The organism is Pseudolactococcus piscium (assembly GCF_002441695.1).
Lineage (GTDB): Bacteria > Bacillota > Bacilli > Lactobacillales > Streptococcaceae > Pseudolactococcus > Pseudolactococcus piscium.
This window is the reverse complement of sequence record NZ_JXJW01000006.1, coordinates 1-57,671: the sequence shown is the minus strand read 5'-3', so window position 1 is coordinate 57,671 and position 57,671 is coordinate 1. Positions and strand designations below refer to the sequence as shown.

Below are 57,671 nucleotides of genomic sequence, written 5' to 3'. Positions count from 1 at the left end.
CCACCTGTTATACTGCCAGGTTTTTCACCAGTTGATGTGAGAACTGTAGACTTGGTCACCGAAGGATCTATTGTGAATTTTTGGTCAATACCAAATACAGTTGGACTGGCCTGATAAATGCTATTAGCAAGATGTGCTAGATACTGAGAATTATTATTATAACCTGTCAGGGGCGCCATTGGCGATAGGACGTCATGTCCTACCCATGAACTTAGTGTTACCGCTGGTGTTGCCACCATCAACCACACATCACTAAAGTCATCAGATGTCCCTGTTTTCCCTACCCAGTCCGCACTAGCTAGTGTCGGATTTAAGTTAGTCAATTGGCCGAAGAATGTCGTTGTTTTTTGAGATTTGATTGGCCCTCGTAAAAGTTGCGCCATAATAGAAGAAGTTGCCTTTGAGTAAACCTGTACTGGTTTTTTCTGATGCTTATAAATTTCTTTACCAGTCTCATCTTTTATGCTATCAACAACATAATACGGATCATACTCGCCACCATTTAATAGGGCTTGGTAGCCATTTGTATGTTGGACAACCGTCGGTTCTATTCCCCCGCCCAAAGGTAGAGATTCAATCTGATAATTGTCCACCTGATAGTTCATCTTGTTCATATAGGGTTGAACGGTCTGACCTGATTGCAGTATTTTTTGATAAGTCCAATAAGCAGGAATATTCCATGAGGTATCAAGTGCATCCTGTAAGGTCATCATCTCTTGCGTACCGGCCGAGGTATCATGCATGATGGGTTGACCACTTGCATATTTAGTTGGGTAGTTTGATAAGCGACTCGCACTACCCATTAAGCCCATATCAATCGCTGGACCATAGGCAATGATTGGTTTTATAGAAGAGCCAGGGCTTCGATGCGTATCAAAGGCATGATTATTTTGGTTTGTATTATAATCTAGTCCACCTATAAACCCAAGAACAGCACCCGTTTTATTGTCCATCAAGACATTACCTGTTTGATTTTCACCGGTACCGTCTTGCAGTAGTCGACCGTAATTTGCGACTGCTGTCTGCATGGCCTGATAGATAGATTGATCAATTGTCGCCGTAACGGTATAGCCACCTTCTGACAGTTTTTGGGCGGCTTGCTTTTGATAACTGTCTCGGACTGCATCATTACCTTGTTCAGCGTCAGAAACCTTATCCGTTTTGATTAAATAATCATAGACTTTATCGATCGCTTCGTTATAAACAACCTGATAGAGATAGCCATGATTTTCTGTTTCTGCAGTTCCTGCCGCAATAAATTCTGTCGAGATATCGTATGATTTGTAAGCTTCATATTCTTTTTTAGAGATATAATTATTGCGATATAGATTGAACAGCACTTCATTTTGTCTATCTAGTCCAAACTGCATATTTTCTTTAGATTTTAATGTCCCATTTGCATTATATGGTGAATAGACGATCGGACTTTGAGGTAATCCAGCAATAAATGCCGCTTCTGGCACCGTCAAGTCCTTACTTGATTTACCAAAAATACCCTGTGCTGCTTCTTCTACACCAGCAATATTTTGTCCTTTATTATTGCGGCCAAAAGGAGACACGTTCAGGTAATCAGTTAGAATCTGATCTTTGGTAAGATGTTTCTCAAGCTCTAAAGCATAAACCATCTCCGTTGCTTTTCTTTTAAAGGTTGGTGCCGCCCCTAAAATTTGTTGCTTAATTAGTTGCTGTGTAATGGTTGAGCCCCCAGAGTTTGCTCCCCCTGTCGATTCACCCAGAATCGCTCTAAAAAAGGCTTTTGGCACAACACCATTATGATGCTCAAAATTTTCATCCTCTGTCGCAATTAGGGCATGTTTGACATTAGGTGATATATTTTCACTTGTCACTTTTGTTCTGTTTAAGTCACTCGAAATATCAGAAATCTTTTGACCATTACTATAGGTCATCACAGAAGTTTGATGAATCGTATTGATTTTATCGGTCAATGCCTTACTATCCGGTAGCTTGACATCAGAAATGAGGCTCATCAGATAGCCTGTTCCCGTTGCACCACCAAATACAACACCAACACTTATAATAATCGCAAAAATGACAGACAGTCCTCTGATTACAAGAAAAGTCGTCCCGAGCACTGTCTTGCTGTCAGTAGCCGGTTTTTGCTGTTTCATTTTTTTCTTTTGTAAACGATCTTTTATCGCCTTACGTTTTTTATCCGATAATTCTTTTGTCATACCTTAAATTATAGCAAATTTTTTGGTATAATAGACTTAATTTATAAAAATTAAGCTAAAATGAGTTTAATCAATCTGGATGTTTTGGCAATCACGCTATAAATGGCTTAATACAAGCTATATTACCAGTTTTTTTCTCATAATACATCAGAATAGGGATGAGTAAAATGAATATCTTTGAAGAACTAAAAGTACGTGGTTTGATTTTTCAAACGACTGATGAAGCAACCTTAGTAAAGGCATTAACAGAAAATTCGGTGACATTCTATACAGGATATGACCCGACTGCTGATTCGCTTCACCTAGGACATTTAGTCCCGATTCTAAACATGCGTCGCTTACAGCTAGCAGGTCACAATCCTGTAGCCCTTGTTGGTGGTGCGACAGGTATGATTGGTGATCCATCTTTTAAAGACAGTGAGCGTTCACTTCAAACAACTGAAACTGTGGCTAACTGGTCAAATGCAATTAAAGGGCAACTCTCTCGTTTTTTAAGTTTTGAGGGAGACCATGCCGCAAAAGTCGTCAACAACTACGACTGGTTTTCAACTATGAACGTCCTTGAATTCCTACGTGATATTGGTAAGCATTTTACGATCAATTACATGATGAGTAAAGAATCAGTTAAATCACGGATTGAAACAGGGATTTCTTATACAGAATTTGCTTACCAAATTTTACAAGGCTATGATTTCTACCAGCTAAATGAGAATCATGGTATCACGCTCCAAATCGGCGGTTCTGACCAATGGGGTAATATGGTCGCAGGTACTGATCTTATTCGTAAAAAATCAGGGAATGAAACACATGTCATCACTGTTCCGCTAATTACTGATTCAACAGGTAAGAAATTCGGTAAATCAGAAGGAAATGCTGTTTGGCTTGATGCTGATAAGACCTCTCCGTATGAATTCTACCAGTTTTGGTTAAATGTAGCTGATGCTGATGCTGTCAAGTTCCTTAGAATCTTTACCTTCTTAAGTCTTGATGACATTGATTCACTTGCCAAAGTGTTTGAAGCAGCGCCACATGAGCGACTCGCACAAAAGACCTTAGCAAAAGAAGTGGTCAGTCTCGTACACGGTGAAGCTGCTTATGAGCAAGCTGTTAACATTTCAGAGCAACTTTTCGAAGGTCATATTAAGGCTTTATCTGTCAAAGATATCAAGGCTGGATTGAAAGATGTGCCGAACCATACGGTCACTGATGACTTTGATGGTAATTTGGTCAACCTACTTGTGGATGCAAAGATTTCACCAAGCCGTCGTCAAGCACGTGAAGATATCACCAACGGTGCTATCTACCTCAATGGTGAACGCCAAACTGACCTTGAGTATGTCCTAAGTGATACGGATAAACTTGAAAATGAACTAACGGTTATCCGCCGCGGTAAGAAAAAATATACGATTGTGAGCTACTAATCTCAAATGAAATATAGCAAAACCGCAAGACATTGGCTTATGTCTTGCGGTTTTGCTATATTTTATTGCACTTATTTCAGTATGATTATCATCTAGCACGATAATAAGGCAAGTTAGGTTAAGTTAGATAGATTTTTTCTTGTCAATAAGCGATAGCCGGATAGACACCAAGCAAAGATAACTAAAACAAGTGCCACGTAAAAGGCATGATGCATCCCTGTGATAAAAACGTCTGGACGCGTAGCAACATAACCAGATACACGATAGCCAAGTTGTCCCGACATGGCAACAAATAAGACTGTCGTTGCTAAACTTGTCCCTAAAACAAAGCCAAGATTACGGCCTAATGCATTAACAGATCCTGCGATGCCTAGGTATTTGCTCTCAACTGTTGACATCACCAAGGCATTATTTGGACTTTGGAAGAAGCCAACACTACCACCATGTATAAAGAGAGTCAACATAACAAATACCATCGCTGTCGTTTGACCGAATATGAGATAACCTGATTGCACGACAAGAATGCCCGTAATCGCTATAAACGTGATTATTTCTTTGTCAAACTTATCAGATAGTACACCAGCAATGGGACTAAAAATAAACATACCAACAGGATAGGCCATCATCACCATACCCGCAAATCCTGCAGCGCTAGCCCGATAATTTTGCAGGTAGAAAGGCATGAGGATACTGACAAAACTCCCTGCCGTAAACATGGCTAAGCTAGTCAAGACACTCATCGAGAAAAGTTTACTGCGGAAAATATTTAGATTAAGCAGGGGTTTTTCGACTGTTCTTTCCGTATGGATAAACCAAACAAAAAGACCTACCATTGCGACAAAGCTTAGTAAAACAGGGATGCTAAGAAATCCTTGTGCCTGTCCTAAACTCATAGCGATGAAAAAAGCAACGATAGTCAAGAACATTTGCGTTGCACCTAATAGATCCGCATCTTTAAATGTTCCCGATCCTTTGTCCTCTGGTAATGCCTTACGGCCAATCAGATAGGCAACAATACCTAAAGGCACATTGATCCAGAAAATATATGACCAACTCGCAAGTTGGAGAATAAACCCACCGATTGCAGGTCCTGCTATGGCACCTAAGCTAACAAACATTGACATGATGCTCATCGCCCTGGCTCTAAGGGCAGGTTCAAATAACTGACTGGTGATACCAAAGCTGTTAGACATGGTCATCGAGGCGCCGATTGCTTGTACAATTCTTGAAAACAATAAAAAATGTAAGCCTAAATTAATCCCAGCAAGCAGTGATCCTAATGTAAAAATCAAGCTACCTATGTTAAAAATTTTTGTTTTACCAAGTAAATCCCCTAATCGGCCAAAAAGTAAAATCAGACCAGAAATAACGACGAGATAGATCGTCACCGACCAGGTCACTTGACCCATCTCGAGGTGCATTTCACGCGCCATGCTTGGTAAGGCAATATTAACAATAGAGCCATCAAGCGTTGACATAAACGTGAAAATGCCTAGGGCTAATAGGCCTGGGAATTTTTCTTTACTAAACATATACTACCTTCTTTTCTTACAATAAATCCTGAATATCCATCTCTAGACTATCTACTTGCGCATCAGCTGATACTTGACTGATCATGATGCCATCGACCGCACGTTGCACTAAATTATCAATATCTAAGCGCTGCTCAAATTTCTCTGCGTTCTCAAGTTTAGGATTTGTTTTCGGTTGGGGTGGTGCAAAAATCGTACAACAATCTTCAAATGGTTGAATTGAAATATTAAAAGTATCAATTTTCTCAGCCAATTCAATAATCTCTAACTTATCCAAGGTAACAACCGGACGGATGATAGGCGTTGTGGTAACAGCGTTGATTGCGACCATCGAGCCTAACGTTTGGCTGGCAACTTGTCCAAGACTCTCACCGTTAATGATCACTTGTCCATGACGTCTTGCACGAATTTCATCGACCACGCGCATCATAAAACGACGCGTTACTGTCATCAGGTAAGGCATGGGTACTTTTTCTTTAATTTCTTCCTGTATTTCAGTAAACGGGACTTCTATAAACTGAATATCACCACCAAAAACTGTCAATTTACTTGCTAAGTCTTTGGCTTTTTTGAGCGAACCAGGGCCCGTGTAAGGTGGCGAAGCAAAATGAACTGCTTCTATTTCAACACCTCGTTTAAGTGCCAAATACCCTGCTACAGGAGAGTCAATACCACCCGACAGCATCAGCATCCCTTTACCTGCCGTACCAACGGGTAAACCACCCGCTCCCTTAACCGTCTCATAGCTCAAATAAGCCGCATCAGGCCGAATTTCAACACGTAGGTCAATATCAGGGCGTTTCATCTGAACCTTAGCATAGGGAATCGTTTCCATCACAGTATGGCCTAATTCACGATTAAGTTCTGTACTATCTAATTCAAATTCATGGTCAGAACGCTTGGCAGAAATTTTGAAGGTCATGCCCTCTAGATAAACTTTTTTCACCAGTTCAGCTACCGCAGCTTCAAGTGCCGGCATCGTTTTCTCCACTTTTATAGCCGGAGAAAAATTTTGTACGCCAAATACTTTAACTAACTTCTCTGACAAGGGACCATAAGCGGCACCATTTAAGAATATATGCGTCCGATCCCGATCTGACTTTACAGAAACCATCGGCCATTCGACTAAAACTTCTCTGATATTGTTGGCAAGTCGTGCAATAAATTTCATACGATTTTTGCCTTTTATTGATAACTCGCCATAGCGAATCAGTATTTCTGAATAGTTTAAATTTGTCATGGATACTTTCTATTGTTTTACGAGCAGGCTCATCTTATTGTATTTTCTGAAATTTCGCATGTAACTGTTTGAAAATCGTTAGAAATTGTTCTATTTCAGCCATATTATTGTCTGGGTCAAGAGAAATCCTAACTGCCGATGTGGCAAGTCTAGGTGAAACATGCATGGCTGTCAGGGTACTAGAAGCAAGTCCTGCCTTTGATGAGCAAGCACTTGTCGTCGAAATGTAGATCTCATGTGCTTCAAATCCATGCACGAGGACTTCTCCTCGGACACCCTTCATGCCAAATGTCACAACATTTGGAATGAACCCATCTCTTTGACTAAAAATGACAATATCCGAGTATGCTTCAAGCGCAGTCAGCAAGACTTCTTTCATGGCAGTAAGCTTGACTTGCTTGCTCTCAGTTTCTGCTACATATAGGCGAAGGGCTTTGGCAGTTGCAGCAATACCTGCGACATTTTCAGTTGTTGACCTTTTTTTACTTTCTTGACCACCACCTGAAAGTAAGGGATGCAGATTTTTCCCTTTTTTCATATAAATAAAGCCGACCCCACGCGGGCCATGAAACTTATGTGCTGAAAAGGTCGCAAAATCAACACGTTGCGGTAACATATCTGCGAGGGGGATTTTCCCAATCGCTTGCACCGCATCAACATGAAAGGAAATCGTCGGTTTATCTGCCAAAAGTGCTGCAATCTGATGAAGTGGTTCGATTGCACCAACTTCATTGTTGACTGCCATAACCGAGATTAAAATCGTCTCTCTTCTGATTAATGAAGCAAGGGCATCTAGGCTAACGAAACCGTTCCTGTCTACAGGAGCAAAATCGACCTCAAAACCTTGTGTCATTAACCATGCCGCTGATTCTTTGACAGCTGGATGCTCAACATCTGAAACGATAATATGATTACCATAGACTTTTTTTTCAAAAGCTAGTCCTTTGATGATCCAATTATCCCCCTCAGTGCCGCCTGACGTAAAATAAATTTCTGATGTTGCTTTCCCAAGTAGTTCTGCAATTTGCTTGCGCGAGGCCTGCAACATACGTGTCGCGACAGTCCCTAAATCGTGAAGACTAGAGGGATTACCCATAATTCTAGTCGCAACATCGGTATACGTCTTCAGCACTTGCGGATAGATTGCCGTCGTTGCTGCATTATCAAAATATATCACTATCTTTTTCCTTTTTACATGTTTTTAAACATCATTATATGCATCCGGTATTACCTGTCTTTACTTGCTAAGCACCAACTATATACCCTTTTATCTCTTTTAGCACTGGATGACAGTTATGCCATTAAAAAACTACTGATTTCTCAGTAGGTTTTTTTGATCATATCAACTCATATCAGTAGGATGACCATCACTTGAACAACTATGCTTTTGCATCTATCCTTCTATGTTATACCTTTTATAGAGGGATGTCAACATTTTTGTCACAGCTAACATTAAAACGCTATAATTTTTTAAAATTAACATGCTTTTCCTTCATCGAAATTTTGCCAACCTCATAACCATAGGCTTTTAATTCCTTCTTATAGGTCAAGAAGGCATGGTCTATAGGGAAGCCTAGGATAGCCTCAATCTCTTCAAAAGTCAATCTAAATGTTATACGACTATCTTTTGCGACAATCTGCCATAATGGCTCGTACTTACTCATCTTTTAAGTCCTCCAATTTTTTAATTTCATTCACTTATCTCACGAAGATCCCAATGAAACGATTTAGCGTAATAAACGACGACACGATTGCGCATTCAATCACACAACTTTGCTGCTAAAAGCTCCTGTGAGATATGCTCATTGCCCCAATCACAAATCATATCCAGCACAGGTATCATACTGAGACCATCAGGTGTCAGATGATAGGTAACTTTTAATGGATAGCCTGATGTGGTCATCCGAACGATTAGGCCATCTCGTTCAAGTTGCCTTAATTGTAGCGTTAGTGTTTTCCTGCTAACATCCGGTAAATCTCTAGATAATTGGTTAAATCGTGTTGTATCTTGTTCATGGATATAATAGATAATATAGATTTTCCATTTACCTTGAATTAGCTTCATCGTTGCATCAAACTCATTTAGATACATAACAGTCTCCTAGAAACTTGGTAGTTACCTAAAAGTAACTCCTTTTTTTATTGTGATTTTAAGTTTATTATAAAACATATAACAAAATAAATAAAGGAAAAATAAAATAAAATGAAAAAATTAATCGTCATAACTGGTGCAGGCAGTGGCTTTGGAAAAGAAATGGCCAAAACATTCAGTGAAATGGGACACCCCCTACTCCTGATTGGCAGAAATAAAGCAGCATTAGACCAACTAGGCTTAGTAAACACTTTAACACGTAGCGTGGATGTCGGCAATCAAGCAGCTACCGAGTGGGAACGGATGATAAATGTGAATTTAATTGGGACATTAAACGGGATACAAGCAGTTCTACCCGGTATGACTGACAGAAAGTCAGGTACGATTATCAATGTCTCTTCTATTGCCGGATTTAAAGCATTTGAAAACCATGCAGCTTACTGTGCAACAAAATTTGGTGTTCATGGTCTGACAGAAACCGTCAGACTGGAAGCCTCTAAAAACAATGTCCGCGTCCTACTCATCTCACCAGGTGCAGCAGAAACCCCATTATTAAGCCACACGACACGTGATGACATAAAAGATGGCTATCATGCTTGGAAGCAGACCATGGGCGGTATTTCGATGGCTCCAAAAGAAGTAGCCAATGCTGTCGCATTCATGTATGCCATGCCTCAAGACGTCTCTATTAGAGAATTAGTCATCGCTAGTACCATGCAGGATAATTAAGTAGACAGGTGGGGCAACCCTATTTTATAAATGAAAAAAAGAGGCATCTGTCCTCTTTTATTTTGGTTTATATTCCAGAAAATCATAAAGCAGATTTGAATGGTTCTCATTCATGGAATAATTTTCCAAGGCATTGACATTCTTTCTCATGATTTTGGCCTGACGAGCTGTCAGTAACCCTTCTGCCTCAAACTCGAAAATAAATTTCCGCTCCAGATAGTACCCGCGCATCATTTCATCCAAATTATTTGGATGTGCTTTGGTGATAATTCTTGTTATGAAACCACCTGTAGCTACTTTTTCAGAAGCTCTCAGCCGTTCTGATTGTAGATAATTGATCAATTCTGGATTATAGACGCCCTCCAGACTCTCTAAGGCCTCCATAATCAGTGTCGTATTACTGAAATACAGATTTCGAATTTCTGTCCTAGAATCCCCAATCAACTTCCTGATTTTTTTACCTTTTACAGTTATATTTGTATGTAAGATATTGTTTAAAAGCAGTCGAATTGCCCGTAAAAAGATGGCAATAACGAAGGCTAAACTGGATACAAATCGATGAACAATCGAGCGTTCTAATTCTTTAAGATATCTTTGATAAATACGATACGTTTTGATGGTAATTTCATTATTTCGAAAGGCATTTTCCAACCCTTCATTTTCCAACCTTAAAATCAGGAGTTGTAGATCATTAAATTCAGCAGTCATCGTTGCTGATTCCTGGCTAATAATTAATTTTTGAATCCGGGCTTGGTAGTTATCGATTGTGGCAATATAGCCCAGCTTATTCCGATTTTTCTCCGATTCTCGCTCTAACTCACTTACAACATTCGTTAAAATGGCAATTCTCGCAACATTATCAACCTTTTGCTCCTTTTTAGGCGCAATGATCGGTAAGACCAAAATACCTGTTAAGAAGCCCAGCACCGTAACCGATGCAGTTAAGAAGATTAAGAGTGAATATTTCTGAGCAATGGCCTCCGGTAGTAGTAAAATCGTCGCGACAGATACTGTCCCCTTAACCCCTGAAAAAGTGAGTAGTAAAATATCATCCACATATCGATTAAATTGCTGCTGCCTTTTTTTTGCAATGATAGCATAGTAAATACTTAATATCAGGTATCTGATCAGGAAAAGCATAACCGTTAAGGCGATAACCGTGACGAACAGACGGACATTATCATAATAAGCATTGGTAATAATTGGCGTAATAATCTGTTGTAACTCTATCCCTAAAAATAAAAAAACGATAGAGTTTAAAATGAAAGTGATGGTATCCCAAACTGTTTTAGTCACACTCTCGACTTGCGCATCAAATAAGGTAATTTTTTTGAAGCCACTTGCTTGCATTACCCCTGCAACAACGACGGCGATGATTCCTGAAACATGAAGCTCTTCAGCCAAGAAAAAAGCGAGCAATGGCATGATCATTTCTAACATCAGGTAACCCGTGACATCTTGTGCAGCAACATCTTCCATCAAGGTCAAAATCATTCTGTTGAGCCATGAGACCACAAACCCAATCAAGGCACCACCGATAGCAGAAATTAATAAGCTAGATACAGCCTTCTCAAGAGAAAATTCACCAGTTGTCAGGGCTAAAATCGCAAACTGAAAGGCGATAATACCAGACGCGTCATTGAATAACCCCTCCCCTTTTAAGATAGCAGTAATCCGTTTTGGAAAATCAAACCGCTCAGAGAGCGAGCTCACTGCTACCGCATCAGTTGGGCCTAAACTAGCACCTAGAGCAAAACAGGCCGCTAATGGGATCGACGTGTAAAAGTTATGACTGATGACACCGATAATTAATGTCGTAATAAAGACTACTGGAAATACAAGGAGCGACACTGTGCCACTATGCTTAAGGATCCCCTTAACATCAGCCTCTTCTCCTTCTCTAAATAGGAGTGGACCTATAATAAACGCTAAAAATAATTCTGAATTAAGTCTTAAGACATTACCTGCACCTAAGCTACCTAAAATCAAGCCAAAAATAACCTGAATCAAGGGGAGAGGGAGCTTAGGAAACACCTTATTGATGACATTTGACACAATTAAGGCCGCAAAAAATATGATCACATAAAATACTGTATGAATCATGCTTATTTGTCTCCTTTCCTTGTCAACATAATATGACCTGTAACTTTTTCAAAAATAGATTAACCTATTTAAGTCCTAGCAAAAAAAATCGGAGGTTCACTTATCATCCAATAATTTTTTATATAGTGCCTTTTTCAGGGCTAACTTCTGGTCTAGTTTTTGATCTGATTTCTTATCTAAAGTCGCACGACAACGCTTAATTTCTAATTCTGATAACTGTCTGCGCAACTTTGCCTTTTGACTCTCCAGGCTACGAAAACGATCAAAGAATGATGACTTTACATCAAAACTAGGTCTCAAATCACTTTTATCATGATTTTCAACATAAATTTCGCGCATATGATGAATTTGTTTCTCAAACTCATCATCAGACATTTTTTTCATCTCACATCCCCAATTAATTGATATCGCTTATTATAGCATAATCTGGCTTAAAATTCTTGTGGTCAGCTATCCATTCATGATATGTACATGAAAATAACATCAATACGTCATATTTTTTTCATTATTCTTTTACTTTTTCATAAAATGAGCATATAATAGCAGTAGATGATGTGATAGACACACGATTAATGGGAATTCGTGTGACTGTGTCTATCATGAGTCATATAAACTATCGGGTTAACTAGTTCATGGAGGAACAGAAATGATTCAAGGATACAAGAAAATTTTAGTCGGTATTGATGGTTCAGTTGAATCAGCAAATGCTTTTGATAAAGCGGTTGCCGTGGCAATTCGTAATGACGCCGAACTCTTACTTGTCAATGTGATAGATTTACGTGCTTTCCAAAGTATTTCTACCTACGATACCATGGTAGCTGATGATACAAAAAGAGGCGCTGATCAATTGATTGCTGACTTTGCTGATGAAGCACGAGCAGCAGGTGTAACACGCATCAAAACAATTGTTGAATTTGGCTCTCCAAAAGTGATGATGGCAACAACCATTCCCACTGAAGAGCAAGTCGATTTGGTGATGATCGGTGCAACCGGGTTAAGTTATATAGAACGTTTGTTTATCGGTTCTGTTGCCCAATATATCGTCACACATGCTAAATGTGATACATTGATCATTCGTTAAACAATAAATCAGGACGCAGATTGCGTCCTGATTTATTTTATTTAGCGTTTAATGTCACAATCTCGATGATTGTATCTACTGCAGCTTGCATCGTCTCCAAACTGACAAATTCAAATCGGCCATGCATATTTTCGCCACCTGCAAAAATATTTGGTGTCGGAATACCCATGAAGGAGATTTTAGAGCCATCTGTACCGCCACGAACAGGTTCAATTTTCGGTGTGATACCTAAATTTTTCATTGCTGTTTCTGCTAGCGTAACGATAGACATATCTTTTTCAATCACTTCAGCCATATTATAATATTGATCCTTGACTGTCGCAGTAAGCCGCGCTTGATCAAAAGAAGCATTCAACTCGTCTGCTATGGCTAACAGATTAGCCTTCATCTCTTCAAATACTTTCCGATCATGGTCTCGTATGATGTAGGTCATCTCTGCTGCTTCTGGCGTACCCGTTAGTGAGGCTAGGTGATAAAACCCTTGACGACCATCTGTAAGCTCTGGACGTGCTGCTTCTGGCAAGCGATTATGAAAATCATTTGCTAGTTGTAAGGCATTGATCATCTGATTTTTAGCAGTCCCAGGGTGAACATTTCGACCGGCGATGGTAACTGTTACACCAGCAGCATTAAAGGTTTCATATTCTAACTCACCTAGAGGGCCACCATCTATCGTGTAGGCAAAATCAACATCAAAGTCTACCACATCAAAGAGGTCAGCACCAACGCCAATTTCCTCATCAGGACCAAAACCAATCCGAATTTCCCCATGTTCGATTTCAGGATGCTGTAGTAAATAATCCGCAGCTGTCATAATTTCAGCGATACCTGCTTTGTCATCTGCGCCTAAAAGCGTCGTGCCATCTGTCGTAATCAAAGTTTGACCTAGGTAATTGTTTAGATTAGGAAAATCTTTAGGATCAAGTGAATAGGCACTAGCGCCTAAGGCAATCGCCTTACCATCATAATTCTCGATAAGCTGTGGATTGACACCTTCAGCATTAAAATCTGCAGTATCTAAATGAGAAATCAAGCCGATTTTACGCACGACTTTATCTGTCGTCGCTGGAATTGTACCGATAACATACCCATTACTAGGCAAATAATGGACGTTTTCAACACCAATTTCACGCATCTCATCAGCTAATAGGGCTGCAAATTCAACTTGAGACTGTGTGGTTGGTACTGTCATACTTGCTTCATCTGAGCGTGTATTGCGCTTGACATAGCGTAAAAACCGGTCTGTCATTTTTGGATTAATCATGTCATCTCCTCTTTTGATGGATAGCCTACTACCCGCAATTTATCATATAACTTGATAGCAAAAGAAAAAGCCTGATTTTTGTCAAACTTTTCTTTATACTGTTAATCTGGGATGCTTTAAGCGATTAAGCTTTTTTAGCTACTGGATAAACAGAAACTTTTTTTCTGTCGCGACCGAAACGTTCAAATTTTACAACGCCTTCGATTTTAGCGAAAAGTGTATCATCTCCACCACGGCCAACGTTTTCACCTGGGTGAATTTTAGTACCGCGTTGACGATAAAGAATTGATCCGCCAGACACAGTTTGTCCGTCAGCAGCTTTTGAGCCAAGACGTTTAGATTGTGAATCACGACCATTGGAAGTTGAACCACCACCTTTTTTGTGGGCGAACAACGATAGATTCATTTTCAACATAGGGTTTTTCCTCCTTGATTTATTAGTAGGTTACACTTAAGTAACACTAATGAAATTACGATATGCTGCCTCATCTGCAATGGCTTTAACACCATTCTCAAGATTTTGCAGTAATATCTGGGCAATTTCAGCTTGTTTGTCGGATAAGTCTGATAGGATTTCACAGTCGAGAAAGCCACCTTCAACTTCGTCCACTTCGACCAAAGGACGAAAATGGGCAAGTATCTCAAAGGAATTCACCGTTGTTATCGCAAGACTTGATACGCCAGCACAAACAATGTCGTGGGCGATTTTACCATCAAAGGCATGTCCTGTAATAACGAACCGTGTAATCTGATCATTTTTCCGAGTAAACTTGATGTTAATCATATTTGAAAGACGCGATTAAGCGTTGATTTCTTTGATGATCACTTTTGTATACGGTTGACGGTGACCTTGTTTACGGTGTGAGTGTTTTTTAGGTTTGTATTTGAAAGTAACAACTTTCTTTTGTTTACCTTGTTTCTCAACTTCTGCGACAACAGTTGCACCAGTTACGAATGGCGCACCAATCACAGTTTTTTCACCACCAACAAGTACAACTTCGTCAAAAGTCACAGTAGCGCCAGCTTCAACGTCCAATTTCTCAACGTAGATTGCTTGACCAACTTCAACTTTAACTTGTTTCCCGCCAGTTTTTACGATTGCATAAGTCATTTGCGTGTTTCCTCCTTATAATTTGGTATGTTAGACTCGCCTAAGCAGGTGGACTAAGTCACTTAAACCTTACCTCGTGCGGTTGCACTTTATGAAACTCACAAAGACAACGTTATTATTCTACCATAATTAGACTGCTTTAGCAAGTGCTGCTTGCACTTTTTCTTTCTGTGATGCTAAAAGCTCAATCTTGCTAGTGATCTGTGTTTTCGCCATCTCAACGATGCGTTTAAAGGCCGGTTCGTCTTTAAAACGATTTGTGAAACTAATGAAGGCTGTAAGTTTAGCGGCAGTATCAAAACTGTTACCGATAACTTTGATGAAATCACCTGATGCCATGTCACCACCTAATTTTTCTTGTACCCAATCCCAGTTTTTAACAAGCCACGCAAAAGCAGCATCTTGAGAAAAGTCACGACGAATAAGTGATGAGAACCAGAAGCGTAAATCTTGTGGTTTAACCAAGTCAGTATTGGTATACTGCGTGATAATTTCAGCAACAGTTGCTGTATTTTTCGTACTAGATACGGCAACGTTTAGCTCACGTTGGAAAGTCTGATCTGTTGTATTGGCATAAGCATCAAAATACTGCTTAACTAACTCAGACGTCTCCTGTTCAACAATTTGATTTTTCAAGACAATTTGTCTGATGTCAGCTGAAATGCTGTGAATATCGGATGCATGTTGCGCAAAAATAGCTGTTGAATTTGCGACTGCATCTGCATTGCCAGCATATACTTCCCATGAAATTGGTAAAGCACGCAGTTGTTCGTCGTTAAATGACTCTCCAGCAACTTTATCCCAGCCTAGGCGTTTGTATTGGGCATCAAATAACTTGCCAACAAATTGTTTGAAATCTGCTTCAGATGCTGAATCTTCATCGATGAAGATTTCAAGTGCTTTCAAAGCTTGTGAGACTGCTGCATTGACTGGGTTAGCTGTTTCATTGTCAAACTTAGCTAATAAGGTAACCAAGGCTGCATAGTCTGCTAGACCACCTTCAGCAAGCTTCAAGGCTGATTGGATCAGTTGCACTTTTGTAATGGCATCATATGTTTGGATGCTAGACACAACTTTTTCATTTAGCTCATCTGAATAGTTGACCAGATAATGTGCCGCATTTTCAGCATTGAATCTTAAGGGTTGTTCCCCATTTTCAGCTGATAACTTAGCAAAACCAGGGATACGCACTTCTTTTCCTGATAAGACATCAGGTAGACCAGTCCAGTTCGTGTTTAGCGGGATATGCCATAAGCGGCTTTCATCGACACCTTGTCCAGTGAAAAATTGGTGTTGGCTGAGAACAAGCGCATCCCCATCCACAGTGACTGATAACACTGGATAGCCTGGTTGGTCAACCCAAGATGTCATAAAGGCTGAAACATCACGACCTGATGCTGTTGACAAAGCTGCCCACAAATCAGATCCGACTGTATTGCCATATTGGTGTGTTTCAAAGTAAGCTTGGAGTCCTGCTGAGAAATCTCTATCTCCCAACCATTTGCGGAGCATCACCATCAGACGCGCGCCTTTTGCATAAACAATGGCACCGTCAAATAAGGTATTGATTTCATCAGGATGATTGACTGCGACATGGACACTTTGTACGCCATCGATGGCATCACGGTTAAGGGCCATTGGGGCTTCAGCTAGAGAAAACTGCTCCCAAATGTGCCAGTCAGGTTCGATAGCATCAATCGCTACGTACTCCATCATGTTGGCAAATGACTCATTCAACCATAGATCATCCCACCACTCCATGGTTACAAGATCTCCAAACCATTGGTGGGCAAGCTCATGTGCGATAACTAAGGCAACGTATTGGCGACTCTCGAGTGTTGAGTTATCTGGATCAGCTAACAAAGCAACCTCACGATAAGTGATCGCCCCCCAGTTTTCCATAGCACCTGCCGAGAAATCTGGTAGGCCAATATGCCAAGAATGCGGCAATGGATAAGCAACCTTGAAGTAATCTTCATAAAATTCAATCACGCGAATGGCAATATCAAGCGGGAAATCTAAGGCCGCTGCTTTATGTGCTTGTGTTGAGAATACCCCAACTTGTGTGCCAGTCTTGGTTTGACCCAGTTTTGATTGCATATCACCAAAAACAAAGGCAAGTAGATAAGATGACATTTTCACTGTTGTATCAAATGTGTGGATACCATCTTCATTTGACACTTTTGGCATATTTGACACAATCGATTCACCATCTTTTTCATCAAACTTAACTGATAAATCAAACGTTGCTTTGGCAGCTGGCTCATCGATAGATGGGAAAGCTTGACGGGCAAAATGTGTTTCAAACTGTGTGCCAACCAATTGTTTTTTGACACCAGCTACTTCATAGTATGATGGATAGATACCTGTCATGTTATCTGTTAAGTCAGCTGAATAGCTGAACGCAACTGCTACATTGCCTGTTTTAGCAATAGTGAATGCAACTGTCTCTGACGCCTCATCTAAAGTGAAGTCCACTGCTTGGCCGTCCACTAAAACAGAAGTAATGGCTAAGTCTTTTTGGTGGAAAGCTAAATCACGTGTCAGTGCTTCACCTGTAACTGTCACGTCACCTGAAAACTGTTTCGTCTCACGGTTAACATCCAGAAAAATATGATAATTTTCTGGTTTAAAATCGTTATATAAGTGTTTAAATGCTTGCATACATGCCTCCATTGATTTGTTTGGAAAAATTCTCAAACAATAATAATTCATACCTATCTAGTATACCAAAATATGACCAAATGAACCACTTGACGCGATTAAAATCAGCCTGGAAAATCGACAGTTAGCGACTATCATTTCCCATATATAAAACAGCACTCAAGCGAGCACTGTCTTATTTTTCTTATAGAATGCCCCAAACACTTTCCAAGATGTTGGTTTGTTCCCGACCAGGACCAACAGAAAATGTTGAAATTTTTACGCCGACAAGTTCTGAAACACGACGAACATAATTTTTAGCGGTCTCAGGTAGGTCATCCAAATGACGAACACCTGTGATGTCTTCTGACCAACCTGGTAGCGTTTCGTAGATTGGTTTACAGCGTTGTAAAGTCTCAAGACTTGCTGGGTAGTAATCGATGCGCTCGCCATCTAAGTCATAGGCAACACAAATTTTAACTTCATCAAGACCAGACAAAACATCGATCGAGTTCAATGACAGATTTGTCAAACCAGATACACGGCGTGAATGACGCATAACAACCGAGTCAAACCAACCAACACGACGCGGACGACCTGTTGTCGTCCCATACTCATGACCAACTTCACGAATCGTGTGACCGATTTCATCATTTAGTTCTGTAGGGAATGGCCCATCACCAACACGTGATGTATAAGCTTTACAGACACCTACAACTGTCGTGATTTTAGAGGGACCAACACCCGAACCGATGGTTACACCCCCAGCTACAGGGTTAGACGATGTAACATATGGGTATGTTCCTTGGTCAATATCCAACATGACCCCTTGAGCACCTTCAAAGAGTACACGTTTGCCTGAGTCTAAAGCATTATTCAAGATAACTGACGTGTCTGTTACATATTTTTTGATTTGTTGACCATATTCATAGTACTCTTCAAACACATCTTCAAAATTAATGGCATCTGATTCATACATTTTGACAAATTCGCGATTTTTTTGCTCAAGATTATTTTTCAAACGTTCTTCGAAAATATTTTTATCAAGTAAATCAGCAATCCGAATCCCAACACGCGCCGCTTTATCCATATAAGCTGGGCCAATGCCTTTAATCGTTGTACCGATTTTTTTATCACCTTTAGCATCTTCTTGCAACTGATCAAGTTTGATATGGTAAGGTAGGATAACATGCGCACGGTCAGAAATACGTAGGTTTTCTGTCGTAATGCCCGCATCATGCAAGTAAGCTAATTCTTTAACTAGCGATTTAGGGTTGATCACAACACCATTACCGATAACAGAAATTTTTTCAGGGTAAAAAATACCTGATGGAATCAAATGTAATTTGTATTTAGTATCCTCGATAACAATAGTATGACCTGCATTATCTCCACCTTGGTAACGTGCGATAACTTCCGCATTTTCACTGAGAAAATCTGTGATTTTCCCCTTACCTTCATCGCCCCATTGGGTACCAACAACTACTACTGATGACATATTATCTCCTTCAAGATTCGACTCATAACTAACATTAATTTAAAAACTTGCTAAAATTGCAACACTTAATTATAACAAATCTAGTAAGTTATTACCACCGTTCTAGGGTTTTTATCAGGTGCTTTTGAAGAAAGTTCGTGAAATCAATCAAATTTCTTGGGACTGTCTGTCTTTATTCTGTGCGCACTTTTGCGCACCAAACTAAACATAAGGAGAAAAACAATAAAAGAACCCTCATAAACAAAGGATTCTTTTAACTGATTACATCATGCCACCCATCATCGATGGATCCATGCCACCAGGCATACCAGCAGGCGCTTCTGGCTCTGGTTTGTTTGCAACAACTGCTTCAGTTGTTAAGATCAAACTAGCAACTGATGCTGCATTTTGTAGGGCAGAACGCGATACTTTGACAGGATCAATAATCCCTGTTTCGATCATATCAACCCATTCACCTGTTGCTGCATTAAAGCCGACACCCATCTCTGAGTGTTTGAGCTTATCAATCACGACAGAGCCTTCATAGCCCGCGTTTTTAGCAATCTGACGAACTGGCTCTTCAAGTGCACGTAAGACGATGTTACGTCCTGTCAGCTCATCGCCACTCAAGTCGATTTCAGATACTTTAGCAATAACGTTTACGAAGGCTGTCCCGCCACCTGCTACGATACCTTCTTCGACTGCAGCTCGTGTTGCGTTAAGCGCATCTTCGATACGAAGCTTCATTTCTTTGAGCTCAGTCTCGGTCGCGGCACCCACTTTAACAACTGCAACACCACCCGAAAGCTTAGCTAGGCGTTCTTGTAGTTTTTCACGATCAAAATCAGATGTTGTTTGTTCGATCTGTGACTTGATGACTGCAGTCCGGTTCGCGATATCATCTTTGTTGCCAACACCTTCAACAATCGTCGTTGTATCTTTGTCAACGGTTACCTTACTCGCCTGTCCAAGAGATGCCACAGTCGCATCTTTCAGCTCAAGACCTAGGTCTTCAGTAATGACTGTACCACCTGTTAAAATCGCAATATCTTCTAACATCGCTTTACGACGATCACCGAAGCCTGGTGCTTTTACAGCAACAACATTAAAAGTCCCACGGATTTTATTCAAAACAAGTGTTGGTAACGCTTCACCATCCACATCATCAGCAATGATCAAAAGCGGACGACTTTGTTGTAAAATCTGTTCTAATAGCGGCAAAACATCCTGGATGTTTGAGATCTTCTTATCTGTGATTAAGATATAGGGATTATCAAGATCTGCAACCATTTTTTCATTATCTGTTACCATATATTGTGATAGATAACCACGGTCAAACTGCATACCCTCGACAACTTCTAGTTCAGTTTCCATCCCTTTTGATTCTTCAATCGTGATGACACCGTCGTTACCAACTTTTTCCATCGCTTCTGAAATATACTCACCAACTTTTTCAGAACGTGAAGATACAGCTGCAACTTGCGCGATCGCTTCTTTACCTGAAACAGGAATAGCGATTGCTTTCAAAGCTTCAACAGCAGTTGCGACTGACGTCTCTATCCCACGACGAATACCGATCGGGTTGGCACCAGCAGTGACATTTTTCAAGCCTTCACGAACGATGGCTTGCGTCAATACCGTAGCTGTCGTTGTACCATCTCCAGCGATATCATTTGTTTTTGAGGCAACTTCACTGACTAACTTTGCACCCATGTTTTCAAAATGATCTTCTAACTCGATCTCTTTTGCAATCGTAACCCCATCATTTGTGATTAAGGGTGAGCCAAATGATTTTTCTAATACGACATTACGTCCTTTGGGTCCAAGGGTTACTTTTACTGTATCTGCTAATATATCGACACCACGCACCATCGCTGCACGCGCATCTGATGAAAACTTAATCTCTTTTGACATGTTTACCTCCTGATAATTACCTGTTTGACTAACTGCTATATCGGTTATTCAACAATCGCTAAAATATCGCTCTCACGCACGATTAGCAACTCATCTAGACCATCTTTGATTTCACTTCCTGCGAATTTCTCAAAAATCACAGTATCACCAACCGACACACTAGGGACAACGACTGCACCGTGATGTGTCCGCTTGCCTTCACCAACTGCAACAACTTCAGCAGTTGATGGTTTTTCTTTAGCACTGGTTGTTAAAACAATACCACCTAAAGATTTTTCTTCTTCTTTTTTAACACGTAAAACAATACGATCTCCTAATGGTTTTAGCATTTGGTAAGCCTCCAATTATTTTTAATTTTTGGCACTCAATACGTAAGAGTGCTAATGATTTAATTATACGCACTTGGTCAGGAATAGTCAAGAATTTGTTTCGTTTTCTATAAGACAAGTCCTACTCTATCTAGAGGTTGACCTTGCTCGTTCATGTATCCCTGAAATAGCCTTTATGAACTTTCCAAGATATTTTGAGTATCATAAAATCCCAACTATAAGTGGGATCTGATGCAGTTTAAAAGGGTAGGTCATCTGATGCTAACATCACATCTTCTAATGACGTGGCATTATTTTCTCTTAAAGCAACCGCAGCCTTGCTCTCCAATAAATTAAACTGGTGACATAACACTTCTGTGACATAGTGCGTGACACCAGATTTATCATCGTAACGTCTACTACGAAGCTCACCTTCAATCGATATCAGGCTACCTTTCTGGGCATAGGCTACAAATAACTCTGCTGATTTCCCCCATATGACAATCGATAAGAAGTCGACCCCACGTTCGCCATCAGCAGTTTTAAACTGTCTATTTACAGCAAGTGTACTACGGATGACAGATTTTTCTGTTGCTGTTTTTCTCAGTTCAGGCGTTGCAGTTAATCGACCAATCAATAAACTTTTATTCATCATTTAAAAAATCCTCCTAGAAACCTATACGTAACTAGGGGATAGACTACTCGGATTTTTTATTTATGCCAATGTTGAGCTGGTGAAAAAGCTGTCCCTGGTACTTCACTTGATACCAGTTCAATGATCCCCCGTTTTTGAGGTGCATTAGGCAGGGCAAGTTCGCGCGGACTTGCCATCATGCCAAAACTCGGTACACCACGTAACTGGCCTGCAAAAATCAAAGCACCATTTGGCATCATCGCACCTGGTAGGACAACGATTGTTTTCATGCCAACACGCGCGTTAGGTGCACCTGCTACGATCTGAACAACTTGATCCTGACCAATCGTAACTTGGGCAATATTTAAATGATCAGAATCAGGATGTGCCACCATCTCCACGATCTCACCAACTACAAATTTTGGCTCTTGATTATTCATGAGCTGTTCTTCAAATCCAGCAGCCTTCATCTCAGTATTGAGGTGGGCAACATCTGCATCTGATAAGCTAACTTGACCATTGCCATTTACTGGAAACAAAGCTGTTGCTTCAAAAAAGTTCCAGGCAACAACCTCACCAGTATCTTGACGCGTCACTCTCGCCACATTATTTTTACGTGTTGCTGTTAATTTTTCACCTTGGTTATCACCAACAATTAGCATCAAGACGTCGTTCATATGCGTGTTATAAATCGCAATCATTTTGTTTTTACTCCTGTTAAAAATGCATCAATTTCTGTTTTTGTTTTGCGTAGTTTGTTGACCAAACGACCTGTCTCTTTACCATCTTCAATCACGACAAAACTAGGAATCCCCATAATCCCCCACTCGATAGCAACATCTAGATAGGCATCCCGATCAACTTCTATGAACGTATACTCTGGATGAGCCGCTTCGATTTCAGGCATTGATGGTTTAATAAAGGAACAATCGCCACACCAATCAGCTGTAAAAAAGAACACATTTCGTCCTTTTTTAACGTATTCTGCCAATACTTCTAAATTTTCAGGAATAATCATCTGCTATATCCACCTTTTTTTCTTCACCAAATGTTTCAACAATTCTTAAACTATCGCCATCTATTTCAAAGGTCACGACCGTACCATCTGAACGAATGATACCACCTTCATGTATCTGAAAAAGAATCGGGTCAGTCATAATCCAACTTGTCAAAATATCATCAAACATAAAATGTTGTTTTGCTAACGTCAAGAGTCGTCGTATATTTCGATCCTTACGTTTTTGGTATAGGGTCGTCACACCGACCGCAAGACTTACGCCAACAAGCGCCCCGACACCAATCTTTAATATTTTTTTCATATCTTTATTTTAGCATAATTTTAATCAGCTTGCTAACTCCTTATACTTTTTAGTGCCTATTTGAAGCGCATTTTGGTATCATTAAAGAAAGCCTTATTTTTTAATAAGCTATCTAATTTAGGAGCGTGTCATTATGTCTATCACCTTTGAAAAAATAAAGGAAATTACTGAAATTCAAGCAACTTCAGGTTTTGAAAAGCCAATGCAAGCGTTTATGCGAAAGCAGATAACCCCTCATGTAGATGACGTCCAAACAGATGGACTCGGTGGGATTTTTGGCATTAAACACGCAAAATCAGAAAATGCCCCAAGAATTATGGTAGCAGGTCACATGGATGAAGTCGGCTTCATGGTTAGTATGATCAAACCTGATGGTACCTTACGTGTGGTTGCCTTAGGTGGTTGGAATCCTCTAGTCATCTCTGCCCAACGCTTCACGTTATTTGCTAGAAACAATATCACGATCCCAATCATCACAGGCGGTATCCCGCCACATTTGATGCGCGGTGCAGGTGGTGCTACATTACCAAAAGTTGAAGATATCATTTTCGATGCTGGTTTCACAGACAAGGCCGAAGCAGAACATTTTGGTGTTCATCCCGGTGCAGTCATCATCCCACAATCAGAAACTATTCTCACTGCCAATCAAAAAAATGTCATTAGTAAGTCATGGGACAACCGCTATGGTTGCTTGATGGTCAACGAACTTTTAGCACACTTGACTACAGAAAACATACAGCTACCAAATACACTTATCGCTGGCGCCAATGTCCAAGAAGAAGTTGGGCTTCGAGGGGCTCATGTGTCTACCACAAAATTCAATCCAGATTTATTTTTCGCCGTAGACTGCTCACCAGCTCAAGATACCTTTGATGCAAGTGCTGACGGACGTATCGGTGAGGGTACCCTCATGCGTATTTTTGACCCAGGACATATTTTACTCCCTACCATGCGTGATTTCTTGTTAGACACAGCAGAATCCGCAGGTGTCAAGTATCAGTATTATGTCTCAAAAGGTGGGACAGATGCTGGGGCCGCACATTTAAAACAAGCTGGTATCCCTTCAACAACAATCGGTGTTTGTGCACGCTATATCCATAGCCATCAAACCCTATTTTCACTAGAGGACTTCGATACTGCTCAGGCCTTCCTACAAGAAATTGTGAAAAAGTTAGACCGTAGTACTGTTGAGTTAATTCGAGGTAATACCTTTTAAGTAATGCTTGTATATCAAAACAATGAAAAATGATTGCCTCCATATGGCAATCATTTTTAGTTTCTTATACAAAGCCTCAGTCTAATGCATTAAGCTTATATTTATCAATTCGATTAATTAGGTTAATGGCATAATCTGGATCGGTTGCATATCCACCGGCTTTTAGTGCCCGTGCGGCATTTTGATAACTACCAGCATTACTGCGCCAAGCACCTTGATAGCGATAGCTTGACCCATTTACCGTTGTTTTTATCTTGGTCACATAGTCTCTTAACGACTCCGATTGACTTGCATATTTTCGGAAGTTGGCATAGATGTAATATGCTGTCCCTTTATTGGCAAGTACAAAAGTTGTGGCTGGATTACCTGATCTACCTTCTGACTCTGTTCTATAGCCTGTAACTGTTTGATTAGCAGCAGTTGTATTTTCAGCCGTCAACCTGCTCACAACTGCACCTGTCCAACTAGGATCAGCCTTAACACCAAATAAATTATTACCAGTTTTAGCGAGCTCACTCTGACCCCAAGCACTTTCTGCAATGGCTTGACTCATCATAACAGATGGAAATAAGTCATTAGCTTTTGCAAGCTGTTGTGCACTGGCATAGAGGGCGTTAAACCAAGTTTTTTGCGTATCATTTGTTCCTGTTAAATCTATATTAGGTGTTTGACTTGGTCTATCATCTTGAGGTTCAGGAGCTGTCTTAGTATTTACGACGTTATTGGTATAACTAACTTGTGTAAAACCACCGAGCTCATCACCTTTTGGATCATTCGTACGTCTTACCATAATATAAGCCTGTTTATTTGATGGCACTTCCATGCTGACATCAAAACCTGTCATATCTGCAGTCGCAAAATTGCCAAGATAGTTTTTCACATCCGGTCTACTTACTATCGGTGTAACCTTTCTAGCAAGTTCTTGATTTGTGTTTTTATCCATCACGAACACATACTGATACTGATACGTGCGACTCTCTGTCCAAAACCAGCCTCGTGTATTAAGTACTGTATCATTTATGGATAAACTGTCTTGATCAGATTTCGCCTTATAAGAGGATATCGTAGTATCTGCAAAAGTATAATCAGATTTCCCACCAATTTCATCACCTTTTGGATCATTCGTACGTCTGATCATCATGATGATTGTTTTATCGATTGGCACCTCTAATTGATCTTGGATACCTGATTTTTCAGAGTTATCAAGGTTGTTCAATGCCCTTTTCACATCAGATCGAGTTTCTATATTAACGGATTTGCGAGATAGTTCTCTACCGGTATTTGCATCTAAGGCAAAGAGAAATTGGTACTTATAACTCTGTCCTGCCCAGAACCACGCACGCATCGCTAATGTATTACCAGTTAGAGAGCTGCTGTCTAAATACCCACGATTAGCAAAAGTTGTTATTGGATTTGATGTGAAGCGAATATCATCAGCTCCGCCAACATCATCTCCTCTTGTATCATCCGTTTTTCTTGACATGATATAAACGTCACGCCCCTGTGGCGTTGGTAGTGTGACATTAAAACCAGATTTTTCAATATTTGGATAATTGTAAACGTTTTTAATATCTGTTCTGATATCTGGTGTTGTGACTTGTTGACGTGAAATTTCTCTGCCAGTATTTGCATCCATTATAAACAAATACTCATATTTTTTAGAGCTATAGTGCCAACCACGAACCTTAATACTATTTCCCTCACCAGTTATTCCAACAGAGTCTAGGTAGCCTATATTCTGCTTAGTCTTGATATCATTATAATATTTTGAAACTAAATCACGAAACTGATTAATGTCATAACCAAACCTTGCCCAATATGCATCTGGATCTACATGATTGGTAGTTTGATTAAATTTATAAGACAGCATTTTATGGGTTGTTAGATTCCCATCAGGTCTAATTGACAAGTCATTTGTTTGTGGTGTACTAGGGCTCGACATTAACTTTGGTGCCCCCATATCGTACTGATCCATCTGTTGTGCTGTCCAATTTGCCAAAGTTGCTATCTGTTTATAGAAAGCTGTGTAGCCAGCAACACGGATTTGCTCAATTTGAATCCCATATTTGTTCCCATAGGCACCGGAACCCCAAGATTTCTTATTTTTATCTGCGATAGTAATCAATCTACTATCATCAACAAAAGCATGCACGAAGGCTGAATCTTGCGTTCGTACCATATAATCAATAGAGCCATTAATATTGCCACCATCAACACCAATATCATGAATGACAATCATTTGAGGTTTGCCACCATCATAATTCATATTGATATTGCCATTCTTCGATGAATCTTGATTATAAATACGACCTAGTTGTAGCTCTTCAGCGGCTGGTTTAATGTTATTTCTGATAATGTAATCATTAACATCACTGGCTGATACCTTTATAGATATAAACATACCTATAACCAACACGATAGCCCCAACTATTTGTATACTTCTCTGTTTTTCTCTGTGTTTACTATGATTCACTTATCGACCCACCTATCTCTTAATTATCTATCTTATTATATCATATTCTTGCGTTTTATACACCAATAAAAAAACTAGATCTATTAAGCTGTTTATCAGACAACTTAATCTCGAAGACCTAGAATTTTTTTGACTATAGAAACGCTTTATTTTTTTCTCACTATTCTTTGAGCTATCATATGTTTTACAGATTTAAAATACTGATTTCTGCCATGTAAGAGCGTGATAAAAAACACATCTAATACGATCGTAACGACTACTGTAGCAAGCAAATCTAACCAAGGATTTGCAAGTTCTATATATGATGTCAATTTGTAGACCAGTAAAACAATCCCAGTCGCAAGCAATAAATGACCCCAATTATAAAATAAGAACTTTTTAACCGACTCTTTAAACCCTTGTCGAAACATTTGATAGGCTTCAAACCAGCTGTTAATTAGCACATTAGTAATCAATGTCCCCATTAAGATGCCGGCAACGCCTAAATTTGTCTGAGTAACCAATAGGATAGATAGGGTCATATTGATTACTGCCTCAACAATTGATTTAAGGCCTTGAAATTGCAGCGCCCCATAAGCAAACATAAACGCACTGATTGTCTGGCGCATTTGGCCGATTAAATAATTTAAAACTGTAAATAATAAAACCCAAAATCCCATAACATAAGCTTCACCCGCCCATGCACGTACAAAAGGCGTCATTAAAGTCATTAAACAGGATGATACAATGATAGATGCCATATAATTTAAAAAATAGGCTTGATAAAACGTTTTGATATTATCATCCTTAGAATTCTTTATCGACATATTACCAATACTCGCAATAATTGAACTAATCGTTTTATTAGTAACGAAAGTAATACTCGCCGTTATTAATAAATAGTTAGCATATTGCCCAACAGCAGCGAGACCAATAAATGTTGAAATGATGATATTGTCTGTTGAGGTAAGCACAACAGAACCAACTTTGGCCCCCAGTAGTTCTAATACGTTCCGACGAATCACACCAAATTCCACTTTGCTAATGCGTTCATCTATATGTTCTTTTAAATACGGGTGCTCCTTATCAACAACTCTTGAGATAACAAAATTGGATAGGAAAGTACAGACGACTTGAATAACTAAATAAAGAATAAAATTTTGATAAACAAACAAGACAACTGACTGCAAGGACATCTGAACAACAGTAAACCAAAATAAATTGAGTTGGTTTTTATACTCTTCCTGGTAGGCAGTAAGTAAGGTTCTCTTGTAGGTGAAAATATAAGATGAGATTGTATTCATCAGAAAAAGCGCATAGATGATGTACAAGCCATCAACATTGTCTCCTTTAATTACCGTGTGCAAAAAGGGCATAAAGCCGATGCCTAATACGGCAACAAACAGGCCGATTACTTCGTAAGCACGCTTATAGAAACGCATATAGGCGGCAATTTTTGGTCTATCATTATCTGCAATGGGTTGATATAAGTTGTATGAAATCGCTGTACCAAGTCCCAATTCTGCAAAAGAAAATACAGTAAAGAGATTTGTCATCAGTCCATTAACACCTAGATATAACTCGCCTAGTTTATGAATAAATAAAGTTTGGACAATAAATTTAAAGACAAGTAAAACTACTTGTGTACCAAATGAAACCATGATATTTTTAGTTGCTTTTTGAACGTTTGTAGTTTCCATTACTAAACTCCTACTTTTGGACTCTATAGATTAATGCGATACCCCTTAATAACTTATATTGTTGACTCAAAAAGTACTGTTTTTAGTACTCATCTTGACCTTCTTGTTAGCATTTGAATATCCGGATCACCTCAAAAAAAACAAAAAACTAATTTTCTTAAAAAAGGTGTTAGCTAAAAAATGCTATGTGACTACTTTGAAATTGAAACGAAATGAATCATTGCTGTATTCTCATATAATCCTAGTGCTTTATTTAAATTATAACCACTTCCTATCTTTTAGGCAAGTCCTAGAATTAGTTTTAAATGAGAAAATTATTAATTATGCACAATTTATACTATATTTTTATGTATAGCTATCATCGTAAGCCAAAAGATGGTTATTCTTCAGAACTGTCATCTGTAGCGCTCATATTAGTTTACTAACATTGACTACCTATTTCTCTAACAACCGGTTTATCTATAATATTTTTTCATCCTTTAAAATATTAAAAACGCGCTTAATACCAGTCTTAACAGAGACACGCGATGAATAGCCAATACTGGTCAGTTTTGTATCACTCAAAACTGCCTTGCTAATTGGTGTTTTCTGAGCACTTTCAATATCTGAAATCTCATATCCAAAAGCTACACCTGCTACATTTGCTATTTCTTTTGCAAAATCTGCCATTGTGATTTCATTATCTGTTTTAGTAACATTGTAAGCTTGTCCGCTTTCACCCGCAGTTACAAGAGATAAAATACCACCAACAGTATCACTTAAATAGCTATAACTTCTCAAATGCTTGCCTTCACTCTTTAAAATAATCGGTTGATTAGCTATCGCATTTCTAAAGAAAACTGCACTTACTCGATTATCCATGGCCGTAAAGTTAGCACCAAAAACATGTGATAGTCTTGCAATCACGACATCAACACCATACTGTGACGCATAAGATATACATAAATTTTCAGCCATTTTTTTACTAAGACTATAGCACGACCGAACAGATAACGGATCGATAAAACCAGACATATTTTCATCAAATGGCAAAAATGAATCATCTAGCTCACCATAAATCTCACCTGTTGAAATGTAAATAAATTTAGCGCCATTTGCTCGACTTACTTTTAACAAGTTTTCAGTCCCTAAGAGGTTAGCCGATATCGTCCCTACTGGATCCGATGAATAGGTACTGGGGTTCGCATTACTCGCTGCATGAATAATATAATCAATATTTTCTTTATACAAAAATGGCGCTGTAACATCTTGCACTAAGTAGGAAATATACTCGCTATGATTGCCAAAATGGGATACTAAGTTTTTCTTATGTCGACCTAAAGCAATAATGGCTATATTTGCCTCAAAATGCTGGTTGAGGTAAACAAGTGTATCAACGATAAATGACCCAATCATCCCACTTGCACCTGTCACCAAAACTGTTTTACCATATAAATTATTAACATCTACGATTGATAAAGCAGCTTCCCTTAAATCTGATTGATAACTATCACTTTGGAAAAAATTCATATCATCCATTCTCTTTTTCGTAATTTAAGAGTGCTTTAAAAATTTCTAAATCATCTACTGTTGTAATTTTCAAATTTTTTTCTGACCCTAATGATAAATAAACCTCTTGGCCAAGTGCTATCGCCATATCAACAGATGCTGCTGTATTAGTGATTCCTTTTACTAAGGCCTCACGATGCATTCCTAAAATTGTTTTTACTGGGAAACCATGTGGGGTCTGTGTTCTTTTTAAATATTCACGCGGATAACTTTTTTAGAACTCGTTTCATTTTCTGTATATAAGACAACTTCTACAGTAGGGATGGAGGCTATCCCACAACCTCTTAGTTCCGTCTTAACAATACAATCTGAAATAATTTCAGACGATACCATTGCCCGATTTCCATCATGAATAATCACATTATCATCATCACTAAACCGTTTTTCAATTTCAAGTAATCCATTACGAATTGAGTCTTGACCAGTGTCACCTGACTCAACAATAGTAATTAACTTCTTAATCTGAAACTGTTTGACATAAGCTCGTAAAATATTTTCCCAACCTTTCAGACAAGTAACAACAATTGCATCAATGTCTGGATGTCGTTCAAACTTTTCTAATGTATAGATGATTAGTGGTTTATCATTTACATGAACGAACTGCTTTGGAATGGACATATTCATTCTACTGCCCACACCACCTGCTGTTAAGAGTGCAATATTCATTTTATTTTTCCTTCCAATAAAATTGATAGTAGTCGTGCGTCACTCTCTGATTTTCAGGTGGCAGTTCCAAATAATTGCCATATAGAGCTGACAAATAAGCATCATGATTTTTTATTTTACGATACGTTTTCCCTTCAAAAGTAACATCTTCATAATCAGTAAAAGCGATTCTTGGGAAAATTTCTTTAAAGCCATAATATGATGCAACGAAACCAACATTTTGGTGTATCGTTTTGTTGTATTTCTGCATAAATTTATCTTGGTTTCGAGAAACACTAAACCAGTTGCCTTTATTTTTAAGATAGATAGGAAACCTTAGCACCATTTTTGCTAAAAAAACTAGCCATGTAGGACCAAATGCATATTGTGGGAAACCTGTGCTCTCAACAGCTATTGCCTGTCTTCTTGCCTCTATTTGAAATACTTCTCGTATTTCTCGGTCATCTGGTAGTGCATCTATCGGAAAAATATCAATCGACACACCTGCACCAATCAAATTAGTATAGGTTTTGCTTTTTACAACCGTCCGAGGATCAAACAATTTTGCAAACGGGATATAAGACTTCCTTTTTGTATAGTGCAGCAGTTTGTAAGTGGTTTCAGATGTAAGCAGCTGTAATAATTTATCATAATGTTCTCTAGTAAGCACCAAATCAATATCATCATCCCAAGGTATATAGCCTCCATGACGAATAGCTCCTAAGAGCGTGCCACCTCCAAGTGAATATTCCAGATTATGCTTACGACAAATCTCATCAACAAAGCTAGCCATATCCATCTGAATTTCTCGTAACTCTGATTCTTTTATTTCTTGCATATTTTAATACCTATTTCGTTTTTAAAAGTTCACCATATATTGTCATAAAATCACTATTTTTTTTAGGAGGTTCAAACTTCCATGATAACTTGATTAGGTCAAAATCAGTCTTAACCTCAGCCATGATAGCAGTCGTCGCCTTATCTGCTAACTGGTATTTGTAGCCACCAGCCAGAAAATCCCCCGGATCATAACTGTGAATTGGTAACTTTTTCATTTCTTGTGCTAATTCTGGTAAACAGTCTAAAGTTAAGTCAATTAATTTATCTAATTGCAAATAATGAATCACTTTAGTATAGCGTTGCCAATAAGCATCATTAAGGATCTTCAATGCTTCATAAAAATAGGTATTAGTGCCACCTAAAAAATATAATTGCCAATCACCCTGTGACATACCATGGTCACTTGCAATAGTTAAACTTTTTTTTGCCCGATAAGATAAGAAGGGATAGTTAAATATATCACTAGTAAAGCGCTTGTTCAGCCATAAGGTGGCATCTGCCCATATACCACCATATTTCGCTAAAAGATTAATCCTAATTTGATCAGAAAACTGCGCATTGGTCATTTTTCCAGATAAAAATAAGGCTAATATTTCTGGTCTCAGTGATATATATTCTTTGAAATTAGTTTGATCAATATTGATAAACTTCGTTCCCTGTGGGAATTGCTTTTGCATCTGCTGTATACAATTTTTGACTACTTCAGGAGCATTGTCCATACCCTGCCACCATGAATACCAGACTGTTTGATTTTCTACTTGGCGTTCTTGATAATTTATTGAGATTTCAGATAATTCTTTTGATAGCGCTTTCTTAAAGTGATACTTGACCTGACGATAACATATCTTTTCGAAGAAGAAGGCCATTTTGAACAGCAATGACTTAACCCATTTAAAAGGCATAATGATTGCTAACCATCTCAAATGGCAAGATATAATCCTTGGCAGGGTCAGTTTTGGTGACCAGTAAAAAATATTGGGTATATTTAATTTATAAATTCTAACAATTGACTTTAACATACCACCCTTTACTTTTCCTTTTTTAGTTCATAACCTGTTTGACCAGGTCTACAAGCATTCTAGTTAGGCCAGGTCATGTTGATTTTTGTCTGTCTTATCAACTTCTGTTTTCATAAGTGATAGTTCTTGTGTCAACACTTTAATTTGATTTTCCGCATTAATTAGCGAAATATGTGCGTTCAAGGCAAAAATCAACAGCACACCCGTCAAACCAAATAAGGCAAGTGATGTCAGATTGATAATCCCCAACAACTTAGCAACACGGCTTCCTAGTGCAGGTACCAAAGCACCAATTAAAATAATAACCGCTAATAAAAGCCATTTACGCAACTGTCTAACTTCTGCTTGGCCTTTTTTAACTAAGTAAATTGGCAAGATAAAAAAACCAACTGCCAAAATGATCGCGATAATTTGTAGTTGTAAAGGCATCATTTTTGGTCCTCTTTCATAATCAACCCAGCAATTAAAATTGATAGTGAGACATCAATCATATAGCCCACTGCTTTCCTCAAATTAATACTCGATTCACCGGTCGTCCGTTCAAACATCTGAACACCCACTTCTCGTACCTTGATATGATTGGCAAACAAGTGCATATAACTCTCTGGTTCTGGATATTTACTTGGATAATACTTTGCAAATTGGTCGATAACTTTGTGATTACCTGCTCGATAACCGCTTGTCACATCTTTTATTTTTACTTTTGACGACCACTTGATCAGTTGTGATAAAATTTTAATACCAAGTTGTCGCGCACCTGTTGACTGAAAATCAGAAGTACCCTCTTGAATAAATCGCGAACCGACAGTAAAGTCAACTTCTCCATTAATGATTGGGTCAACTAGTTGAGGTAAAGATGCTATATCATGTTGACCATCGCCATCAAATTGGATCGCAATATCATAGCCATGCTTTTTAGCATAGATATAACCTGTTTGTACAGCACCACCGATCCCTAAATTAAGGACGAGTTCAACATGGTTAATCTTATTCGCTAGCAATATCTCTTCTTCATTATCAGAAGATCCATCATTAATCACGATATAGTCTAGTTTATAGTGACTACTCTCACGATAGGTATCAACTGTCTTAATGACTGCTGCAATCCCCTCAGACTCATTGTAAGCGGGGATAATTAAAAGGATTTTTTTCTTATCCATTTATTCTCCAAAATTTTTTATATAGTACCTATTATAGCATAAATGAATTATGCGTTATTATTGATTTCCTTTTTGATTGTTTACATAGACGCGCATCAGCAGTTTTGCAATCACAGTTGGCCAATAGCGTTGATACATCATAAACTCTTCAGTTTCTCTATTTTTATCTAGTGTGTTGACTGTTGTTTCTGAAGCATCGTGTATTCGATGATACATCAGTCTTTGCTTGACGTATGTCACTTTACCTGGACGTGACATAATTCTTTCCCACGCGTCCCAATCAACGACCATTTTTAACCCTTCATCAAACTTGAAATCAGAGAGTCTTTCCATGTTATAGGATACCGCAGGGCAAGAGATAAAATTACCAAGCGCATAAATACGTTTTTGATACCATTTGGCCTGAAGTAGGGACATCAAGCCTAAGCCGAAATGTTTGATTTTCAAATTGATATTACGTGGTCTTAGCTGATCTTGCGCATCATTCTCACTATAGTCTGTAAAGACAATATTTGTCTCATCAGACTGATTAAACGCCTTGATCACTTCAGTCCCATAACTTGGCAAATAGATATCATCTTGATGGGCAATCGTCGCATATTTAGTCGTGACAAAAGATAATGCTTGATTCCAGTCATGTCCAATACCACCACCATCAGTGGTAAATACATCAATCTGATATTTTTTTGCTAACTGATCAATTAGCGTATTGGGTGTACTCGTATATAAAATAATTTTTGACTCTTGTGCGTGCACACTTGTCTGATTGACACAAGATTGAATGCAGGCTTGTAAATATGGTGACTCACCATAAGCACAAATCACAAACGTATGTTGAAACATCATTTCTCCCAATTCTATTTGACTAAAAAATAAGATCCCCTGTAACGTAAAAGTAGGTATAAGTAGTTAATAAGGCACCAAATAGGCATAACTTCATCACCACAGCACAAATATGTTCTTCTATTTTCACATCTATTGCGCTGGTAGCTGAACCTAATCCGAATATTTTTTTGATAGGTGTACTCAGCAATACTGGAAGAGATGTCATTGTAATAAACAGATATCTACCCTGTATTCCCTCAACAACAGGTTCTCCTTGGCTATACACCCTAGAATCACCTGCAATTGCATAAATTGTTGCAAAGATAATGAAAACGTTTATGGTAATTAGAATCGTTTTAAAGTATGTTGGTAATTCTACATTAACCACGAAACTAGTGATTAAAATCATCACAATAAAAATGACGATGTTAGTATTATTTAATACCGCATGATCTACTGGTAAAAAGGGCGCCTGTAAATGACCATTGGGTGATCCTATTTGCATAAAAGAATTTTGACCAATCACATTAAAGAACGTTCGGATAAATACCTCAATGGAATCCTTTAAGTGTGCAAGAAAATAAGTTAAGTTAGACACTTTACCAGTATCTACATCAGCGGCAGCAGATGAAACATATCCAAATATGGAAAAGAGACGAGTTTGTGCTAGCCACATGCCAGATAAAAGTATTGTCAGAGCAATTGGAATAAACGACACCAACTTGATTTTAGCAGACTGATAATATGATTTTGAAATAAATAATGGTAAAATGACGATTGACACCATAGGAGCCTTTGCTAAAACAAGGAGGCATGAAAAAATTGAGTAAACAATGATATCCTTTAACTGTATCTTATTTTCATTATCAAACATATTGATTAGCCAAGATATCGCTAATAAAGTTAGGCCATAGTAAAATGAGTCATAATTATATCCTGCAGAGATCCATAGACAAATTGGAATCGTTGAAACTCCAAATAATGCGATTGCATACTGTTTTGACTTCTTAATTGCAAAGTATGCCATTGTGGCTAATGCAAGGATATTAAACATCCTACCTAGATAATATGAGACGAAAACATAAGGACTGAGTATTCTACCAATCTTAATGCCTATTGCTGATGGAATAAATACAGGATTCGCAATGTTATAATTTTTTTCTTTGATGACACTATAATCAGATTTTTTATGCTTTAACTGTAACCAATCACGACTATATAAGTTATACTTATCAACTTGTCCTTCTGGATTAAACGCAGCATCCGGAGAAACTTTATAGAATTCCGTTTTATCTACGAGATTTATAAAATGCCCATCAGCAATTTGCATGGCATTAGCATAATGTGCTTGCTCATCTAAGCCAGTTCCAGCTGGTAAGATTAAACTATTTAAAGAACCAATCAACAAAATGATATAAAATGCATTTCTAGGTATTTTTTTTACATCATTAAAGTTCAGCACAAACATTAGCACAATAAGTACCAAAAAAGCAGGAATCATATACCTCATTGGCCAATCAACTTTGCTCCTGACCATGAAATGAGATACAAACAACAACACAGTAAGAGTTAAAAAAATGTATTTATTCTTATAAGCATTTTGCATACAACCATTTATTTTTTTTTTCATATTCTCCCCCAAAAAATATTATTCTATCACTTGACTAGTTTCAATCTAATCAGAATTTTTTTGATTAAATATTTCAATGCTTTTCTTCCACCTAAACTATTCCAATCAATTTGACTAGTATTTTTATTCATAGTTTTAACGTCTATAAATGGTGTTAGCCTCGTCACATTCTGCGATATCTTAAACTCATAAAAATTATTCCATGAAATATAAATTAACGACCGCTCGATTGCATGTAGAATACTATTTTGTGGTAGTGGTTCATTAGGGACATCTGACTCTGTCAAATTCAAATCAAATAGCTGATGCAGCGCATCATACCTAAACCAGCCAAATGTCCCATAACTCATCACAAATGTAGATAGTTGTGTAAAATCGACTACCTTATCTAATACCATGCGCTCCCACAATTCATTCATATGTGGTGCAATTTGTGATTCATTAGTCGCATTTACAATTTCATTATATCTAAAAAAAGTTGGTATATCAGCAATCACTAAACCAAGTTTTGGACTTGAAAATTGTGATACGATTTGATTGGCAGGTTTAACCAACATGTCAATCAAATCCTTGCGCCAAGATTCACCAACCAGAAAATCTGCTTCCTTAGATTTTTTAGTATGAAAATGTCCTATGACCTCGTATGTTGATAGTATATCTTTCAATTTCAGCATGGGCAGCACATCACGTCCGACATTTCCTGTAACAAATATTTTCGCTTTTAATTTAAATGTGGCTAGTGCTCGCTCAATTTCAGCTTTTTTTTCATAAATATCTGTTGTAATAAACAAGTCATATTGAAATTCATACCTGACAAACTGTTCAAAAAACTCTGCTAGCAAATCCGTATAAAATACATGCAAGTGAATCGCAACAGGTTTAACAAATTTACCCTTATTATCCCTTAGATTTAAATAGCTATCTGCTAGTAAGTATTTCTCATCTGGATACTCAACAAAACTAGACATATGCGTATATATTTGCTTGATTGGATAATCACTTTGTCTGTCAAGTTCTCTTAAAACCAGTGGTGTCATATCTTTAAACGCTTGAATGGCTTTTATTTTTAAAAAGGGCACTTTTTCTTTAACGATTACTGAAGGATTCCAATATGAAAAATCTGGATGTAACATACCACTTATCGGCAAACTCACTGTATCCAAAATTGTTTTATACTGATAACCCATTTTTATTAATTCGGATGTTAAAGATGTTTCGTAACTTGCAATCACCTCTTGGACATCAGATAAGATTTCAACATTTCCCCAAAATGATTGGAATAAATTGGATTCTATAATTTCCTTATGGTAGACTACAAAGTAACTTTGAATGTGTTCTGAAACCGTTTTAGTCTCGCGATGATTTGTAATCCCCCAGAAATCCACTGCTTCAGCTTCATAATTTTCATAGTAAGGTTGCATATCGTATAACGGGCCAAAACACGTGTCATTCATCAGAGTCACGGAATCATACTTAATCAGTTCCTCCCATCCAACATGCTCAATACCATCTGACCAAGCGGCAAAATCAAAACCCGAGTTTTCACGTTGGATGAACCCGTCATAGGTAATTCTTGATAAATCATTCGGCGACAATTGGCTATTTGAAACCACGATTATTTTTTCAAATAGTGGTCTCATCTCATTGAGTTGAAAAATCACATGATCACTCAACTTATTATATTTATTAAAATGAACATAAAATAATATTCGGCGTGTCATTTTTTCAATCCTTTTCTGAGCATTTTCTGTAGCCTACCAAATTTCGACCGTTCCAAATTTTGAATATGCAGTTCTTTCTGATTGATGATTGACTGAAAGTCAGCTATCTGATTTTCCAATTGCGATATTTGCATGGTCAGATTTATATTACTATCACTCAATAACTTCAAATTTTCGTCTGAGATTCGCAGTCGTTCTTGTATAGCTGCTCTGTCTAATTCAAGTTCTGCCATCCGTTTCTGGCTAATATAGTCAGGCTCGATAACCTGATCCATATATTTCTCTCTAAATTCTGCCAATATAGATTCAAATAAAAACGTATCTTCCGTATAACTGTTTTGAGATGACCGACTATTTGATTTCACTTGATAGTTGATATAGTTATCTTTAGCAAGCTTAAACTTTTTTCCTAAAAAAGCCATCTGCAAAAAGAAGTGCCAATCTTCTGCCACCAACTCCATTTCAAATGTCATGTCCTTAATAGCAGCAGTTTTAACTAAAGACTCCGGAGTAACATGGAGTTGTTGTCTCTGTAACCCCTCAAGGGTAAACTCCGGAAAATTAGTCTTATAGTCATTCCCAGTCTCTAATTCTACAACATGCCAATTAGGATAGATAACATCAGCGCCTGTATCTATCGCTATTTGATATAAACTACTCACAAAATCTGCATCAAAGAAGTCATCTGCATCAAGAAAAATATAGTAGCTCCCTGTTAACTCCTGTAGGGCTCTATTTCTTGTTTTAACAATACCTCTATTTTCTTGCTGTATAAGTTTTACCTTTGATACCTTGACAGATGGTAATGTTTTGTCAATTATGGCAAGCGAGTCATCACTAGAACCATCATCATAAATCAGTAATTCAATATTAGGATAGGTTTGGTCAGATACACTTTCAATTGCTTTTTGAATATACTGAGCATAGTTGTAATTAGTGATTATAACAGAAATAAGGGGGTTCATATTATAGTTCCTTTAGTAGACCATATGTATATTTGTCATCAACATCAAAATACTTGAAATATATATCATCATCTCCACTTGTATAAGCAAGTGGCTCAGTATCAAAATGTGCTTCATTTTTAATCTTAGGGTCTTTGCGTAAACTAACTGTTAATCTAAAGTTTGTATTATGGAAATTGGTCATCGGTATACTAGCATGAAAGCTATTTTGTCCATTAACATTAATTGAACCACTATCAAATACAATCCCGCCACGACCAACATCATAAAGCGCATAGGCCAGATATAAATTTGGCTCTTGCTTGATACTCTCATCATTGATGTTATATGTTACATCGAACTCAAAATTTTGATTTGGTTTATCCAAAACAAGTGGACTCTTTGGTATCATACTTAATTCAATAGCTTTATAACTAGTTGCTTGAGTCACTTTATCACGATTAGCTGAAAGGTTATCTTCTGAATAATGAGTCGTGACATCTTGTATCGTCTCTGCTCTGTCCAGATAGCCATCCTTGATATAGACAACCTTGTTACAATATCGCTGTATTGCGTTCATATCATGTGTTACTAAGATAACCGTTTTATCTTTATCTTGTCGAATCTCATCAAAAAATTCTTGTGATTTTCTTTGGAAAGCTTCATCACCAACTGCCAGAATTTCATCTAAGACTAAAATATCTGATTTAGCTTGAATAGCAACTGAAAAAGCTAGTCTAACTTGCATGCCAGATGAATAGTTCTTCAATTTTTGGTTCATAAACTTATGAAGTTCAGCAAAGTCAACGATTTCTTGATACATATCATCAACTTCACTCTCAGAAAACCCAAGCATGGCACCATTTAAGTAGACATTCTCACGTCCAGTCAATTCGGGATTAAAGCCAACGCCAAGTTCAATAAACGAGACCAATTTACCATTGACATCAACATTCCCTTTTTCTGGTACATAAATTTGTGAAATGATTTTGAGTAGCGTTGACTTCCCTGAGCCATTTCGTCCCACTATGCCAAAAAAATCACCTTTTTCAACATCGAAAGAAATATCTTTTAGTACTTTTTGTTCCGTGTAACCTTTTATCCCTTTAAATCGATTCACTAGTGTAGTTCTTAGGCTTGACGAACTTTCTGTAGGCAATTTAAAAGATTTGCTAACATGATTAACACGAACAGCAATGTTATTATTTTCAGTCATTTAGATAATCTCCGCAAATTTCTTAGAATGTTTATTAAATAAAACAAGACCTATAACAAATACGATAACTGGTATTACATAGGGTATAAAAGCATACTGCCATTTTAGTAATTGCCATACAGTAACATTTGCATGATCAATCAAAAAATAACGCATATCCTGAATGATTTGTGCCATTGGATTCATAAACATTAATTTCGCTGCTAATGGGTGATCCTTGGAAACAAATGAGACGGAATAGATGATTGGTGTGGCATACATTCCTGCTTGAAGAACAACTTCCCACACGGGGGACAGGTCTCTATATCTAACAAAGAGTGTCGCTAATAATAGTGCAATACCGACTACAAGAATTAACAGTTCTATTAGAAGTAAAGGGAGAAAGAGCACCTGAAACGAAAATGTTACACCATTAAATGCGGCAAAAATCAATACAACAACTAAGTTGATGCACAAATTTATAAATGCATTTGTAACAGCGGATAAAACAATAATAGGTTTTGAAAAACTAATTTTCCGCATTAAATCACCACGTGTAACGATTGATACCATGCCCATACTTGTTGCTTCAGAGAAAAACCCCCAAACGGTAGTCCCTAAGAGTAAGGCAACAGCAAAGTGAGGTACATCAGATCCGAATCTTAAAAATCGAATAAAAACCATATACATAACTGCAAATAGCATGATTGGTTTCAGAATCGACCACAAATAGCCTATTACGCTTCCCTGATATCGTAATTTAAAATCAGTTTTCACTAATTCTTTTAATAAAATCCAATTTTTCGAGTTCATTTTTTTACATACCCCAACTTTGTCACAACAAGTGTTCGAAACACGATGGTGTGAAATAATTTATTCTTTTTAAAGTTATATTTTTTTAAATACATAATCCGATTGATCATCGTCTGATTTAGCAAATCAACATACTTTTCTATCAATTCTCTATTATCATCCGATAAATCAGGTTGATTTAATATAGAAGCTGCTTGTTTTTGACTGGTGATGATCAGCTCCCAGTATTTTTGAACAGCTTGCAATGGATTTAACCATTTTTTAAGGCGTTTAGCCAAAGTTCTAGCGCCCAACACATTATGATCATGCTGACGGTAAAGTTCACCAGGCTTATCGATATAAACGAGCTCCCCTGTTGCAGTGGCTAGCAAAGCCAAGTACCAATCATGCATGATCATGTTATCTGAACTGCTCCATCTTTTGACTAAAGCATGATTGATCATAGCCACACCACCAGTAACAGTATTCTCTGTTAACTCTGCCAGTAAACTTGTATTGGCATGGTGACTTTGGCTATGAACCATTGATGGATTGATCACCTTCAAGTTTTCGTCAACTACTGATAAATCCATATAGACCATTAAAGCTTTATTTGCATTATACTTTGTAGCTTCAGATAGCATGATGGCTATTTTTTCTGGAAGCCATACATCATCCTGATCACAGAAAAAATAGTAATCGGCCTCATCATGCTTGATTAGTTTGTAAAAACTATTAATGACGCCTAAATTTCTTCGCTCAGGCTCATCAATAAATTTGATACGTTCATCCTTTAAAACATATGCCTTGATTATGTCAAGCGTCTTATCTGTCGAGCCATCATCACGAATCAGTAATTGCCAGTCAGTAAACGTCTGTGCCTGTATGCTATCAATTTGCTCAGAAAGAAACTTTGCCCCGTTATAGGTTGAGAGAACAATATTAACCTTCATTCAAAAACAGCTCCTCATATTGTCCTACAATCTTACCCCAAGTATATTTTTCAGCTATAATTTCCCTTGCTTTTTGCGCAAGCATCACGACTGCTTTCGAATCAAGATTCTCTGCTTGATTCATTACCTCGCAGAGTGTATCTAATTGCCAAAAAAGAGCTGAATCCAAAGCTACATTCTGATTAAAACTGACATCAAATACCAAGTTTAAATCTGTCGTACTCATCGCCTCAAGTAATCCCGGGTTTGTCCCACCTACTGCATGCCCATGTATATAAGCAAAAGCATGCTTTCTAATAGCAGTCAGCTGCTCTTTATCATACACTGTGCCAACGAACTTGATTCGCTTGTCTTGATCAAAGTTGGTTAATTGACGTAATTTTTCAAAATAAGGATCGCCCAGATGGTTGGTGATGATGACCAAATCATGTTCCGTGCTTGACACCATAAAATTACGGATAATTGCCTCGTAATTATTTTCGGGTACAAAGCGACCAACAACAAGGTAATAGGCACCCACTTGGATGCCATATTTATCCAACCAAGGTTGAGCAACTCCCGGAACCATTACGACATCGTTCGTACCATAGGCAATCACTTTTGATGCAACATGATCATATTCAGCTTTTAAATAATCTTCAATCCCCTGATTATCCGAAATAATCAAATCAGCATTTTCAGCCATTTTTTTCTCTGAATATTTCAAGTACACTTGAATTGGCTTCATCCACTTACTACGCTTCCACTCAAGTCCATCTGGATTAACGTATAATTTTCCACCTATTTTATGAATCAGCTTCACATAGTGACCAATAAAGGCACCTAATGTGTTCCCTAAAATATAAAATATGGGATTCGTAATATTGTTTGCTTTGATGTACTTTATGGCATAGACAATCGCATCTCGATCATAGAAAATGACATTTGCCGCACCGAAATTTCTTTTTTTAATCTCAAATACATCAGCAGTTTTATAAGTAAGATGCTTGCCCGTTTCATTTTCCGAAAGTTGGGCAACGTGATACTTAATTTGGTCGGACTGTTGATGACTAACAAGCTCCTCAACAAAAGTTTCAAATCCGCCATATTTGGCAGGCAAACCACGCGAACCAATTATAAAAACATGTTGCATTTTTCACCTAATTTCTCATCATAGTCTTTTTCAGTATAGCACAATTAAGGATAATTGTCATTTTACCGTCTGATTACATTTGGGAATTTACACGGATTTATCTTAGTTATGCTGCGCATATGCATTTATAATCAAAAAAGCAAGTACCGAGGTACTTGCTTGTAAAGACTCAATTTACACTTGTTTTTCTTGACGATAAAAGGCGTTCAAAGCATCCTGCCATGATGGAATAACAAAGCCTGTTGCTTTTGCTTTATCTAAACTCATCGTTGAGTTTAAGGGGCGTTTTGCCTTAGCAGGAAATTGACTAGAATCAACTGGACTAACCGTTACAGTCGTATCTTTTAAGATTTCTACTGCAAAATCATACCAAGTGACATCTTCTGAAGCATCATTCGATAAATGGTAATACCCAAAATCTCTTTGATTTTCAGTCAAGTAAGCCATGAATTCTGCTAAAGTACGTGTCCAAGTAGGTCTACCGTGCTGATCGTTAACCACAGTTAATGCTGCATGCGTCTCTGCTAATTTTTGCATGGTAAACACAAAATTAGCACCATAATTACCAAAAACCCATGCCGTGCGAATAATATAGAATTTATCCGCATACTTCTCGACCAGTTCCTCACCTAAGCGCTTGGTACGACCATATTCAGTCTGAGGGTCAGGAAGATCATCGACTTCCCACTCCTCACCAACAGGTTTTAGACCATCAAATACATAATCAGTTGAGATGTAAACTAAGGTTGCATTATGCGCAGCAGTTGCCTTGGCAATATTTTCTGTTCCCGTTACATTGATGGCGTAGTCAAGTGCTTTACCCTCATCTTCAGCCTTATCAACTGCTGTGTAGGCAGCACAGTGATAGACTAAAGTTGGCTTTACCTCATCGAAAACTTGATTAACTTGTTTGGCATTTGTAATATCAAGTTCAGCTACATCAGTTGCCACATAGTCTTCACCACGCTCATCTAATAAATAGCGTAATTCAGTACCTAATTGACCGCTCGCCCCAGTAATTAAAATCATTTAAGCACCTCTTGTGATTTAGCGTAGTTGGCTTCAACAGCTGCTTTTTCAGCTTGCCACCATGCTGCATTATCTGAATACCAGTTGATCGTTTCTTTCAATCCAGATTCAAAGTCAGTATGCTTCGGCGTCCACCCAAGCTCTGTACGTAGTTTCGTATTATCGATAGCATAACGCAAATCATGACCTGCACGGTCTGTAACACGATCATAGGCCGTCGCATCTTGACCCATTTCTGTTAGAATTTCTTCTAATACTTCTTTATTGTTCTTCTCTCCATCAGCACCAATCAAGTACGTTTCACCGATTTGTCCTTTTGTAAGAATTGCCCATACACCTGATGAGTGGTCTTCCGTGTGAATCCAGTCACGAACGTTTTTACCGTCGCCGTATAATTTTGGCCGACTTCCTGACAAAATATTGGTAATCTGACGTGGAATAAATTTCTCGATATGTTGGTATGGGCCATAGTTATTTGAACAGTTGGAGATGGTTGCTTTAAGACCAAATGAACGTACCCAAGCACGAACAATCAAGTCACTCGCAGCTTTAGTCGACGAGTATGGCGAACTTGGATTATAAGGCGTACGATCTGTAAATTTTTCGCCCTCACCTTCGCCATGACCTGGTAAATCTTCACGATAGGGTAAATCACCATAGACTTCATCTGTAGAGACATGATGAAAACGCAAATCATGTTTCCGCGCTGCTTGAATCAACGTATAGGTACCAATGAAATTGGTATGAATAAACTCATCTTGCGATTTCAAGGAGTTATCATTATGTGATTCTGCAGCATAATGGATGATTGCATCCACTTTTGCAGCTAACTCATCAACAAGCTTAGCATCAGCGATGTCACCAACGACAAGTTCTACACGATCGCCTAGGATATCTGAAATATTTGCTTTGTTTCCTGCATATGTTAATTTATCTAGGACGATAATTTTTTCAATCTCTGGGTGGTTATTATAAACATAATGAACAAAATTTGAGCCGATAAACCCTGCGCCACCTGTTACAATTATTTTTTTTAATTCAGTCATATATTCCTCTTTTATTATTTAATGACGATCCTTAATCAGCATCAACCATATAGTTTACAGTGAATCTGCACTTAATGGCTTGACATCACTAAGCAAGGGATGATTCATATCTGCTTCACTTACTTCTGCATTAGCAACATCTTCCCATTTGATCCCTAAGGCAGGGTCAGCATAATTAACAAAGGCATACTTTGGTTTTAACTCAAGTGCCCAATAATCATTTACAAGGTAGCTATAAGACACAAACTCACTCAAAACTTGGAAGCCATTTGCAACACCACGCGGGACAAATATACCCTTACTAGCGTTAATTTCAGTTTGATAGACATGACCAAAACTAGCACCTTCTCGCAAATCAACCCATGCACCAAGTACACGACCATTATCTGCTACAGAAATATATTTATCCCAAGGCTCCGCATGTAACCCACGTAAAACGTCTTTTCTCGAAAACGAAACATTATTCTGCAATTTACCTTCTGCAAAAAAAGAGGTCGGAAACCCTAGAGGCATCATTTTTTCTTTTTGAAAGTTCTCTTTAAACCAGCCACGATTGTCTCCATGAACAGGAATGTCAAACTCCAACATGCCAGGAATTTCAGAAATCTCTCGTACCGCTAATGTCTTACCAAAAAAATCTTCACTCATTTTAAACGTCAGCCTCCACAAGTCTTAGTAAATATTGACCATATTCATTTTTCTTAAGTGCTTGCGCAAGTTCAATCACTTGCTCACGTGTGATATAGCCCATACGGTAGGCAATTTCTTCTAAATTAGCTACTTGTACATTTTGCATACGTTGTACAGTTTCTATATATTGTGCTGCTTCAAGTAATGACTCATGCGTACCAGTATCTAGCCATGCAAAGCCACGACCCATCACCTCAACATCTAAATCCCCACGTTTAAGATAGGCGTCATTTACATCTGTTATCTCCAGTTCACCACGAGACGATGGTTGGATAGACTTAGCAATTTCGACCACATCATTATCATAGAAGTACAATCCTGTAATTGCATAGTTTGATTTTGGATGCTCAGGTTTCTCTTCTACTGATACTGCACGCATGTTTTCATCAAATTCAACAACACCAAAACGTTCTGGATCCTTCACTTGATAGCCAAAAACTGTCGCACCTGTATCTTTAGCTGCAGCACGAGCTAACATACTAGACATACCAGGACCATAGTAAATATTGTCCCCAAGAATCAAGGCAACATTATCGTCACCGATGAAGTCCGCACCGATAATAAATGCTTGCGCCAAACCATCTGGGCTTGGTTGAACAGCGTAGCTAAGTGAAATACCAAACTCGCTACCATCTCCCAGTAATTCTTCAAAACGTGGTACATCTTGTGGCGTCGAAATAATCAAAATTTCTTTAATACCTGCTAACATTAAAGTTGAAAGCGGATAATAAATCATTGGTTTATCATAGATTGGCATCAATTGTTTGCTTGCTGCACGCGTTAGTGGATATAAACGTGTTCCTGAACCGCCTGCTAATATAATACCTTTTGTCATGATGAGTTCTCTTTTCTATTTTATCTTTAACTATAGCGATAAACCGCTAACGATAGTTAACCTCTTATTGTCTAGTATCCAAAATATCAATCATCTAATTATATCATATTTACGATTATATGTGCTACCTACGTTATAATCCTGCTAAAACGCTAGATACCCAAGTATTTCTACGAAACAAAAAAAGACAAAGTCTTATAGGCTTTGTCTTCAATCTTAAACTTGCTAGATAGCAAGCCTATATTTTTAACGATAATCAGGAGTTGGCTTTGTATTATAGTAAACATTTGAAATTCGTTCTGAAGCTCCAGGTTCTACTTCATCTAGAGCAACTGAGATTTCTTCAAATGATGCTGCATAATTACGATCTCTCTCAAATAATTGATAGGCCCGCGCAATACTCTTAGCAATTCGTTCATTTGTTGTCTTATAACGATTACCATATTGCATCAAATCTTCAGCTAAGCGCGCTTTATCAACCATCTCATCTGTTGCATCTTTCAGGTTTGCAACATCCTCTGTTGCAACATCAACTAGATGATTAACACCATCAATATTGACCTTGACCTTATTTAACTCTTTAAATAAGGTTTGTACCCGCTCAGATGTGGCAAAAAACTTATCTAGATAGGCTTGAGGTAAACCAGGTAAGTTACGTTTTTCAACATACCGTTTTAAGATACGTACCTCTCTATCAAAGGTATCAGCCACATCTTGTGCAGCCTTTTCTTGTTTTCGTAAATTCTGCAAATCGCTACTAATTTTAACTTGATTTTTTTCAATATCATCAAGCGTAGAAACAATAATGTCTACTTCTTTACCAAGTAAACTATAGGGCTGTGCATTCTCTTTTATCACATCAAGAATTTCACTTACGCCAGAATCAAGCGTCTCAAGTTCTTCTTGGAAGCCTCTGACTAAGCCCATCTCATTACCTGTTAAAATATAATTCTGTGAGACATGGTCAATCTCAAGTAATAGATTTTTATTATTAGTACGTGTATGTGCCAGATAATCTTTTATAATCGCTGTATTATTGGCAACATCTCGTCGTGCTTTATACTCGTCTGAGAAAATCTCATAAAGACCATCTAAATTAAGCTTCATTTTTTCCAACTGAGCGTCTGCACGATCTAGTTCGAAATTTTCCAGAAAAATCATAGCTTGTGCTAAATCATCACTAATTTCTTGCAATCTATCATCAACTTTGGCTGAATCCGGCAATTTCAAATCTTGCTCTTTGAATGCCTCATAGCCTTCAGTTAACTCTTCAAGTTGTGCAGGATATGTTTGTGTTAACTCTTCAACAAGAGCTGGGATACGATCCGCAATTGCACCTAGAGCGATCGTATGCTCTTCAGCTGTTTCTAAAACTTCAGATGCCTCTATCGGATCCCCTGTAGAATTCAAATCAACAAACTGCGTAAACTCAGTTTCTATATTCTTTAGTTGCACTTGAAGTTCCGTGATCGCAACACCGTATTTCCCAGCATTATCAGCAATTTCTGAACGTAAGGTATCATATAAGTCTAGAGAATCTTGGATTTTAGAAGAATTAATCGTTTCTTGCTTGGTTAATTCAGATATGCCCTCTCGAATAGACTGCACATCTTCTTCCATTAGTTTGATTTGTCCTTCTGAGGCATCAACTGATGCACGCGCTCTGATAAACCTAAAAGAATCATTCAACTGTTCAGCTTCAAAAATATGATTTTCCAAATCAGCAAATGAATTAGCTGATAAATCAATCCATTTTTGATTCCACTCTCTAAAAATTGTCTGGCTTTGTCCCACAAGATGTAATTTTTTGACAGCGTCAACTTCTTCTTGAACAGGTAAATCAAATAAATCTTCCTTGCGCTTTTCAAGAGCAAGAATGCGATTTTCTGTTTGCTTACGCAGCACCATCGCTATAGCATAGAATATAACGACTACTGCTAGCAATATGATTATTGCAATTATAATACTTTTAGGCATTCTTTTTTACTCTCCATCACTGATCTGTTAATATATTTAAACCATCTATTCAAATTATAAATTCCGTGTTTCATTATACCATATTTACACAGAAAAAGACACAGAAAGTTAACTCCCCGTGTCTTTTTTACCTATTTCTCAAAGATTATTTTTCTAAGGCAGCAGCCATTGTCGCTTGAACTTCAGCTTCAAAGTTATTTGCTGCTTTTTCAATACCTTCGCCAACTTCAAAACGTGCAAATGCAACAACAGTTGCGTTAACAGAAGCCAGGTATTGCTCAACAGTTTTGCTATCATCCATCACATAAAGTTGTGCTAACAATGTGTAAGCTTGGTCAACTTTTGTGTTATCAAGCATGAAACGTTCCATTTTACCTGGAATAATTTTATCCCAGATTTTTTCAGGTTTACCTTCAGCAGCTAATTCAGCTTTAATAGCCACTTCTGCTGCTGCAACGATTTCATCTGTAAGTTGTGCTTTAGAGCCGTAAGTTAAGAAAGGCAAAGCTGGTTTGTCAACCATTGCGCGGCTTTCGTTGTCCAACTCAATCACGTGGTTAAGTTGCGCCAACTCATCTTTAACGAATTGTTCTTCTAATTCAGTGTATGAAAGCACAACTGGTTTCATTGCTGCAATATGCATTGATACTTGTTTAGCAAGTGCATCGTCAGCACCATCAACAACTGTGATAACACCGATACGTCCGCCATTATGTTGGTAAGCACCAAAATGTTGGGCATCTGTTTTTTCAATCAAAGCAAAACGACGGAAAGAAATTTTTTCTCCGATAGTTGAAGTTGCTTCAACGTAAGCTTCTGATAAAGTTTTACCAGATGCCATTTGAATCGCAAGTGCAGCATCGTTATCAGCTGGTTTGTTTTTAGCAATCAATTCTGCTGATTCATTAACTAAAGCAACAAACTGTTCATTTTTAGCAACAAAGTCTGTTTCTGAGTTAACTTCAACAAGTGCTGCAAAGTTACCATCAACATAAACACCAGTTAAGCCTTCTGCTGCAATACGGTCAACTTTTTTAGCTGCTTTAGCCATCCCTTTTTCACGGAGTAATTCAGTTGCTTTTTCGATGTTACCATCAGTTTCTACTAATGCTTTTTTAGCGTCCATAACGCCAGCACCAGTTTTTTCACGTAATTCTTTTACTTGAGCTGCAGTAATTGCCATTTTATTTTCTCCTTTTTGATGTGCTTATGATACTTAATTTTTTATGAAAAAGAGGGCTGAGGCGTAGGCCCCGCCCTCTTTCAATTTTATTGGTCATTTGAGTTGACTCGCTAACGCTTGCCAACTCAATTCAAAAGAAGCTTAGGCTTCTTTTTTTGTCGTAACACGACGTGTTACTGATTGGTTAATTCAAAAGAAGCTTAGGCTTCTTTTTTGTCGTAACACGACGCGTTACTGATTGGTCAATTCAAAAGAAGCTTAGGCTTCTTTTGAACCTTCCACAACTTCTACCAATTCTTCGATTGATTCAGCTGATGCTGCTTCAGATACGTTTGCATCTTCAGCTTCAACAGCGTCTTCGCCTTGATGACCTTCGATAATAGCATCTGCCATTTTACCAGTGATCAATTTAACCGCACGAATTGCATCGTCATTTGCAGGGATGATAACATCAATTGGATCAGGATCCGCATTTGTATCAACCATTGCAACGATTGGAATGTTTAATTTAGTTGCTTCTTGAACTGCAATTTGCTCTTTATGTGGATCCACGATGTAGATAACATCTGGGATACGAGGCATATCAGCAATACCGCCCAAGAATTTTTCAAGACGATCGCGTTGTTTGTTTAAAAGTACAACTTCTTTTTTAGGAAGCACGTCAAAAGTACCGTCTTCTTCCATTTTGTTGATTTCTTTCAAACGTGCGATACGTTTTTGAATCGTACCCCAGTTAGTCAAAGTACCACCCAACCAACGGTGGTTGATGTAGTATTGACCAGCACGAAGTGCTTCTTCTTTAACAGCTTCAGCAGCTTGTTTTTTTGTACCTACAAAAAGAACAATAGCGCCGTTTGCAGCTGCGTCGCGTACGTAGTTGTATGCATCGTCAGCAAGTTTTACTGTTTTTTGTAAATCGATAACGTGAATACCGTTACGTTCTGTAAAGATGAACGGTTTCATTTTTGGGTTCCAACGGCGTGTTTGGTGACCGAAGTGAACACCCGCTTCGAGTAGTTGTTTCATTGAAATGACTGCCATGAGCTAGTCTCCTTTTAAAATTGTTTTTTCCTCTTTCAAACATCACCTATCACCGCAACTATCGCTAGCACAACGATGATATCCGTTCAAAATGTGGTTTAGATTGCGTAAAATTTTACTGCAACCATTTAATTATACACGACTTTAGCGTGTTTTACAAGTCTTATTTGGTAATAAACAAGCATAAAGCAACCTTTTTGTCCACCTCATTAACCCAAAAATCCCTTGACTGTCATCATACTTGCTACTGCCGAAAGTTCAGCAAGCATCGTTTCCTGGACTTGTTTGGCAGGCATCAGCTCGTCATTTACTATCAAGTCCCTTGTAGCCGTCGCATCTGTTATGACGATTGGTGCATAGCCTAACTTTTCCGCAACTGGTGTTGTTGCACGGACACACATATGTGTCATCATACCACAAATGACAAGTTGTTCAACACCATTTTGTTCTAAATGATGCTGCAAGGGTGTGCCTTGAAAACTGTTTGGAAATTGCTTTTCTACAATTATTGAGCTAGCACCATACTTTAACTGCGGATGCAAGTCAGCACCTACTGTTCCTACTTCAAAAAAATCTGCATTTGGTTCATATTTGATATGTTGGATATAAATGATTGGTATTTTTGCTGCAAGAAACTGTGCTTCCAACGCATTAACTTTCAGTAAAGCCTCATCAGCGCCAGTTAATGTCATTTTCCCGCCAGTAAAATAATCATTTTGTACATCAATCACTAAAAGTCCTTGTTTCATCTCTATACCTCTTCTCTATAAAATAAAGTATAATTGTTTTATAATAGATAGTAAATGCTTTCGCGAAAGAGGTTTTAGTAGACTTCTTTCACGATGAAAGGAATCATATTGGACAACATCGATCACCAAATATTAGCCTATTTGAAATCAAATGCTAAACTAACAAACAAAGACATTGGGCAACTGATTCATATGACAGGGCAGGCCGTAGGTATCAGAATTAATAAATTGATTGATGCTGGACACATTCAAAACTACACCATCTCAATTCAGTATGATCACAAACAATTTATCCGCGTTTTCATGGATAATAACCAGTATGACACCTTTGAAGCCGCAGTAAATGCCTATCCCGAAGTGGCCGACTTTTATAAAGTGTCAGGACAAGCCTGTTATATGATTGTTGGCCACTTTTCTCATGAAAAACTAGCCCAATTTATTACGACAATCTCAAGATGGGGACGTTACAGCATTGAAACTGTCCTTGACAACAGAAAAAAAGATAGGCAATAGTCTATCTTATAAGTCATGCCCACCGTAAACACCATTCAAGTCAAACAATAAATCAATGATACTTTTGTGATAAGGAATAAATTCGCCGCTTAAAATTAAGGCTTGAACCGCTTCACGTGTTGCCCATTTTACCGCCTGGACTTCAGATGGTTGCAGTGTTAATTCTGATAGCGCTATATCTTGATAGAGGATATAGTAGTCATCAAACCCTTCATCAAAATTCAGGGTAAAAAAAGGTCTCATCTCAGAAAAATCATGATGTACCCCAATTTCTTCTTGTGTCTCACGTGCAATCGCTTCTTGACTCGTTTCACCAGCAACAGCACTTCCGCCGGCTGAGATATCCCACATATTAGGCCACCCCTCTTTAAAAGGCTGACGTTGCTGAATCAATAACTGATTATCCGAATTTAAAATACTCAAATTAACGACCATTCGGAACTCACCAGCACTCAGTTTTGTCCCCCGTTCAGCTGTTCTACCCGTAAGTCGACGCTCTTGATCATAAATATCAAATGATTCCATGCTTATCTCCTCCACAACATATCATACGTCAAGTGGGCATAAATGACAAGTAAAAATCTAAGTCGTCTGACATACCTAGCAAATTTACTAGACATATCAGGGAAGATTAAACTAGCTGATCTCTACTTGTATGTTTTGTCAGATGACTTATTTATAACGTAAAAAACCGCACATCTGTACGGTTTTTCTTGAATTATTTAACCTTTGTAGTCGTAAGCAATTTCGATAATTGCTTTCAATTCAGAAATTAAAGGTTGTTTTGGATTTGCAGTTGTACATTGGTCTTCATATGCTTTTTCAGCAAGATGATCAATTTCTGCTACCATTTGTTTCTTAGTCAAGCCTTGTGATTGCCAGTTCATTTCGATGCCAGTCGCAATACCAAGTTTATAAACTGCACTTGCAAGTGCTTCAACAAGTTCTGCGGTCGTATTACCTTTGAGTCCTAAGAATCGTGCGATATCAGCATAGTCTGTATCTGCACGGAAGAAGTCATATTTAGGGAACATGGCATGTTTTTGAGGATCTTTGGCATTGTAACGGATAACGTGCGGTAATAAAATCGCATTCGTACGTCCGTGAGGCACACCCCAAGCGCCGCCCACTTTATGGGCGATTGAGTGAGAAATACCGAGGAAGGCATTTGCGAAGGCCATACCAGCCATCGTAGAGGCATTATGCATCTTCTCACGAGATTCAGCGTCACCAGTTTTTACTGATTTTTCAAGATATTCAAAGACGATTTTGATAGCTTGTAATGACAAACCACGCGTATAATCTGATGCCATAACTGACACGTATGACTCGATCGCATGTGTTAACACATCCATCCCTGTATCAGCTGTTACGCTTGCAGGAACTGACATCACAAGTTGTGGGTCAATAATTGCCACATCTGGTGTCAAGGCATAATCAGCTAAAGGATATTTAGTATGATCATCTGAGTCAGTGATTACTGCGAAAGGTGTCACTTCTGAACCTGTTCCTGATGTTGTTGGGATACAGATGAATTTTGCCTTCTCAGCATATTCAATCTTATAAGCACGTTTACGAATATCAAGGAATTTTTGTTTCGCACCAAAGAAACTTGTATCTGGGTGTTCAAAGAACATCCACATCCCTTTAGCAGCATCCATAGCTGAACCACCACCCAATGCAATGACAACATCTGGTTGGAAGCTATTGAACATTTCTAATCCCTTATAGACTGTATTTGTAGATGGGTTAGGTTCAACATCTGAAAATACTTCAATGCTTGGATCATTTGGGTTTTTCTCAAGTTGTTTACGGATAAGATCAGCATAACCAAATTGGACCATACCTGGGTCACAAACAAGCATGACGCGTTCCGCTTTAATTTGTTGCAAGTAAGTAATCGAATTCTTTTCAAAGTAAACTTTTGGTGGTAATCTGAACCATTGCATATTATTTCTCCGTTTAGCAAGTGTCTTAACATTAATCAAGTCAACTGCTGATACATTGTGTGATACTGAGTTATGTCCATATGACCCACAACCTAGTGTCAATGATGGCAACATTTCATTGTAGATATTACCGATACCACCCTCAGCAGCAGGTGTATTGACAAGAATACGACATGCTTTCATGCGGATACCAAATTCAATTTGGAGTGCTTCATCCTCAGTATGGATAACTGCTGTATGGCCTAGACCACCAAGATCAAGCATGGCTTCACATAAATCAAGACCTTCCTCAGTCGAGTTAGCTTTGATCATTGCTAATACTGGTGACAATTTTTCACGTGATAAAGGATAATCTGGTCCAACACCGGCAATTTCAGCAATCAATAGCTTCGTTTCAGCTGGTACTTTGATGCCTGCTAATTCGGCAATATGTTTGGCAGAGAACCCAACAATTTTCGGATTAACCGCATGACCATCAGGTAACATAACAGTTGCTTCGAGTTTAGCTAATTCTGCTTTTGAAGAAACGATATAGGCATTATGAGCTAAGAACTCATCTTTAACTTCATTGAAGACTTCATTGTCAACAATAATTGCTTGCTCAGACGCACAAATCATCCCGTTATCAAATGTTTTTGAAAGGAACAAGTCATTTACCGCACGTTTGATTTTGGCTTCTCTAGTAATGTAAGCAGGTGTGTTACCTGGACCTACACCAAGTGCTGGTTTACCAGTAGAGTAAGCAGATTTAACCATAGCTGATCCACCAGTTGCAAGTACTGTTGCAATCGTTGGGTGGTTCATCAAGAGACCAGTTGCTTCAATAGAGGGTTTTGTAACCCACTGTACACAGTTTTCAGGTGCACCAGCCGCTACTGCCGCATCAAGCACGATTTGTGCTGCTGCTGAAGAAGATTTTTGAGCAGAAGGGTGAAAAGCAAAGATGATTGGGTTACGTGTTTTAATGGCAATCATTGCTTTAAAAATTGTTGTAGACGTTGGGTTCGTTGTTGGCGTCACACCACAGATAACACCGACGGGTTCTGCAATCTCAATGATACCAGCTTCTTTATCTTCGTTGATAACACCAACAGTTTTATTATCTTTAATTGCATTCCAGATATACTCTGATGCATACATATTTTTGATTGCTTTATCTTCATAGATACCGCGCCCAGTTTCTTCGACTGCTAATTTTGCAAGTGGCATATGTTTATCAAGGGCAGCCATACTCATTTCATGAACAATATGGTCAATCTGTTCTTGATTTAATTTTTCAAGTCCTTTAAGTGCTTGGGCACCTTTGGCAGCCAGTTCATCAATCATGCCAGCAACGTCAAATGTTTCAGTTTTATCTACAGTTTTAGTAGCCATCTTTTTTTCTCCTTAAAAATGGTAAGAGTGATAAGTTTTTTCAAGTTAGTGAATTCACTAACTTGTCTTTATGAACTTATTATACCATTTTGAAAACGTTTGTAAAGCGAAAAAGTGGATAAAAATAACGTATTTTTATCCACTTTGTGAAATTAATCACTTTTCAGTTACAGAAGGCAGATTTTAAAAGAAAGCTAATTCACAAAGTAAATAAAAAAAAATGAACAAATGTTGATATTTGTTCATAAGCCTTAACTTTAATTTTTTTCCAAGTAATTAATTGCGTCTTGTACTGTCTTTATTGGCACAATCTTCATTTTAGTTTTCAATTTTTTTGCAGCATCAAGTGCCTCTTGATAATTTGTTTTGATATGTTTATCGTATTTTTTCATTTCCGGCGTAATCTGATCATCTGGTGCTAAAAATACCTTCGCGCCATTTTGATTGGCGCTCGCCACTTTTTTATCGATACCACCAATTCGACCTACGATGCCATTTGCCTCGATAGTACCTGTACCAGCTATATCCTTACCATGAGTCAAATCCTTGCCCGTTAACTGAGAATAGATTTCAAGTGTAAACATCATCCCAGCAGATGGTCCGCCTATCCCCCCAGCATTTATCGTGACAGCAGGCGTACTAGAAACAACGGTATGATCGACTAATGTAATCCCAATACCGGCTTTGCCATCAGTTAATTTAATCGTTTTACCATCCGCTGATTTATTTCTTCCCTGATCATTGGTATATTGAACAGAGATAGGTGCACCAACTTTTAAAGACTTGATATATGACATTAATTCTTGAGAAGATTTAAAGTTTTTTCCATCAACACCACTAACAGTATCAGCTACCTGTAGCACATTTTTAAAAGACGATGTCTGCATCACGTCTAAAACGTAAACCCCTTTATAAGTTAAGTCAAAAGGTTTATTAGCCAGTTTAAATGCTTCATAAATAGCCGCATTTTGTGCGCTTTCCATATAAAAAGCATTCATCCGATTATAATCACTATCAGATTGATTGCCCATCATGTCCTTCTTACTGTAAACATCTGTGAAATCAGTTGCTGCAGCGTAGATCAAACCTGCTCCGGTTGCCTGCATCATAGATACTGTTGTCAAATTTAACGACCCTTTGCCAACGACAGAAGCCTGATCAACCTTAACCATGGAGCCAACATTTTCAGTAGTTCCTGGCATTTCAATATAATAAGGTAATGGGAATACGATACCGATGATTAGCAAGATCGTTAAAAAAAGGATAACTAACCATCTTTTTTTAATAAAAGACTGTTTATTTTTTTTCAATTTTACGCTCCAATTCTTTTATAACTAAACCTGGTACCCATTTTGAAATATCAGCTCCAAATTGAGCCAATTCCTTGATACGTGTACTATTAATATATTGTAAATTAGGATCGGCAAGCAATATAACAGTTTCAATACCACTCATCTGTTGATTAAAATAAACCATCTCTGATTCATAGGCTAAATCTTGCGCATTTCTCACGCTTCGAACTAAGGCAGTTACCTGTAGTTTTTCGGCAACCTTAACCGTTAAATCTGATTCATGAACGATTACTTGAACATGATCAAAATCAAGCAATAGGTTTTCCAACATGACTTTTCGTTCAATAGTCGAAAACAAAGGATTTTTTTTATCATTGTTAAATATACCCACATAAAGTGTATCGAATAATTTAGCAGCCCGATAAATAATATCCAAATGACCATTTGTCACAGTATCAAAGGTACCAGTATATAGGCCAATTTTTTTAGTCATGATCACCTCTTTCATAAATCGTTACTTTAGAGATACCATAGCGTTTTTGCTTTACTATCTCAAACTCTCCTATACTATCAGGTAGTACGACTGACTCGTCAGTTTCACATACAATAATCACTCGGTCACTCAATAATTGTAGACTATCCAAACTGCTGATATCATTTTCTACAGTTTCTTTAGCATAGGGAGGGTCTAAAAACACAAGATCAAATGGTCCAGACAATTGGTTTAACGAGCGTTTGGCATCCATTTTTAATAAACTAAATTTATTTAATTCCTTGGTCATCTCTATATTATCTAAAATAATAGCCTGTGCTTTTCGATCTGTTTCAACTAAAATAGCAGAAGACATCCCTCTAGAAATAGCCTCTATCGCCAACCCACCACTACCAGCATATAAGTCAAGCACCCGGCCACCTTCAAAAAAAGGGCCAATCATAGAAAACATCGCAGCTCTAACCTTATCGCCTGTTGGCCGCGTTAGTTTCCCATCAAGTGTTTTTAAATTTCTGCCACCATAATTGCCTGCAACAACTCTCATTGACACTCCTACATTAATTTAATGCTTTATTATAACAAAAAAAGCTATAAAAAGTTAATTGTAAATACAAAAAAACGACTGAATCAGTCGTGAATATCGGGAAGACAGGATTCGAACCTGCGAC

55 protein-coding genes and 1 other annotated feature (1 of these 56 running past the window's edge) are annotated in these 57,671 nt (G+C 38.1%); of the genes, 5 read left to right on the top strand and 50 right to left on the bottom strand.

What is annotated here, in order from left to right; all coding sequences use genetic code 11:
• A protein-coding gene (locus RU86_RS04170; protein ID WP_096814198.1) for a transglycosylase domain-containing protein crosses the window boundary here: on the bottom strand, positions 1-2,192 show its 5' portion. Its footprint begins 160 nt before the window's first position; 2,192 of the gene's 2,352 nt are visible here — the first part of the coding sequence; it begins with the start codon at positions 2,190-2,192; its stop codon lies off the left edge, out of view.
• 167 nt (positions 2,193-2,359) lie between these two features.
• On the opposite strand from RU86_RS04170, the gene tyrS reads away from it, so the two are divergent.
• Positions 2,360-3,613 (top strand): tyrosine--tRNA ligase, encoded by a 1,254-nt coding sequence (tyrS, locus tag RU86_RS04165; RefSeq protein WP_096814197.1) that lies wholly within the window; start codon positions 2,360-2,362, stop codon positions 3,611-3,613.
• A gap of 113 nt (positions 3,614-3,726) precedes the next feature.
• Here tyrS and RU86_RS04160 read toward each other — a convergent pair whose 3' ends face one another.
• The 5 genes from RU86_RS04160 to RU86_RS04140 form a co-directional block, all read right to left on the bottom strand.
• Complete coding sequence (locus RU86_RS04160; protein WP_096814196.1) at positions 3,727-5,145, bottom strand: MFS transporter; 1,419 nt, start codon at positions 5,143-5,145, stop codon at positions 3,727-3,729.
• A gap of 16 nt (positions 5,146-5,161) precedes the next feature.
• Positions 5,162-6,385, bottom strand: coding sequence for a tRNA uracil 4-sulfurtransferase ThiI (thiI, locus tag RU86_RS04155; RefSeq protein WP_096814195.1), 1,224 nt, complete (start codon positions 6,383-6,385; stop codon positions 5,162-5,164).
• Positions 6,386-6,419: 34 nt separating this feature from the next.
• Positions 6,420-7,562: a cysteine desulfurase family protein gene (locus tag RU86_RS04150; RefSeq protein ID WP_096814194.1), complete on the bottom strand. Its 1,143-nt coding sequence runs from the start codon at positions 7,560-7,562 to the stop codon at positions 6,420-6,422.
• 283 nt (positions 7,563-7,845) lie between these two features.
• On the bottom strand, positions 7,846-8,049 hold the full coding sequence (locus RU86_RS04145) for a hypothetical protein (RefSeq protein WP_096814193.1): 204 nt from the start codon (positions 8,047-8,049) through the stop codon (positions 7,846-7,848).
• 95 nt (positions 8,050-8,144) lie between these two features.
• Entirely contained in the window at positions 8,145-8,477 is a 333-nt protein-coding gene (locus tag RU86_RS04140; RefSeq protein ID WP_096814192.1) for a winged helix-turn-helix transcriptional regulator, read from the bottom strand.
• A 111-nt stretch (positions 8,478-8,588) separates the two neighbouring features.
• Between RU86_RS04140 and RU86_RS04135 the strand changes: the two genes are divergently transcribed.
• Positions 8,589-9,206 (top strand): SDR family oxidoreductase, encoded by a 618-nt coding sequence (locus RU86_RS04135; protein WP_096814191.1) that lies wholly within the window; start codon positions 8,589-8,591, stop codon positions 9,204-9,206.
• A 57-nt stretch (positions 9,207-9,263) separates the two neighbouring features.
• Here the strand turns inward: RU86_RS04135 and RU86_RS04130 are convergent, their stop codons facing one another.
• Positions 9,264-11,309 carry a cation:proton antiporter gene (locus RU86_RS04130; RefSeq protein WP_096814190.1) on the bottom strand — a complete coding sequence of 682 codons (2,046 nt, stop codon included), beginning with the start codon at positions 11,307-11,309 and terminating at the stop codon, positions 9,264-9,266.
• A gap of 96 nt (positions 11,310-11,405) precedes the next feature.
• The gene (locus RU86_RS04125; RefSeq protein WP_047916311.1) at positions 11,406-11,693 is read right to left on the bottom strand and encodes a hypothetical protein; all 288 of its coding nucleotides are present in this window, start codon (positions 11,691-11,693) and stop codon (positions 11,406-11,408) included.
• Between the two features lie 262 nt (positions 11,694-11,955).
• Between RU86_RS04125 and RU86_RS04120 the strand changes: the two genes are divergently transcribed.
• Positions 11,956-12,390 (top strand): universal stress protein, encoded by a 435-nt coding sequence (locus RU86_RS04120; RefSeq protein WP_047916312.1) that lies wholly within the window; start codon positions 11,956-11,958, stop codon positions 12,388-12,390.
• Positions 12,391-12,427: 37 nt separating this feature from the next.
• On the opposite strand, the gene pepT is transcribed toward RU86_RS04120, so the two are convergent.
• The 12 genes from pepT to RU86_RS04060 all read right to left on the bottom strand — a co-directional run bounded on the left by pepT (position 12,428) and on the right by RU86_RS04060 (position 23,060).
• Positions 12,428-13,654 carry a peptidase T gene (gene pepT, locus RU86_RS04115; protein WP_096814189.1) on the bottom strand — a complete coding sequence of 409 codons (1,227 nt, stop codon included), beginning with the start codon at positions 13,652-13,654 and terminating at the stop codon, positions 12,428-12,430.
• Between the two features lie 124 nt (positions 13,655-13,778).
• On the bottom strand, positions 13,779-14,069 hold the full coding sequence (rpmA, locus tag RU86_RS04110) for a 50S ribosomal protein L27 (RefSeq protein ID WP_079507593.1): 291 nt from the start codon (positions 14,067-14,069) through the stop codon (positions 13,779-13,781).
• Positions 14,070-14,105: 36 nt separating this feature from the next.
• Positions 14,106-14,438 (bottom strand): ribosomal-processing cysteine protease Prp, encoded by a 333-nt coding sequence (locus tag RU86_RS04105; RefSeq protein WP_096814188.1) that lies wholly within the window; start codon positions 14,436-14,438, stop codon positions 14,106-14,108.
• Between the two features lie 15 nt (positions 14,439-14,453).
• Complete coding sequence (gene rplU, locus RU86_RS04100; RefSeq protein WP_047916316.1) at positions 14,454-14,765, bottom strand: 50S ribosomal protein L21; 312 nt, start codon at positions 14,763-14,765, stop codon at positions 14,454-14,456.
• Positions 14,766-14,787: 22 nt separating this feature from the next.
• Positions 14,788-14,859, bottom strand: a sequence feature (ribosomal protein L21 leader region).
• A 35-nt stretch (positions 14,860-14,894) separates the two neighbouring features.
• Complete coding sequence (locus tag RU86_RS04095; protein WP_096814187.1) at positions 14,895-17,429, bottom strand: M1 family metallopeptidase; 2,535 nt, start codon at positions 17,427-17,429, stop codon at positions 14,895-14,897.
• A gap of 184 nt (positions 17,430-17,613) precedes the next feature.
• Positions 17,614-18,906, bottom strand: coding sequence for an adenylosuccinate synthase (locus RU86_RS04090; protein WP_096814186.1), 1,293 nt, complete (start codon positions 18,904-18,906; stop codon positions 17,614-17,616).
• 261 nt (positions 18,907-19,167) lie between these two features.
• Entirely contained in the window at positions 19,168-20,799 is a 1,632-nt protein-coding gene (gene groL / locus RU86_RS04085; RefSeq protein ID WP_096814185.1) for a chaperonin GroEL, read from the bottom strand.
• 44 nt (positions 20,800-20,843) lie between these two features.
• Complete coding sequence (gene groES, locus RU86_RS04080) at positions 20,844-21,128, bottom strand: co-chaperone GroES (protein WP_096814184.1); 285 nt, start codon at positions 21,126-21,128, stop codon at positions 20,844-20,846.
• A 238-nt stretch (positions 21,129-21,366) separates the two neighbouring features.
• Positions 21,367-21,762 (bottom strand): single-stranded DNA-binding protein, encoded by a 396-nt coding sequence (locus tag RU86_RS04075; RefSeq protein WP_096814183.1) that lies wholly within the window; start codon positions 21,760-21,762, stop codon positions 21,367-21,369.
• 56 nt (positions 21,763-21,818) lie between these two features.
• Positions 21,819-22,442, bottom strand: coding sequence for a YtpR family tRNA-binding protein (gene ytpR, locus RU86_RS04070; protein ID WP_096814182.1), 624 nt, complete (start codon positions 22,440-22,442; stop codon positions 21,819-21,821).
• Complete coding sequence (locus tag RU86_RS04065; RefSeq protein WP_096814181.1) at positions 22,439-22,759, bottom strand: thioredoxin family protein; 321 nt, start codon at positions 22,757-22,759, stop codon at positions 22,439-22,441. The genes ytpR and RU86_RS04065 overlap by 4 nt, the downstream gene beginning before the upstream one ends.
• Entirely contained in the window at positions 22,746-23,060 is a 315-nt protein-coding gene (locus RU86_RS04060) for a hypothetical protein (protein WP_047916364.1), read from the bottom strand. The genes RU86_RS04065 and RU86_RS04060 overlap by 14 nt, the downstream gene beginning before the upstream one ends.
• 133 nt (positions 23,061-23,193) lie before the next feature.
• Between RU86_RS04060 and pepA the strand changes: the two genes are divergently transcribed.
• Positions 23,194-24,276 carry a glutamyl aminopeptidase gene (gene pepA / locus RU86_RS04055; protein WP_096814180.1) on the top strand — a complete coding sequence of 361 codons (1,083 nt, stop codon included), beginning with the start codon at positions 23,194-23,196 and terminating at the stop codon, positions 24,274-24,276.
• A gap of 76 nt (positions 24,277-24,352) precedes the next feature.
• Here pepA and RU86_RS04050 read toward each other — a convergent pair whose 3' ends face one another.
• The 25 genes from RU86_RS04050 to RU86_RS03935 all read right to left on the bottom strand — a co-directional run bounded on the left by RU86_RS04050 (position 24,353) and on the right by RU86_RS03935 (position 51,382).
• Complete coding sequence (locus RU86_RS04050) at positions 24,353-26,749, bottom strand: glucosaminidase domain-containing protein (RefSeq protein WP_143468085.1); 2,397 nt, start codon at positions 26,747-26,749, stop codon at positions 24,353-24,355.
• Between the two features lie 146 nt (positions 26,750-26,895).
• On the bottom strand, positions 26,896-28,428 hold the full coding sequence (locus RU86_RS04045) for a lipopolysaccharide biosynthesis protein (protein WP_096814178.1): 1,533 nt from the start codon (positions 28,426-28,428) through the stop codon (positions 26,896-26,898).
• A gap of 459 nt (positions 28,429-28,887) precedes the next feature.
• Positions 28,888-29,937, bottom strand: coding sequence for an NAD-dependent epimerase/dehydratase family protein (locus tag RU86_RS04040; RefSeq protein WP_179296194.1), 1,050 nt, complete (start codon positions 29,935-29,937; stop codon positions 28,888-28,890).
• A gap of 1 nt (position 29,938) precedes the next feature.
• Positions 29,939-30,118 carry a glycosyltransferase family protein gene (locus RU86_RS12420; RefSeq protein WP_281252123.1) on the bottom strand — a complete coding sequence of 60 codons (180 nt, stop codon included), beginning with the start codon at positions 30,116-30,118 and terminating at the stop codon, positions 29,939-29,941.
• Between the two features lie 47 nt (positions 30,119-30,165).
• Positions 30,166-30,642, bottom strand: a complete 477-nt coding sequence (locus tag RU86_RS12415) for an IspD/TarI family cytidylyltransferase (RefSeq protein WP_281252122.1) — start codon at positions 30,640-30,642, stop codon at positions 30,166-30,168.
• Between the two features lies 1 nt (position 30,643).
• Positions 30,644-31,459: a LicD family protein gene (locus tag RU86_RS04030; protein ID WP_096814176.1), complete on the bottom strand. Its 816-nt coding sequence runs from the start codon at positions 31,457-31,459 to the stop codon at positions 30,644-30,646.
• Positions 31,460-31,469: 10 nt separating this feature from the next.
• Complete coding sequence (locus RU86_RS04025) at positions 31,470-32,363, bottom strand: capsular polysaccharide synthesis protein (protein ID WP_179296193.1); 894 nt, start codon at positions 32,361-32,363, stop codon at positions 31,470-31,472.
• Positions 32,364-32,543: 180 nt separating this feature from the next.
• The gene (locus RU86_RS04020; RefSeq protein WP_096814174.1) at positions 32,544-32,912 is read right to left on the bottom strand and encodes a DUF2304 domain-containing protein; all 369 of its coding nucleotides are present in this window, start codon (positions 32,910-32,912) and stop codon (positions 32,544-32,546) included.
• Positions 32,909-33,640 (bottom strand): glycosyltransferase family 2 protein, encoded by a 732-nt coding sequence (locus RU86_RS04015; RefSeq protein WP_096814173.1) that lies wholly within the window; start codon positions 33,638-33,640, stop codon positions 32,909-32,911. Before RU86_RS04015 ends, RU86_RS04020 begins: the two co-directional genes overlap by 4 nt.
• 57 nt (positions 33,641-33,697) lie before the next feature.
• Positions 33,698-34,483 (bottom strand): glycosyltransferase family 2 protein, encoded by a 786-nt coding sequence (locus RU86_RS04010; protein WP_096814172.1) that lies wholly within the window; start codon positions 34,481-34,483, stop codon positions 33,698-33,700.
• 22 nt (positions 34,484-34,505) lie between these two features.
• The gene (locus RU86_RS04005; RefSeq protein WP_096814171.1) at positions 34,506-36,095 is read right to left on the bottom strand and encodes a DUF2142 domain-containing protein; all 1,590 of its coding nucleotides are present in this window, start codon (positions 36,093-36,095) and stop codon (positions 34,506-34,508) included.
• A gap of 26 nt (positions 36,096-36,121) precedes the next feature.
• Entirely contained in the window at positions 36,122-37,816 is a 1,695-nt protein-coding gene (locus RU86_RS04000) for a rhamnan synthesis F family protein (RefSeq protein WP_096814170.1), read from the bottom strand.
• Positions 37,813-38,781, bottom strand: coding sequence for a glycosyltransferase family 2 protein (locus tag RU86_RS03995; protein ID WP_096814169.1), 969 nt, complete (start codon positions 38,779-38,781; stop codon positions 37,813-37,815). Before RU86_RS03995 ends, RU86_RS04000 begins: the two co-directional genes overlap by 4 nt.
• 1 nt (position 38,782) lies before the next feature.
• Positions 38,783-39,976, bottom strand: coding sequence for an ABC transporter ATP-binding protein (locus tag RU86_RS03990; protein ID WP_096814168.1), 1,194 nt, complete (start codon positions 39,974-39,976; stop codon positions 38,783-38,785).
• Positions 39,977-40,768: an ABC transporter permease gene (locus RU86_RS03985; RefSeq protein ID WP_096814167.1), complete on the bottom strand. Its 792-nt coding sequence runs from the start codon at positions 40,766-40,768 to the stop codon at positions 39,977-39,979.
• Entirely contained in the window at positions 40,765-41,700 is a 936-nt protein-coding gene (locus RU86_RS03980; RefSeq protein WP_096814166.1) for a glycosyltransferase family 2 protein, read from the bottom strand. The genes RU86_RS03985 and RU86_RS03980 overlap by 4 nt, the downstream gene beginning before the upstream one ends.
• Positions 41,690-42,832, bottom strand: coding sequence for a beta 1-4 rhamnosyltransferase Cps2T (cps2T, locus tag RU86_RS03975; protein ID WP_096814165.1), 1,143 nt, complete (start codon positions 42,830-42,832; stop codon positions 41,690-41,692). Before cps2T ends, RU86_RS03980 begins: the two co-directional genes overlap by 11 nt.
• 174 nt (positions 42,833-43,006) lie before the next feature.
• Positions 43,007-43,861 carry a dTDP-4-dehydrorhamnose reductase gene (gene rfbD / locus RU86_RS03970; RefSeq protein ID WP_096814164.1) on the bottom strand — a complete coding sequence of 285 codons (855 nt, stop codon included), beginning with the start codon at positions 43,859-43,861 and terminating at the stop codon, positions 43,007-43,009.
• Entirely contained in the window at positions 43,858-44,907 is a 1,050-nt protein-coding gene (gene rfbB / locus RU86_RS03965) for a dTDP-glucose 4,6-dehydratase (protein ID WP_096814163.1), read from the bottom strand. Before rfbB ends, rfbD begins: the two co-directional genes overlap by 4 nt.
• A gap of 54 nt (positions 44,908-44,961) precedes the next feature.
• Positions 44,962-45,555 carry a dTDP-4-dehydrorhamnose 3,5-epimerase family protein gene (locus tag RU86_RS03960; protein ID WP_096814162.1) on the bottom strand — a complete coding sequence of 198 codons (594 nt, stop codon included), beginning with the start codon at positions 45,553-45,555 and terminating at the stop codon, positions 44,962-44,964.
• A gap of 1 nt (position 45,556) precedes the next feature.
• Entirely contained in the window at positions 45,557-46,432 is an 876-nt protein-coding gene (rfbA, locus tag RU86_RS03955; RefSeq protein WP_096814161.1) for a glucose-1-phosphate thymidylyltransferase RfbA, read from the bottom strand.
• 246 nt (positions 46,433-46,678) lie between these two features.
• Positions 46,679-48,409 carry a septation ring formation regulator EzrA gene (ezrA, locus tag RU86_RS03950; RefSeq protein ID WP_096814160.1) on the bottom strand — a complete coding sequence of 577 codons (1,731 nt, stop codon included), beginning with the start codon at positions 48,407-48,409 and terminating at the stop codon, positions 46,679-46,681.
• A gap of 145 nt (positions 48,410-48,554) precedes the next feature.
• On the bottom strand, positions 48,555-49,592 hold the full coding sequence (gene tsf / locus RU86_RS03945; RefSeq protein ID WP_079507645.1) for a translation elongation factor Ts: 1,038 nt from the start codon (positions 49,590-49,592) through the stop codon (positions 48,555-48,557).
• 258 nt (positions 49,593-49,850) lie between these two features.
• Positions 49,851-50,633: a 30S ribosomal protein S2 gene (rpsB, locus tag RU86_RS03940; RefSeq protein WP_096814159.1), complete on the bottom strand. Its 783-nt coding sequence runs from the start codon at positions 50,631-50,633 to the stop codon at positions 49,851-49,853.
• Positions 50,634-50,842: 209 nt separating this feature from the next.
• Complete coding sequence (locus RU86_RS03935; protein WP_096814158.1) at positions 50,843-51,382, bottom strand: cysteine hydrolase family protein; 540 nt, start codon at positions 51,380-51,382, stop codon at positions 50,843-50,845.
• Positions 51,383-51,475: 93 nt separating this feature from the next.
• Between RU86_RS03935 and RU86_RS03930 the strand changes: the two genes are divergently transcribed.
• Positions 51,476-51,895, top strand: a complete 420-nt coding sequence (locus RU86_RS03930) for an Lrp/AsnC family transcriptional regulator (RefSeq protein ID WP_096814157.1) — start codon at positions 51,476-51,478, stop codon at positions 51,893-51,895.
• Between the two features lie 6 nt (positions 51,896-51,901).
• Here RU86_RS03930 and RU86_RS03925 read toward each other — a convergent pair whose 3' ends face one another.
• The 5 genes from RU86_RS03925 to rsmD form a co-directional block, all read right to left on the bottom strand.
• Entirely contained in the window at positions 51,902-52,420 is a 519-nt protein-coding gene (locus RU86_RS03925; protein WP_096814156.1) for an NUDIX hydrolase, read from the bottom strand.
• A 197-nt stretch (positions 52,421-52,617) separates the two neighbouring features.
• Positions 52,618-55,218 carry a bifunctional acetaldehyde-CoA/alcohol dehydrogenase gene (gene adhE / locus RU86_RS03920; RefSeq protein ID WP_096814155.1) on the bottom strand — a complete coding sequence of 867 codons (2,601 nt, stop codon included), beginning with the start codon at positions 55,216-55,218 and terminating at the stop codon, positions 52,618-52,620.
• A 257-nt stretch (positions 55,219-55,475) separates the two neighbouring features.
• Positions 55,476-56,528 carry a SepM family pheromone-processing serine protease gene (locus tag RU86_RS03915; RefSeq protein ID WP_096814154.1) on the bottom strand — a complete coding sequence of 351 codons (1,053 nt, stop codon included), beginning with the start codon at positions 56,526-56,528 and terminating at the stop codon, positions 55,476-55,478.
• Positions 56,515-57,003 (bottom strand): pantetheine-phosphate adenylyltransferase, encoded by a 489-nt coding sequence (coaD, locus tag RU86_RS03910; protein WP_096814153.1) that lies wholly within the window; start codon positions 57,001-57,003, stop codon positions 56,515-56,517. Before coaD ends, RU86_RS03915 begins: the two co-directional genes overlap by 14 nt.
• Complete coding sequence (gene rsmD / locus RU86_RS03905; RefSeq protein ID WP_096814152.1) at positions 56,996-57,547, bottom strand: 16S rRNA (guanine(966)-N(2))-methyltransferase RsmD; 552 nt, start codon at positions 57,545-57,547, stop codon at positions 56,996-56,998. Before rsmD ends, coaD begins: the two co-directional genes overlap by 8 nt.
• Positions 57,548-57,671: the final 124 nt, after the last annotated feature.

Coding starts and splice junctions, on each gene's coding strand:
- tyrS (WP_096814197.1), top strand. CDS start 2,360: ATGAATATCTTTGAAGAACTAAAAGTACGTGGTTTGATTTTTCAAACG.
- RU86_RS04160 (WP_096814196.1), bottom strand. CDS start 5,145: ATGTTTAGTAAAGAAAAATTCCCAGGCCTATTAGCCCTAGGCATTTTC.
- thiI (WP_096814195.1), bottom strand. CDS start 6,385: ATGACAAATTTAAACTATTCAGAAATACTGATTCGCTATGGCGAGTTA.
- RU86_RS04145 (WP_096814193.1), bottom strand. CDS start 8,049: ATGAGTAAGTACGAGCCATTATGGCAGATTGTCGCAAAAGATAGTCGT.
- RU86_RS04140 (WP_096814192.1), bottom strand. CDS start 8,477: ATGTATCTAAATGAGTTTGATGCAACGATGAAGCTAATTCAAGGTAAA.
- RU86_RS04135 (WP_096814191.1), top strand. CDS start 8,589: ATGAAAAAATTAATCGTCATAACTGGTGCAGGCAGTGGCTTTGGAAAA.
- RU86_RS04130 (WP_096814190.1), bottom strand. CDS start 11,309: ATGATTCATACAGTATTTTATGTGATCATATTTTTTGCGGCCTTAATT.
- RU86_RS04125 (WP_047916311.1), bottom strand. CDS start 11,693: ATGAAAAAAATGTCTGATGATGAGTTTGAGAAACAAATTCATCATATG.
- RU86_RS04120 (WP_047916312.1), top strand. CDS start 11,956: ATGATTCAAGGATACAAGAAAATTTTAGTCGGTATTGATGGTTCAGTT.
- pepT (WP_096814189.1), bottom strand. CDS start 13,654: ATGATTAATCCAAAAATGACAGACCGGTTTTTACGCTATGTCAAGCGC.
- rpmA (WP_079507593.1), bottom strand. CDS start 14,069: ATGTTGAAAATGAATCTATCGTTGTTCGCCCACAAAAAAGGTGGTGGT.
- RU86_RS04105 (WP_096814188.1), bottom strand. CDS start 14,438: ATGATTAACATCAAGTTTACTCGGAAAAATGATCAGATTACACGGTTC.
- rplU (WP_047916316.1), bottom strand. CDS start 14,765: ATGACTTATGCAATCGTAAAAACTGGCGGGAAACAAGTTAAAGTTGAA.
- RU86_RS04095 (WP_096814187.1), bottom strand. CDS start 17,429: ATGCAAGCATTTAAACACTTATATAACGATTTTAAACCAGAAAATTAT.
- RU86_RS04090 (WP_096814186.1), bottom strand. CDS start 18,906: ATGTCATCAGTAGTAGTTGTTGGTACCCAATGGGGCGATGAAGGTAAG.
- groL (WP_096814185.1), bottom strand. CDS start 20,799: ATGTCAAAAGAGATTAAGTTTTCATCAGATGCGCGTGCAGCGATGGTG.
- groES (WP_096814184.1), bottom strand. CDS start 21,128: ATGCTAAAACCATTAGGAGATCGTATTGTTTTACGTGTTAAAAAAGAA.
- RU86_RS04075 (WP_096814183.1), bottom strand. CDS start 21,762: ATGATGAATAAAAGTTTATTGATTGGTCGATTAACTGCAACGCCTGAA.
- ytpR (WP_096814182.1), bottom strand. CDS start 22,442: ATGATTGCGATTTATAACACGCATATGAACGACGTCTTGATGCTAATT.
- RU86_RS04065 (WP_096814181.1), bottom strand. CDS start 22,759: ATGATTATTCCTGAAAATTTAGAAGTATTGGCAGAATACGTTAAAAAA.
- RU86_RS04060 (WP_047916364.1), bottom strand. CDS start 23,060: ATGAAAAAAATATTAAAGATTGGTGTCGGGGCGCTTGTTGGCGTAAGT.
- pepA (WP_096814180.1), top strand. CDS start 23,194: ATGTCTATCACCTTTGAAAAAATAAAGGAAATTACTGAAATTCAAGCA.
- RU86_RS04045 (WP_096814178.1), bottom strand. CDS start 28,428: ATGGAAACTACAAACGTTCAAAAAGCAACTAAAAATATCATGGTTTCA.
- RU86_RS04040 (WP_179296194.1), bottom strand. CDS start 29,937: ATGAATTTTTTCCAAAGTGATAGTTATCAATCAGATTTAAGGGAAGCT.
- RU86_RS12420 (WP_281252123.1), bottom strand. CDS start 30,118: ATGCATCGTGAGGCCTTAGTAAAAGGAATCACTAATACAGCAGCATCT.
- RU86_RS12415 (WP_281252122.1), bottom strand. CDS start 30,642: ATGAATATTGCACTCTTAACAGCAGGTGGTGTGGGCAGTAGAATGAAT.
- RU86_RS04030 (WP_096814176.1), bottom strand. CDS start 31,459: ATGCAAGAAATAAAAGAATCAGAGTTACGAGAAATTCAGATGGATATG.
- RU86_RS04025 (WP_179296193.1), bottom strand. CDS start 32,363: ATGCCTTTTAAATGGGTTAAGTCATTGCTGTTCAAAATGGCCTTCTTC.
- RU86_RS04020 (WP_096814174.1), bottom strand. CDS start 32,912: ATGATGCCTTTACAACTACAAATTATCGCGATCATTTTGGCAGTTGGT.
- RU86_RS04015 (WP_096814173.1), bottom strand. CDS start 33,640: ATGGATAAGAAAAAAATCCTTTTAATTATCCCCGCTTACAATGAGTCT.
- RU86_RS04010 (WP_096814172.1), bottom strand. CDS start 34,483: ATGTTTCAACATACGTTTGTGATTTGTGCTTATGGTGAGTCACCATAT.
- RU86_RS04005 (WP_096814171.1), bottom strand. CDS start 36,095: ATGAAAAAAAAAATAAATGGTTGTATGCAAAATGCTTATAAGAATAAA.
- RU86_RS04000 (WP_096814170.1), bottom strand. CDS start 37,816: ATGACACGCCGAATATTATTTTATGTTCATTTTAATAAATATAATAAG.
- RU86_RS03995 (WP_096814169.1), bottom strand. CDS start 38,781: ATGAACCCCCTTATTTCTGTTATAATCACTAATTACAACTATGCTCAG.
- RU86_RS03990 (WP_096814168.1), bottom strand. CDS start 39,976: ATGACTGAAAATAATAACATTGCTGTTCGTGTTAATCATGTTAGCAAA.
- RU86_RS03985 (WP_096814167.1), bottom strand. CDS start 40,768: ATGAACTCGAAAAATTGGATTTTATTAAAAGAATTAGTGAAAACTGAT.
- RU86_RS03980 (WP_096814166.1), bottom strand. CDS start 41,700: ATGAAGGTTAATATTGTTCTCTCAACCTATAACGGGGCAAAGTTTCTT.
- cps2T (WP_096814165.1), bottom strand. CDS start 42,832: ATGCAACATGTTTTTATAATTGGTTCGCGTGGTTTGCCTGCCAAATAT.
- rfbD (WP_096814164.1), bottom strand. CDS start 43,861: ATGATTTTAATTACTGGGGCGAGCGGTCAATTAGGTACTGAATTACGC.
- rfbB (WP_096814163.1), bottom strand. CDS start 44,907: ATGACTGAATTAAAAAAAATAATTGTAACAGGTGGCGCAGGGTTTATC.
- RU86_RS03960 (WP_096814162.1), bottom strand. CDS start 45,555: ATGAGTGAAGATTTTTTTGGTAAGACATTAGCGGTACGAGAGATTTCT.
- rfbA (WP_096814161.1), bottom strand. CDS start 46,432: ATGACAAAAGGTATTATATTAGCAGGCGGTTCAGGAACACGTTTATAT.
- ezrA (WP_096814160.1), bottom strand. CDS start 48,409: ATGCCTAAAAGTATTATAATTGCAATAATCATATTGCTAGCAGTAGTC.
- tsf (WP_079507645.1), bottom strand. CDS start 49,592: ATGGCAATTACTGCAGCTCAAGTAAAAGAATTACGTGAAAAAACTGGT.
- rpsB (WP_096814159.1), bottom strand. CDS start 50,633: ATGGCAGTCATTTCAATGAAACAACTACTCGAAGCGGGTGTTCACTTC.
- RU86_RS03935 (WP_096814158.1), bottom strand. CDS start 51,382: ATGAAACAAGGACTTTTAGTGATTGATGTACAAAATGATTATTTTACT.
- RU86_RS03930 (WP_096814157.1), top strand. CDS start 51,476: ATGAAAGGAATCATATTGGACAACATCGATCACCAAATATTAGCCTAT.
- RU86_RS03925 (WP_096814156.1), bottom strand. CDS start 52,420: ATGGAATCATTTGATATTTATGATCAAGAGCGTCGACTTACGGGTAGA.
- adhE (WP_096814155.1), bottom strand. CDS start 55,218: ATGGCTACTAAAACTGTAGATAAAACTGAAACATTTGACGTTGCTGGC.
- coaD (WP_096814153.1), bottom strand. CDS start 57,003: ATGACTAAAAAAATTGGCCTATATACTGGTACCTTTGATACTGTGACA.
- rsmD (WP_096814152.1), bottom strand. CDS start 57,547: ATGAGAGTTGTTGCAGGCAATTATGGTGGCAGAAATTTAAAAACACTT.